Source organism: Micromonospora sp. NPDC005979 (assembly GCF_040614415.1).
GTDB lineage: Bacteria > Actinomycetota > Actinomycetes > Mycobacteriales > Micromonosporaceae > Micromonospora.
The window spans coordinates 1-55751 of record NZ_JBEXUR010000014.1 but is presented as its reverse complement, the minus strand read 5'-3'; the positions used below and the strand labels follow the sequence as shown (position 1 = coordinate 55751).

55 protein-coding genes (1 of these 55 running past the window's edge) are annotated in these 55751 nt (G+C 72.3%); 30 read left to right on the top strand and 25 right to left on the bottom strand.

What is annotated here, in order from left to right; translation table 11 throughout:
• From ABZ272_RS22825 to ABZ272_RS22815, 3 genes are all read left to right on the top strand, one after another.
• Window positions 1-116, top strand: partial view of a beta/gamma crystallin domain-containing protein gene (locus ABZ272_RS22825; RefSeq protein WP_355051945.1) — the end only. 232 nt of this gene lie to the left of the window's left edge; 116 of the gene's 348 nt are visible here — the last part of the coding sequence; the start codon falls outside the window, past its left edge; it ends in the stop codon at window positions 114-116.
• A gap of 215 nt (window positions 117-331) precedes the next feature.
• Entirely contained in the window at window positions 332-1237 is a 906-nt protein-coding gene (locus ABZ272_RS22820; RefSeq protein ID WP_355051944.1) for a hypothetical protein, read from the top strand.
• A gap of 137 nt (window positions 1238-1374) precedes the next feature.
• Window positions 1375-1998: a hypothetical protein gene (locus ABZ272_RS22815; protein ID WP_355051943.1), complete on the top strand. Its 624-nt coding sequence runs from the start codon at window positions 1375-1377 to the stop codon at window positions 1996-1998.
• 5 nt (window positions 1999-2003) lie between these two features.
• Here the strand turns inward: ABZ272_RS22815 and ABZ272_RS22810 are convergent, their stop codons facing one another.
• Window positions 2004-2372, bottom strand: a complete 369-nt coding sequence (locus tag ABZ272_RS22810) for a DUF4180 domain-containing protein (RefSeq protein WP_355051942.1) — start codon at window positions 2370-2372, stop codon at window positions 2004-2006.
• Complete coding sequence (locus tag ABZ272_RS22805; RefSeq protein WP_355051941.1) at window positions 2365-2829, bottom strand: helix-turn-helix domain-containing protein; 465 nt, start codon at window positions 2827-2829, stop codon at window positions 2365-2367. The genes ABZ272_RS22810 and ABZ272_RS22805 overlap by 8 nt, the downstream gene beginning before the upstream one ends.
• A gap of 99 nt (window positions 2830-2928) precedes the next feature.
• Here ABZ272_RS22805 and ABZ272_RS22800 point away from each other — a divergent pair, with 99 nt between their 5' ends.
• On the top strand, window positions 2929-6330 hold the full coding sequence (locus ABZ272_RS22800; protein ID WP_355051940.1) for an AAA family ATPase: 3402 nt from the start codon (window positions 2929-2931) through the stop codon (window positions 6328-6330).
• Between the two features lie 313 nt (window positions 6331-6643).
• Here the strand turns inward: ABZ272_RS22800 and ABZ272_RS22795 are convergent, their stop codons facing one another.
• Together ABZ272_RS22795 and ABZ272_RS22790 are read right to left on the bottom strand one after the other, a co-directional pair.
• Window positions 6644-7507: an ABC transporter permease gene (locus tag ABZ272_RS22795; protein WP_355051939.1), complete on the bottom strand. Its 864-nt coding sequence runs from the start codon at window positions 7505-7507 to the stop codon at window positions 6644-6646.
• Window positions 7504-8517: an ATP-binding cassette domain-containing protein gene (locus ABZ272_RS22790; protein WP_355051938.1), complete on the bottom strand. Its 1014-nt coding sequence runs from the start codon at window positions 8515-8517 to the stop codon at window positions 7504-7506. The genes ABZ272_RS22795 and ABZ272_RS22790 overlap by 4 nt, the downstream gene beginning before the upstream one ends.
• A gap of 175 nt (window positions 8518-8692) precedes the next feature.
• Here ABZ272_RS22790 and ABZ272_RS22785 point away from each other — a divergent pair, with 175 nt between their 5' ends.
• On the top strand, window positions 8693-9208 hold the full coding sequence (locus ABZ272_RS22785; protein WP_355051937.1) for a GNAT family N-acetyltransferase: 516 nt from the start codon (window positions 8693-8695) through the stop codon (window positions 9206-9208).
• Window positions 9209-9245: 37 nt separating this feature from the next.
• On the opposite strand, the gene ABZ272_RS22780 is transcribed toward ABZ272_RS22785, so the two are convergent.
• On the bottom strand, window positions 9246-10232 hold the full coding sequence (locus ABZ272_RS22780) for an aldo/keto reductase (protein WP_355051936.1): 987 nt from the start codon (window positions 10230-10232) through the stop codon (window positions 9246-9248).
• Window positions 10233-10315: 83 nt separating this feature from the next.
• The gene (locus tag ABZ272_RS22775; RefSeq protein WP_355051935.1) at window positions 10316-11068 is read right to left on the bottom strand and encodes an SDR family oxidoreductase; all 753 of its coding nucleotides are present in this window, start codon (window positions 11066-11068) and stop codon (window positions 10316-10318) included.
• A gap of 102 nt (window positions 11069-11170) precedes the next feature.
• On the opposite strand from ABZ272_RS22775, the gene ABZ272_RS22770 reads away from it, so the two are divergent.
• Window positions 11171-12013, top strand: a complete 843-nt coding sequence (locus tag ABZ272_RS22770; RefSeq protein WP_355051934.1) for a helix-turn-helix transcriptional regulator — start codon at window positions 11171-11173, stop codon at window positions 12011-12013.
• A 60-nt stretch (window positions 12014-12073) separates the two neighbouring features.
• Here the strand turns inward: ABZ272_RS22770 and ABZ272_RS22765 are convergent, their stop codons facing one another.
• Window positions 12074-12925, bottom strand: a complete 852-nt coding sequence (locus ABZ272_RS22765) for an aldo/keto reductase (RefSeq protein WP_355051933.1) — start codon at window positions 12923-12925, stop codon at window positions 12074-12076.
• Between the two features lie 97 nt (window positions 12926-13022).
• Window positions 13023-13982, bottom strand: a complete 960-nt coding sequence (locus ABZ272_RS22760) for a LysR family transcriptional regulator (RefSeq protein ID WP_355051932.1) — start codon at window positions 13980-13982, stop codon at window positions 13023-13025.
• Window positions 13983-14030: 48 nt separating this feature from the next.
• Between ABZ272_RS22760 and ABZ272_RS22755 the strand changes: the two genes are divergently transcribed.
• Complete coding sequence (locus ABZ272_RS22755) at window positions 14031-14915, top strand: serine hydrolase (protein ID WP_355051931.1); 885 nt, start codon at window positions 14031-14033, stop codon at window positions 14913-14915.
• Between the two features lie 149 nt (window positions 14916-15064).
• Window positions 15065-16039: an MBL fold metallo-hydrolase gene (locus ABZ272_RS22750; RefSeq protein ID WP_355051930.1), complete on the top strand. Its 975-nt coding sequence runs from the start codon at window positions 15065-15067 to the stop codon at window positions 16037-16039.
• A 37-nt stretch (window positions 16040-16076) separates the two neighbouring features.
• Here ABZ272_RS22750 and ABZ272_RS22745 read toward each other — a convergent pair whose 3' ends face one another.
• The 3 genes from ABZ272_RS22745 to ABZ272_RS22735 are packed head-to-tail and all read right to left on the bottom strand — an operon-like array spanning window position 16077 to window position 18470.
• Window positions 16077-16616, bottom strand: a complete 540-nt coding sequence (locus ABZ272_RS22745) for a DUF1697 domain-containing protein (protein ID WP_355051929.1) — start codon at window positions 16614-16616, stop codon at window positions 16077-16079.
• 31 nt (window positions 16617-16647) lie between these two features.
• The gene (locus ABZ272_RS22740; protein ID WP_355051928.1) at window positions 16648-17316 is read right to left on the bottom strand and encodes a response regulator transcription factor; all 669 of its coding nucleotides are present in this window, start codon (window positions 17314-17316) and stop codon (window positions 16648-16650) included.
• Window positions 17313-18470, bottom strand: coding sequence for a sensor histidine kinase (locus ABZ272_RS22735; protein WP_355051927.1), 1158 nt, complete (start codon window positions 18468-18470; stop codon window positions 17313-17315). Before ABZ272_RS22735 ends, ABZ272_RS22740 begins: the two co-directional genes overlap by 4 nt.
• Before the next feature lie 169 nt (window positions 18471-18639).
• On the opposite strand from ABZ272_RS22735, the gene ABZ272_RS22730 reads away from it, so the two are divergent.
• Both ABZ272_RS22730 and ABZ272_RS22725 read left to right on the top strand, forming a co-directional pair.
• Window positions 18640-19389: an ABC transporter ATP-binding protein gene (locus ABZ272_RS22730; protein ID WP_355051926.1), complete on the top strand. Its 750-nt coding sequence runs from the start codon at window positions 18640-18642 to the stop codon at window positions 19387-19389.
• The gene (locus tag ABZ272_RS22725) at window positions 19386-21812 is read left to right on the top strand and encodes an ABC transporter permease (protein ID WP_355051925.1); all 2427 of its coding nucleotides are present in this window, start codon (window positions 19386-19388) and stop codon (window positions 21810-21812) included. The genes ABZ272_RS22730 and ABZ272_RS22725 overlap by 4 nt, the downstream gene beginning before the upstream one ends.
• A 23-nt stretch (window positions 21813-21835) precedes the next feature.
• Here the strand turns inward: ABZ272_RS22725 and ABZ272_RS22720 are convergent, their stop codons facing one another.
• Genes ABZ272_RS22720 through ABZ272_RS22705 form a run of 4 tightly spaced genes read right to left on the bottom strand, consistent with a single transcriptional unit; the run spans window position 21836 to window position 24861 of the window.
• The gene (locus tag ABZ272_RS22720) at window positions 21836-22399 is read right to left on the bottom strand and encodes a heme-binding protein (protein ID WP_355051924.1); all 564 of its coding nucleotides are present in this window, start codon (window positions 22397-22399) and stop codon (window positions 21836-21838) included.
• A gap of 31 nt (window positions 22400-22430) precedes the next feature.
• Window positions 22431-23168 (bottom strand): hypothetical protein, encoded by a 738-nt coding sequence (locus ABZ272_RS22715; protein ID WP_355051923.1) that lies wholly within the window; start codon window positions 23166-23168, stop codon window positions 22431-22433.
• A 2-nt stretch (window positions 23169-23170) separates the two neighbouring features.
• The gene (locus ABZ272_RS22710; protein WP_355051922.1) at window positions 23171-23968 is read right to left on the bottom strand and encodes an ABC transporter permease; all 798 of its coding nucleotides are present in this window, start codon (window positions 23966-23968) and stop codon (window positions 23171-23173) included.
• The gene (locus ABZ272_RS22705; protein ID WP_355051921.1) at window positions 23965-24861 is read right to left on the bottom strand and encodes an ATP-binding cassette domain-containing protein; all 897 of its coding nucleotides are present in this window, start codon (window positions 24859-24861) and stop codon (window positions 23965-23967) included. The genes ABZ272_RS22710 and ABZ272_RS22705 overlap by 4 nt, the downstream gene beginning before the upstream one ends.
• Before the next feature lie 132 nt (window positions 24862-24993).
• Between ABZ272_RS22705 and ABZ272_RS22700 the strand changes: the two genes are divergently transcribed.
• The 4 genes from ABZ272_RS22700 to ABZ272_RS22685 all read left to right on the top strand — a co-directional run bounded on the left by ABZ272_RS22700 (window position 24994) and on the right by ABZ272_RS22685 (window position 29076).
• Entirely contained in the window at window positions 24994-26247 is a 1254-nt protein-coding gene (locus ABZ272_RS22700; RefSeq protein ID WP_355051920.1) for a histidine kinase, read from the top strand.
• Window positions 26226-26990, top strand: a complete 765-nt coding sequence (locus ABZ272_RS22695) for a response regulator transcription factor (protein WP_355052039.1) — start codon at window positions 26226-26228, stop codon at window positions 26988-26990. The genes ABZ272_RS22700 and ABZ272_RS22695 overlap by 22 nt, the downstream gene beginning before the upstream one ends.
• Before the next feature lie 81 nt (window positions 26991-27071).
• Window positions 27072-28496 carry an ATP-binding protein gene (locus ABZ272_RS22690; protein ID WP_355051919.1) on the top strand — a complete coding sequence of 475 codons (1425 nt, stop codon included), beginning with the start codon at window positions 27072-27074 and terminating at the stop codon, window positions 28494-28496.
• Window positions 28497-28584: 88 nt separating this feature from the next.
• A complete protein-coding gene (locus tag ABZ272_RS22685; RefSeq protein ID WP_355051918.1) occupies window positions 28585-29076 on the top strand; it encodes a hypothetical protein in 492 nt (163 codons plus the stop codon).
• A gap of 111 nt (window positions 29077-29187) precedes the next feature.
• Here ABZ272_RS22685 and ABZ272_RS22680 read toward each other — a convergent pair whose 3' ends face one another.
• On the bottom strand, window positions 29188-29976 hold the full coding sequence (locus ABZ272_RS22680; protein WP_355051917.1) for a D-Ala-D-Ala carboxypeptidase family metallohydrolase: 789 nt from the start codon (window positions 29974-29976) through the stop codon (window positions 29188-29190).
• Window positions 29977-30280: 304 nt separating this feature from the next.
• Between ABZ272_RS22680 and ABZ272_RS22675 the strand changes: the two genes are divergently transcribed.
• Both ABZ272_RS22675 and ABZ272_RS22670 read left to right on the top strand, forming a co-directional pair.
• Entirely contained in the window at window positions 30281-30919 is a 639-nt protein-coding gene (locus ABZ272_RS22675) for a DUF6642 family protein (protein WP_007456059.1), read from the top strand.
• A gap of 45 nt (window positions 30920-30964) precedes the next feature.
• On the top strand, window positions 30965-31429 hold the full coding sequence (locus ABZ272_RS22670) for a PPOX class F420-dependent oxidoreductase (protein ID WP_355051916.1): 465 nt from the start codon (window positions 30965-30967) through the stop codon (window positions 31427-31429).
• Window positions 31430-31485: 56 nt separating this feature from the next.
• On the opposite strand, the gene ABZ272_RS22665 is transcribed toward ABZ272_RS22670, so the two are convergent.
• Complete coding sequence (locus tag ABZ272_RS22665; protein WP_355051915.1) at window positions 31486-32127, bottom strand: NAD(P)H-binding protein; 642 nt, start codon at window positions 32125-32127, stop codon at window positions 31486-31488.
• Window positions 32128-32248: 121 nt separating this feature from the next.
• Between ABZ272_RS22665 and ABZ272_RS22660 the strand changes: the two genes are divergently transcribed.
• Window positions 32249-32410, top strand: a complete 162-nt coding sequence (locus ABZ272_RS22660) for a hypothetical protein (protein WP_355051914.1) — start codon at window positions 32249-32251, stop codon at window positions 32408-32410.
• Window positions 32411-32456: 46 nt separating this feature from the next.
• On the opposite strand, the gene ABZ272_RS22655 is transcribed toward ABZ272_RS22660, so the two are convergent.
• Complete coding sequence (locus ABZ272_RS22655) at window positions 32457-33689, bottom strand: serine hydrolase domain-containing protein (protein ID WP_355051913.1); 1233 nt, start codon at window positions 33687-33689, stop codon at window positions 32457-32459.
• 83 nt (window positions 33690-33772) lie between these two features.
• On the opposite strand from ABZ272_RS22655, the gene ABZ272_RS22650 reads away from it, so the two are divergent.
• The 3 genes from ABZ272_RS22650 to ABZ272_RS22640 all read left to right on the top strand — a co-directional run bounded on the left by ABZ272_RS22650 (window position 33773) and on the right by ABZ272_RS22640 (window position 35918).
• Entirely contained in the window at window positions 33773-34366 is a 594-nt protein-coding gene (locus ABZ272_RS22650) for a pentapeptide repeat-containing protein (protein ID WP_355051912.1), read from the top strand.
• A 176-nt stretch (window positions 34367-34542) separates the two neighbouring features.
• The gene (locus ABZ272_RS22645) at window positions 34543-35508 is read left to right on the top strand and encodes a hypothetical protein (protein WP_355051911.1); all 966 of its coding nucleotides are present in this window, start codon (window positions 34543-34545) and stop codon (window positions 35506-35508) included.
• Window positions 35509-35594: 86 nt separating this feature from the next.
• Window positions 35595-35918: a hypothetical protein gene (locus tag ABZ272_RS22640; protein ID WP_355051910.1), complete on the top strand. Its 324-nt coding sequence runs from the start codon at window positions 35595-35597 to the stop codon at window positions 35916-35918.
• Between the two features lie 12 nt (window positions 35919-35930).
• On the opposite strand, the gene dacB is transcribed toward ABZ272_RS22640, so the two are convergent.
• Both dacB and ABZ272_RS22630 read right to left on the bottom strand, forming a co-directional pair.
• Window positions 35931-37514 carry a D-alanyl-D-alanine carboxypeptidase/D-alanyl-D-alanine-endopeptidase gene (gene dacB, locus ABZ272_RS22635; RefSeq protein WP_355051909.1) on the bottom strand — a complete coding sequence of 528 codons (1584 nt, stop codon included), beginning with the start codon at window positions 37512-37514 and terminating at the stop codon, window positions 35931-35933.
• A 51-nt stretch (window positions 37515-37565) separates the two neighbouring features.
• On the bottom strand, window positions 37566-38300 hold the full coding sequence (locus tag ABZ272_RS22630; RefSeq protein WP_355051908.1) for an aquaporin: 735 nt from the start codon (window positions 38298-38300) through the stop codon (window positions 37566-37568).
• Window positions 38301-38575: 275 nt separating this feature from the next.
• Between ABZ272_RS22630 and ABZ272_RS22625 the strand changes: the two genes are divergently transcribed.
• Entirely contained in the window at window positions 38576-38857 is a 282-nt protein-coding gene (locus ABZ272_RS22625) for an adhesin (protein ID WP_355051907.1), read from the top strand.
• Between the two features lie 6 nt (window positions 38858-38863).
• Here the strand turns inward: ABZ272_RS22625 and ABZ272_RS22620 are convergent, their stop codons facing one another.
• Window positions 38864-39934, bottom strand: coding sequence for a hypothetical protein (locus ABZ272_RS22620; RefSeq protein WP_355051906.1), 1071 nt, complete (start codon window positions 39932-39934; stop codon window positions 38864-38866).
• Window positions 39935-40026: 92 nt separating this feature from the next.
• Here ABZ272_RS22620 and ABZ272_RS22615 point away from each other — a divergent pair, with 92 nt between their 5' ends.
• The 4 genes from ABZ272_RS22615 to ABZ272_RS22600 all read left to right on the top strand — a co-directional run bounded on the left by ABZ272_RS22615 (window position 40027) and on the right by ABZ272_RS22600 (window position 44987).
• A complete protein-coding gene (locus ABZ272_RS22615) occupies window positions 40027-40920 on the top strand; it encodes a sulfotransferase domain-containing protein (protein WP_355051905.1) in 894 nt (297 codons plus the stop codon).
• Between the two features lie 243 nt (window positions 40921-41163).
• Window positions 41164-41556 (top strand): cupin domain-containing protein, encoded by a 393-nt coding sequence (locus ABZ272_RS22610; RefSeq protein WP_355051904.1) that lies wholly within the window; start codon window positions 41164-41166, stop codon window positions 41554-41556.
• Between the two features lie 42 nt (window positions 41557-41598).
• Entirely contained in the window at window positions 41599-43395 is a 1797-nt protein-coding gene (locus ABZ272_RS22605; protein ID WP_355051903.1) for a glycoside hydrolase family 15 protein, read from the top strand.
• 239 nt (window positions 43396-43634) lie between these two features.
• A complete protein-coding gene (locus ABZ272_RS22600) occupies window positions 43635-44987 on the top strand; it encodes a pectate lyase (protein ID WP_355051902.1) in 1353 nt (450 codons plus the stop codon).
• 40 nt (window positions 44988-45027) lie between these two features.
• On the opposite strand, the gene ABZ272_RS22595 is transcribed toward ABZ272_RS22600, so the two are convergent.
• Together ABZ272_RS22595 and ABZ272_RS22590 are read right to left on the bottom strand one after the other, a co-directional pair.
• Window positions 45028-46218: a threonine synthase gene (locus ABZ272_RS22595; protein ID WP_355051901.1), complete on the bottom strand. Its 1191-nt coding sequence runs from the start codon at window positions 46216-46218 to the stop codon at window positions 45028-45030.
• A 14-nt stretch (window positions 46219-46232) separates the two neighbouring features.
• Entirely contained in the window at window positions 46233-47282 is a 1050-nt protein-coding gene (locus tag ABZ272_RS22590; RefSeq protein WP_355051900.1) for a DNA polymerase ligase N-terminal domain-containing protein, read from the bottom strand.
• A gap of 94 nt (window positions 47283-47376) precedes the next feature.
• Here ABZ272_RS22590 and ABZ272_RS22585 point away from each other — a divergent pair, with 94 nt between their 5' ends.
• The 3 genes from ABZ272_RS22585 (at window position 47377) to ABZ272_RS22575 (ending at window position 49412) form a co-directional block, all read left to right on the top strand.
• Window positions 47377-48165, top strand: a complete 789-nt coding sequence (locus ABZ272_RS22585; RefSeq protein ID WP_355051899.1) for an aldo/keto reductase — start codon at window positions 47377-47379, stop codon at window positions 48163-48165.
• A 126-nt stretch (window positions 48166-48291) separates the two neighbouring features.
• Window positions 48292-48447 (top strand): hypothetical protein, encoded by a 156-nt coding sequence (locus tag ABZ272_RS22580; protein ID WP_355051898.1) that lies wholly within the window; start codon window positions 48292-48294, stop codon window positions 48445-48447.
• Window positions 48447-49412, top strand: coding sequence for an N-acetylmuramoyl-L-alanine amidase (locus tag ABZ272_RS22575; RefSeq protein WP_355051897.1), 966 nt, complete (start codon window positions 48447-48449; stop codon window positions 49410-49412). Before ABZ272_RS22580 ends, ABZ272_RS22575 begins: the two co-directional genes overlap by 1 nt.
• Here ABZ272_RS22575 and ABZ272_RS22570 read toward each other — a convergent pair.
• Together ABZ272_RS22570 and ABZ272_RS22565 are read right to left on the bottom strand one after the other, a co-directional pair.
• The gene (locus ABZ272_RS22570) at window positions 49399-50967 is read right to left on the bottom strand and encodes a SulP family inorganic anion transporter (RefSeq protein WP_355051896.1); all 1569 of its coding nucleotides are present in this window, start codon (window positions 50965-50967) and stop codon (window positions 49399-49401) included. The two genes, ABZ272_RS22575 and ABZ272_RS22570, sit on opposite strands and share 14 nt — an antisense overlap.
• A 110-nt stretch (window positions 50968-51077) precedes the next feature.
• Window positions 51078-52202, bottom strand: a complete 1125-nt coding sequence (locus ABZ272_RS22565) for a cellulose binding domain-containing protein (protein WP_355051895.1) — start codon at window positions 52200-52202, stop codon at window positions 51078-51080.
• A gap of 299 nt (window positions 52203-52501) precedes the next feature.
• Here ABZ272_RS22565 and ABZ272_RS22560 point away from each other — a divergent pair, with 299 nt between their 5' ends.
• Together ABZ272_RS22560 and ctaD are read left to right on the top strand one after the other, a co-directional pair.
• Window positions 52502-53608: an FAD-dependent monooxygenase gene (locus ABZ272_RS22560; protein ID WP_355051894.1), complete on the top strand. Its 1107-nt coding sequence runs from the start codon at window positions 52502-52504 to the stop codon at window positions 53606-53608.
• 130 nt (window positions 53609-53738) lie between these two features.
• Window positions 53739-55496 (top strand): cytochrome c oxidase subunit I, encoded by a 1758-nt coding sequence (gene ctaD / locus ABZ272_RS22555; protein ID WP_355051893.1) that lies wholly within the window; start codon window positions 53739-53741, stop codon window positions 55494-55496.
• Window positions 55497-55751: the final 255 nt, after the last annotated feature.

Genomic DNA, 55751 nt, shown 5'->3' with positions numbered 1-55751 from the left:
ACAAGGTGACTGTCAACTACGAGGCCGGCGGCCAGTACCACACGAGCACTGTCGACAAGTGGTACGGAGTGGACTTCGGCCGCACGGTAAGGGTGTACGAGGTGCGGATCTGGTGACCACTGGCCGGCCACACCGGCCGCGTCCGTGATCGAGGGGCGTCCTCACCGCACGTAAGCGCGGCGGAGGGCACCCCTCATGGTCCGTTACGCGACGTAGTCGGCTTGGAGATAATGCCTGGTCAGGTGGCTACCTAGCGTGAACCCGTCATCACGAACGGCCTCGACGTCGGCGTCGCACTGCCGCCCCGTCCGGCCTCAGACGGGAGAAACACATGCGTACTCAGAACACGACCCGCCGGTTCGGCGCTCGCGCGTCCGTACCCGTCCTCATTCTTCTCGCGACCGGGGCGGTGCTCGCCCCGGCGAGCCCGGCGTCCGCCGCGGTCCCCGGTCTGGTGCGGGTCGCCGCGACAAGCGTCAGCAACTCGGCCGACTACCGCAGCGTCACCGCGACGTGCCCGGTCGGGAAGGTGCTCACCGGCACCGGTTACGAACTGAACGGCGTCACCGGCGAAGGTGTGGTCGACGACCTGCGCCCCAACGGCGGTGTCGCCACGGCACCCACAGCGGTCACCGTCGGCGCCTACGAGACCGAGGCGTTCGCGGGAAACTGGTCGGTGACGGCGTACGCGATCTGCGCCAACCCGCTGCCCGGCCTGGTCCGGGTCACCACGACCGGCGTCAGCAACTCGGCCGACTACCGCAGCGTCACCGCGACGTGCCCGGTCGGGAAGGTGCTCACCGGCACCGGTTACGAACTGAACGGCGTCACCGGCGAAGGTGTGGTCGACGACTTCCGCCCCAACGGCGGTGTCGCCACGGCACCCACAGCGGTCACCGTCGGCGCGTACGAGTCGGACGCGACGACCCTGAACTGGTCCGCTACCGCGTACGCCATCTGCGCCAACCCCCTGGCGGGCCTGGTGCGTGCCGCCACGGTGGGTGCCAGCACCTCGGCCGACTTCCGCAGCGTCACGGCGACCTGCCCGGTTGGGAAGGTGCTGACCGGCGCCGGCTACGAACTGAACGGCGTGACCGGCGAGGGCATCGTTGACGACTTCCGCCCCAACGGCGGCCCCGCGACCGCCCCGACGTCCGCCGCGTCCGGGGCGTACGAGGAGGACGCCTTCGCCGGCAACTGGTCTGACACGGCGTACGCCATCTGCGCCACGCCGTAGCGCCGACGTGCGGTGGCCGTCCCGAAGCCAGGGGCGGCCACCGCCGTGTTCGTTCCCCCGATATGGCGTCAGCGGGCTGTCGTGGGTGTGCCTTGGCCATAGCGTCCGGACAAGGACGCGAATCGAGGGAGCACACCATGACTAGTCCTGAGCCGCAGGAGCGAACCCCGGTCATCGTGCGGGTGGATCGCTGGCGGGCGGGACTGCCACCGGATGCGTGGCCCGACGCCTTCCCGGCGAGTGGCGAGGTCTGGCGGCGCGACGTCTTCGCGGTGGCCGAGGCGTGCCGTGCTGGCACCGCGAGTCCACGTCACCTGCTGGCGGCCGTGCTGGCCTGGGCTTACGGCCCCATCGGGTACGGCCCGTGGCGCGCCGCCAGGTCACTCGCCGCCGACCCCGACGGCAAACGCCTGGCGTACGCGCTGGAGGAGGTGTGCCCCCCGACGCCCGACGAGGAGGCGTTGCGCACGGCGTACCGCCGCTTCAGCGACCCCAACCACGCTCGTCTGCCGTGGTTGGGGCCCGGCCTGTTCACAAAGGTTCTCTACTTCGCCGGTTACCGGCGCGGCGCGGGCGGTGTGCAGCCGTTGATCCTCGACCGTGTGGTGGCCAGTCAACTCCCCGCCGAGGCGGGTGTCGGCCGCCGCAACGGGTGGTCGTCCGAGGAGTGGCTCGCCTACCTGCGCTGGGCGGCCGAGGCGGCTCGGGTCAGGGGGGTGCAGCCGGACGCGGTGGAGATGGCGGTCAGGCCCGACCGGTGAGCTGGCTATCGGGCGGCGCGCAGTCGATCGTCGAGGGCGTCCAGGTCCGGCACGAACCAGATCTGCTCGCCCCGGTTCGACTCGTGCACCAGGGCGCGCAGCGCCGAACTTCCCGCGAGCTGCGTCGAGATGTCGCCGACCACGGCGAGCCGCAGCCGGTAATTGACGAACTTCTGCATCACGTCACCGGCGAAGCGGGTGCCGAGCGAGAAGAAACGGTCGTCGAGCCGGTGGGCCGGCACGGCCACCACCTGGGCGCCGAGGAAGGCCGCGCCGATCAGGTCGAGCGCGTCCTGCTCGGTGGCGATCGGCGGCCCGGCCGGGTCGCAGACCAGCACCGGCACTCCGGCGCGCTGCTGCATCTCGTCAGGCATCGGGGACCTCCCGGTCGATCAGGCCGTTGTCGGCGGTGAGGACGGCGTCGAGCAGGTGGAGCAGTTCGGCGGTGCCGGCGGGATCACCGATGATGATGATCTTCAGGCGGTGTCGCTGGTCGTCGTACACGGTCTGCACCCGCAGCGGCCGGGTCGGGTCGTGCCCGGTGTTGGCGCTGGCGAGCACGAGCGTGCCGAGCCGGTCGGCGGCGGCCAGGTCGACACCGTCGACCTGCACGATGCTCGACACCTCGGCCTGACCGACGACGCCGGCGGCGGGCGTCCCGCCGAGGGGTGGTCGTGCGGTGAGCGCGTCGAGGTCGCTGGCGGCGATCCGGTACTGCTTGCCGATCCGCACGGCGCGCAGCCGGCCGGAGCGGATGTAGCCCCGGACGGTGCGTACGTGCAGGCCGAGCCGGTCGGCGACCTGCTCCACCGAGTACATTTCTTCCGTCATCACTCCCTATCCTACTCTCGTAGGGTAGTTTAGGGAGTGGTGGGTCCGGCCGCATATTCGACGCTCACCGTCGGTGGGGTCCAGTACCGTCTGGGAACCATGGACGCGCGGGCCGGCGACGCCATCATCGGGCGGGATCATCCCGCGGGTCTGCTGCGCGCTGAGCTGGACCGGGCCGCCACCAGCCATGGCGGTCTCGTCCTGGTCACCGGCGAGCCGGGCATCGGCAAGACCACCCTCGTCACGGCGGCGGCACGGGAAGCCCGCCAACAGGGCGCGCTCGTGCTCGGCGCGGCCTGCTGGGACTCCGACAGCGCTCCCGGCTACTGGCCGTGGGTGCAGGTGTTGCGCGCCCTGCGGCGTTCCGCCGACGACTGGGCGCTCGCCCGCCCGGCCGCCGAACCCGCCCTTGCGGCCCTGCTGGGCGAGACCGGCACCGGTGACGTTCCCGGCCTCACCGCCGCCTGGTCGGCCCGCGACGGCCAAGACGTGGCCGACCGGGAGGCGTTCGCCCTGTACGACGCCGTGACCGCCGCCCTGGTCGCCGTCTCCGCGCACCGGCCGGTGGTGGTCGTCCTCGACGACCTGCACTGGGCCGACCCGGCCTCGCTGCGGCTGCTCGGGTTCGCCGCCCAGCACACCTGGTTCGAACGCCTGTTGCTGATCGGCACGTACCGCGACGCGGAGGTCGAGGCCGGCGATCACCCGCTGCGCCCGCTACTGCTGCCCCTGGTCGCCAAGGCCACCACGATCACCCTCACCGGCCTGGCCCGTGACGAGGTGGCCGCGCTGATGGCGCGTACCGCCGGTCGGGAGCCCGACCCCGACCTGGCGGACGAGGTGCACCGCCGCACCGGTGGCAACCCGTTCTTCGTCGAGGAGACCGCGCGGCTGTGGCACGCCGACGGCACCACCGGCGCGATCCCGCCCGGCGTACGGGAAGCGGTGCGACAGCGGCTCGCCCGGCTGCCCGCCCCGGTGGTCGAGGCGCTGACCGTCGCCGCCGTACTAGGGCGTGAGTTCCACCGGCAGGTCCTGGCGGCCAGCGCGGCGATACCGGTGGCGTCCGTCGACCGGCTGCTCGACGACGCGGTGAGCGCCCGGCTCGTGGTCGCCCGGGGTGCCGGCCGGTTCACCTTCGCCCACGACCTGGTCCGCGAGACCCTGTACGACGGGCTCACCACCGACGACCGGCAGGCCCGCCACGCGGCGGTGGTCCGGGCGGTGGATCCGCCGACCGCGCTCACCGACCGGCTCATCCCGGCGGATCTGGCCCGCCACGCCTACCTGGCCGGCGCTGCGCTGGACCGGACCCGGGCCGGCGAGCTGCTGGTCGCCGCCGGGCGGGACGCGTTCGCCCGGCTTGCCGCCGACGAGGCGGGGGTGCACTTCCGCCGGGCACTGGAGATTGTCGAGGACCCCGCGCAGCGGATTCGGCTGCTCGTCGACTTCGGCGAGGTGCAGTACCACCACGCCGGCCGATCCGAGGCCGCACGCCTGTTGGCCGAAGCCGCGACGCTCGCCCGTACGCTCGACGACCCGGTGCCACTGGCGCGCGTCGCGCTCACCGTGCACCGCGCCCGTCAGGTGGACACCACAGTCGCGGTTGACACGACGGACCTGGTGCGCGAGGCGTACCAGCGGTTGATCGGCGAGCCCGCCCCCACCGCCTCGACGGGCGCGCTGGTGGCGGACCTGATCACCGCGACGGAGACCATCGCCCGTCGTGGTCGCGACGACGAGGCGCTCACCTTCAGCCTGTGGGCCCGCCACGACACCACCTGGGGGCTGGGCACCGCGGCGGCACGGGCCGCGCTCACCGCCGAGATCCGGGACGTGGCCCGTCGCGCGGGCGACCGGGAGACCGAGCTGTGGGCCACCTCGCTGCGCTGGGTGGCGTTGCTCGAACTGGGCGACCCGCGCTTCATGGAGGAGTTCACCGCCTTCGTCACCGTGGGTCAGCAGGGCGAGTTGGCCCGTCCCCGGATGGCGGCGGCCGTCGACGGCGGGATCATCGCGGCGTTCCGGGGCGACTTCGCCGAGGCGGACGAGCGGTTCACCATCATCGCCGAGCTGTCCGACCCGGGGCACGCCGAGTTCGCCTTCATGGGTCACCACCTGCGCTGGGCCCGGCTGCTGTTGCAGGGGCGCTTCGACGAGATCGACACGCTGCTGCACGAGTGGGCGCCGACCGACTACCCGTACCGGGAACTGCTGTCGGCCATCACGGCGGCCGAGCGTGGCGACGACGAGCAGGCGGTGCGGTTGACCGCCGGCATCGAGGCGGCCGGCATCCACTACCCGCGTCCGGTGTCGCCGCTGTGGCTGCGGCTGCGCGCCCAGGCCGCCGCCGCGTCCCGTGATCCGCAGCGCTGCGACGACGCGCGGGCCGCGCTGATCCCACACCGTGGGCAGTGGGCGGTGGGGCTGTTCGGCTGCGACATCAGCGGGCCCATCGACCACTGGCTCGCCGTGGTCGACGCCGCGCGGGAGCGTTGGGACGACGCGATCACCGGGTTCACGGCGGCCCGCGACGCCGCCGACCGGATGGGCTCCCGACCCTGGTCGCTCATCGCCCGCGCGGGGCTGGTGAACGCCCTCGCCGGCCGCGACCAGCCGGGCGATGCCGCCACGATTGCGGAGCTGCGTGCCACCACCGTCCGGGACGCCGCCGCCCTCGGCATGAGGCAGGTGCTCCTCCGGCTCGCCGACCCGGCACCAGCCCACGTCGAGTTGGACCAAGGCGGGCTGGCTCACGCCGTGTCGGGCCACGCCGTGTCGGGCCCCGACACGGCGTGGCCCGCCGTTGGGCGGGCCGAGGGCAGCATGCTGGGCGATGTCGCGCTCGCTGGCCAGGCCGGCGGGAGAGGCCACGCAGGCGAGGGCGACCAGGTGGTCGGGGGCGGCCCGGCCGTCGGCCGGCGTCAGGTGACGCCGGCCGACCCGACGATCGAGGGGTACGCGTTTCGACGCGACGGGCCGGTCTGGCAGCTCGCCTACGCGGGAGTGGTGGCGCACCTGCCCGACGCCAAGGGCCTGCACGACCTGCACCTGCTGCTGGGCCGCCCCGGCAGCGACGTACCGGCGGTGGAACTGCTCGACCCGACCGCTGGGCCGGTGCTGGTGGCCGCCCGTCGGATGGGCGGCGACCCGGTCCTCGACGACGAGGCGAAGGCCCGCTACCGGCGGCACCTGACTCGCCTCGACGACGAGATCGACCGGGCCGCCGCACGTGGCGACACGGCGAAGGTCGGCGCGCTGGACGCCGAGCGCGGCGCGTTGATCGAGGAATTGCGCTCTGCGGTGGGGCTGGCTGGTCGGAGTCGACGGCTGGGCGACGAAGCCGAACGGGCCCGCAAGACGGTCACCGCGCGAATCCGCGACACCCTGCGCAAGCTCGACGACAACCATCCCGCGCTGGCCGACCACCTGCGCGAGGCGGTCTCCACCGGCGCCACCTGCCGATACCTCCCACAAACCCGCCTCCCCTGGCACCTCTAACCCCCGCCCCGCACTTCCCCGCGCCTTCCCCGCGCCCTCCCCGCGCCTCCGCGCCCTCCCCGCGCCCCCGGCGCCCCTGCGCCTCCCCGCCTCGGCGATCTTGCACTTTCGGTGGTGGATTTGGCCGCTCTCGTGGCCTATGTCGACACAGAATGTGCAAGATCGCGGGGCAGTCGTCGTCAGGTCTCGTCGATCATGAAGTTGTGGTGCCCGGTTTGGGGGTCTTGCAGCGACTTTGTCGCCCACCACAACTTCATGATCGACGGGGCGGGGCGGGGCGGGGCAGGGCTCGACGGGGCGGGGCGGGGCGGGGTTAGCGGCGGTTGTAGCGGTGCATCGTTAGGGTGCCGAAGACGATGACGAAGCCGGCGCTCCACACCAGGAGCCACATGGTGGCGGACGCGTCCGAGTTGCCGGACATGACGGCACGTACCGCGGCCACCAGCTGCGTCACCGGGTTGACCTTCACGAACGCCTGGAGCCAGCCGGGCATGGTGCTCGGCTCGACGAAGACGTTGCTGAGGAACGTCAGCGGGAACAGCACCATCATGCTGACCCCCATCACCGACTTCTCGCTGCGCAGGATCAGGCCGAAGAACGTCCACACCCACGAGAACGCGAACGAGAAGACCACCAGCAGCCCGATCCCGGCGGCCACCCCGGCGACGCCACCGCCGGGCCGGAAGCCGAGCGCCAGCCCGACGCCGAGGATGACCAGGGCGGCGAGGATGTAGCGCAGCACGTCGCCGAAGATCATGCCGACCAGCGCGGCGGGCCGCCAGACGGGCAGCGTCCGGAAGCGGTCGAAGATGCCCTTCTCGATGTCGGTGTTGAGGCCGACCCCGGTGTACATGGTGATCATCACGACGCTGGTCACCATGATGCCGGGCAGGAAGAACTGCAGGTAGTCACGCGGGCTGTCGGCGAGGGCGCCACCGAACAGGTACGTGAACATCAGCACCATGATGATCGGGAACGCGGTCACGTCGAAGAGCTGCTCCGGTACGTGCTTGATCTTCAGCAGGGCCCGCCAGCCGAAGGTGAGCGACGCCCCCAACGCGCTCGGCCGGGCCGGTCGGGTGCCCGGCGCGAGAACGGTCGCCAGCGCCTCGGCGGACGGTACGTAGACCGACGGCGCCCGCCCGGCCGTGCCGGCGGTCGTGGTCGTGTCACTCATCGGGCTGCCTCCAGCTCGTCGTCGCGCTCGTCGGCCGACACGGCCGGATGGTCGGTCAGGGCCAGGAAGACCTCGTCCAGGCTGGGCTGGCCGAGGGAGAAGTCGTCCACGACGATGCCGGCGCGGGCCAGGTCACCGAGCGCGCGCGCCGCCTGTGCGCTGGCGTCCAGGTCGGTGCCGGCCTCGCCGACGCGGGCGGTCAAGGCCACCGGATCGGCGGCGAGCTGCACCGGCACGTTCAGTGCCTCCCGGAGCACCTGTTCGGCCTGGGGCCGCTGGCCGGGATCGCGTAGTCGCAGGTGGACGGTGCCGGAGCCGACCGACGACTTCAGCTCGCCCGGGGTGCCCTCCGCGATCACCCGGCCGTGGTCGACGACCGCGATCCGCCCGGCCAGCTGGTCGGCCTCGTCGAGGTACTGGGTGGTCAGCAGCACGGTCGTACCGTGCGACACCACGGCCCGGACGATCTCCCACACCTGGTTGCGGCTGCGCGGGTCGAGGCCCGTCGTCGGCTCGTCGAGGAAGAGCAGGTCGGGAGTGTTAAGGATGCTCGCGGCGATGTCGATGCGTCGTCGCATGCCACCCGAGTACTTCTTCACCTGGCGTTCGCTCGCCTCGGTCAGACCGAACGCGGCCAGCAGGGCCGCCGCGCGGTCCCGGGCGGCCGGCTTACGCAGGCCCAGCAGGCGGGCCAGCAGCACCAGGTTCTCCGTGCCGGTCAAGTCCTCGTCGACCGAGGCGTACTGGCCGGTGAGGCTGACCCGGCTGCGAACCTTGTCGGCCTCGGTGACCACGTCGTGCCCGAAGACCCGCGCCGTGCCGCCGTCGGGACGCAGCAGCGTCGCGAGCACCCGGACCGCCGTGGTCTTACCCGCCCCGTTCGGGCCGAGCAGGCCGTAGACGGTGCCGGCGGGCACCCGCAGGTCCATGCCGGCCAGCGCCCGGGTCTCCCCGAACGTGCGGGTGAGCCCTTCGGCCTCGATGGCCAGGCCGGTGGCGCGTCTGTTCATCATTCATACCTCTCGTCCGATGGCCGGCGACGTCGTGGTCGGTGTGACCAACGACCCCGCCGCCCTACAGGCGCGAGGTGGCGACCGCCGGCCCGCTAGATCGGAACTAGCGAGTGCCGTTTCGGGACGGAATGTCGGTGGGGCCGGCTTGACTGGAGCCGACGAGGGGGACGGAATGACGCAGGTACGCATCGAGCCGTGGCACGAGGATGATCTCGATCTGCTGCGGCAGCTCAACTCACCGGAAACCCGCCGACACACCGGCGGCCCGGAGACCGACGAGCAGGTGCTCGCCCGGCACGACCGGTACGTGCACTTCGCCGAGGGCGGGCCGGGGTGCATGTTCACCGTGGTGCTGCCGGACGGCACGCGGGTGGGCAGCGTCGGCTACTGGCCTCGCGAGTGGCGCGACCAGCCGGTGTACGAGTTGGGCTGGGCGGTGCTGCCCGCGTACCGGGGGAAAGGGCTGGCCACCGTCGCGGTGCGCGCGGCTCTCGACGTGGCGCGCGCCCGACGGGACCGGCGCTACGCGCACGCGTACCCGTCCGTCGACAATCCCGCCTCGAACGCGGTCTGCCGCAAGGCGGGCTTCACCCTGCGGGGCGAGACGGATTTCGAGTACCCGCCCGGGCACCTGATGCGGGCCAACGACTGGCAGCTCGACCTGACCGCCCCGCCGGCCGACGAGTGAGGCCGACGGGTGAGGTCGGCGGGACGGCCGTCGCAGGTCACCAGGTGGTGTCGAGACGGTGCCGCTGCTCGGCGGTCAACTCCAGCTCCACGGCGGCCAGGCTCTCCTCGAGCTGGGCCACCGAGGAGGCGCCCACCAGCGGAATCGACGGCAGGTCGCCGCCCAGCAACCAGGCGAGCACCACCTGGTTCACCGTCGCGCCGGCCTGCCCGGCGACCTCCCGCAGGGCGGCCAGCCGCCGGGGCGTGCTCGGCAGGTCGTACGCGGCGTCCAGCGGCACGTCCGGCCGGCTGTACGCCCCCCTGAGCAGCGGCGAGTACGCCACCAGGGTCAGCTCCGGCTCGGCGCGCAGATAGCTGAGCAGGTCGCCGCCAACACCGCCCAGGTCGCCGTCCGGGTCCAGCTCGCTGGCCACGTCGAAGCGCCGGGCCAGATAGCTGTGGCGGTACTGGAGTACCTCGTACCCCGGGAGGCCGGCGGCCGCGGCGAGCGCGCGGGCCCGTTCCACCCGCCAGGCGCGGTGGTTGCTCGCGCCCAACAGGCCCACCGTCCCCTCGGCGACCAGCTCGGCGAAGCCCTCCACGGTCTCCGTGAGCGACACCGTCCGGTCCTCGATGTGTGCGTAGAGCAGGTCCAGCCGTTCCACGCCGAGCCGGTCACGGCTGCGCTCCGCCGACTCGCGGATGACCTTCGCCGACAGGCCCTCGGCGTTGTCCAGGTAGCTGGTGCCGGGAGCCAGTGGGCGGGCGCCCAGCTTGGTGGCGATGACGATCTCGGTGCCGATGCCCCGGCTGCGCCGCCACCGCCCCAGCAACTCCTCACTCTGGCCGCCCTGTGAACCATCGACCCAGAACGCGTAGTTGTCCGACGTGTCGATGAAGGTGCCGCCCGCCTCGACGTACCGGTCGAGGATCGCGTACGAAGTGGCCTCGTCGGTGGCGCTGCCGAACAGCATGGCCCCGAGGCTGAGCACGCTGACCTCGCGCCGGGTCGCCGGGTCGGCGCCGATGGTGCGGTACCGCATGGGATCTCCTTCCGGACGCCCTGCCGACGGGCGCCCGAGGACCACCCTCGTACCTGGAGCGCGCTCCAGGTCAAGCGTCCGTCTCACCAGGGGAGCACCCCGTACCCGCCGCCGGCGTCCATCTGGAAGCCCCAGAGCAGTCCGCTCGGCCCGTCCGCCGGCAGGGTCGCCAGGTGCACGCTCACCTCGGCGCCCTGCTCCGGCGTACGGAAGCCGCTGTTGCCGTTCAGGTCGGTGGCGCAGTAGCCGGGGTTCGCCGCGTTCACCTTGATCGGGGTGTCCCGGAGTTCCTTGGCGTACATGGCGGTGAGCATGTTCAGCGCCGCCTTCGACGACGGGTACGGCACGGAGGTCAGCGCGAAGAGCGCGCCGTCCGGGTCGGTCATCACGGCGATCGAGCCGACCTCGCTGGAGACGTTGACGATCCGCGCCGCCGGTGCCCGGCGCAGCAGGGGGAGCAGCGCGTTGGTGACCGCCACCGGGCCGAAGACGTTCGTCTCGTACAGCCGGCGCATCGTCGCCACGGTCGTCTCGCTGGGCAGCCCCCGCGTACCGTCGGCGAGCACGATGCCGGCGTTGTTGACCAGCACGTCGAGCCGGTCGTACTCGGCTTCGACGAATTTCGCGGCGTCGGCCACCGACGTCGGGTCGGTGACGTCCAGCGGCACGAACACCGCGTCCATGCCGCCGTCGCGCAGCTCCCGCTCCGCGGCGCGGCCCCGCTCGGCGTCCCGCGCGCCCAGCAGGACGGTCATCCCGAGGGCCCCGAGCTGCCGGGCGGTGGCGAGGCCGATTCCCTTGTTGGCCCCGGTGACCAGGGCGATCATGTTCGTCATGCCGTCGAGCCTGTGCCCGACAGCGGCCGGTGGGGAGAGACGCCGCGAGGCTGGGACCGGCGGTACCACCCTGGCCGACCCGGTAGACGGCATGCTGGGGTCATGACGAGCAGCGGCCTGCGACGTGACGAACTGGCGGCGTTCCTGCGCGCCCGCCGCGCCCGCCTGCGGCCCGCCGAGGTCGGCCTCCCCGACGGGGTACGGCGGCGTACGCCCGGGCTGCGTCGGCAGGAGGTCGCCCAGCTCGCCGGCATGTCGATCGACTACTACATCCGGTTGGAGCAGGGCCGGGGCCCGCACCCGTCCCGGCAGGTGCTCGCCGCCCTGGCGCGGGCGCTGCTGCTGAACCGCGACGAGCGGGAGTACCTGTTCCGGATCGCCGGGGAGAACCCGCCCTCGGCCGTCGGCCCGAGCCGCGAGGTGCCGCCCGGGCTGCGGCACCTGCTCGACGCCATGACCGAGACCCCGGCGTACCTCGTCGACGCCGCGTACCACGTGCTGGCCTGGAACCGGCTGGCCACGCACTTCGTGGGGGATCTCGCTGCCGTGCCGCACGCCGAGCGCAACATGATCCGCTGGACCTTCCGGCAGCCGATGACCGACGCGCACTGGTCCGACGCCGACGCGCGTCGGTTCGTGCACACCACGGTCGCGGACCTGCGGGCCGCCTACGGCCGCTACCCGGCCGACCCGGCCATCCGCGAGCTGGTCACCGAACTGCTCGGCGCCTCGCCGCGCTTCGCCCAACTGTGGGCCGAGCACGAGGTCGGGGAGCGCCGTCCCGTCGTGAAACGGGTGGCGCATCCCGAGCTGGGGTCGCTGGAGTTCGAGTGCCGGGTGCTGCTGGTGCCGGAGACCGAGCAGCGGTTGATCGTCTACGTCGCCACGCCCGACTCGCCGACCCAGGCGGTGTTCCGCCGACTCGCCGAGCGTGTCGACAGCTGACCCGCCCGCGAACAGCGCGCTGCCCCGGAGTCAGCACCCCGGGGCAGCGCTGTCCGCGGGTCAGCGGGGCACGTAGGCGAAGGTGTCCGGGTTCGGGCCCTGCCGCCCGGCCTCGCCCTTGTCCAGTCCGGTGATCCGCTCCATCGCCGTGTCGTCCAGCTCGAAGTCGAAGATCCCGGTGTTCTCCTCGATCCGCTTCGGCGTGGTCGACTTCGGGAAGATGATGTCGCCGCGTTGCACGTGCCACCGCAGCACCACCTGCGCCGGGGTGCGGCCCACCTGCTCGGCGATGTCGACCACCGTCGGGTCGTCCAGCACCTTGCCCTGCGCGATCGGCGACCACGCCTCGGTGAGGATGTTGTGTTCGCGGCCGTACGCGCGGACCTCGTCGTTGCCGAAGTACGGGTGCGCCTCGATCTGGTTGACCGCCGGCACCACGCTCGCCTCGTCGGCCAGCCGCCGCAGGTGCGACACCTGGAAGTTCGACACGCCGATCGACCGGGCGCGGCCGTCGCGCTGGAACTCCTCCAACACCTTCCAGGTCGAGACGTAGTCGCCGTCGTACAGGGTCGGCAGCGGCCAGTGGATCAGGAACAGGTCGATGTAGTCCATCTTCAAGGCCGACAGCGTCGAGTCGAACGCCTTGCGGGCGTCGTCCGGGCGGTGGAAGCCGTTGTTCAACTTGCTGGTGATGTACACCGAGCCGCGGTCGAGGCCGGACGTGCGGACGGCCTCGCCGACCTCGGCCTCGTTGCCGTACATCTCGGCGGTGTCGATGTGCCGGTAGCCCACCTCAAGCGCCGTGGTCACCGCCGCGACGGTGTCCTTCGGCTCGATCTGGAACACCCCGAAGCCGAGCTGCGGAATGGTCGTGCCGTCGTTCAGGCTGATGTCAGGAATCGTGAGTGCCACTGCGGCTCCTTCGCGTCTTCGTTATCCGTCATCCATACCCGGGCAGGTGGACGATTCACCGCCCAAAGCGAGGTGACGAGCGCAACGGCGATCCGGTTCACCCGGTCGTGTCGAACAACACCGGCCAGGGCCGTGCCGCCGGCGCCGGGGGCGACGTGGGTGGCGCCGGCTCGGCGGCGGCCAGCACCTCGGCGGCGAGCTGCCCGACCATTGCCGCCGCCGGATGCGCCGACCGCTGCGGCCAGGCCGCCGACGTGCGCTTGGTCAGCGGCGTGTCGGCGAGCGGTCGCCAGGCGATCCGGGGTTCCCGGCGGGCCAGGGCCGCCGGCTCCACGGCGACGCCGCCGCCGGCCAGCACCAACCCGAACAGGAACTCCGGGTTGCGCGCCGGCCGCACCCGCGCCGGCCGCCACCCGTGCTGTCGGCACACCCCGAGCAGGTGGTCGTGCCAGCCCGGCGCGGTGGCCCGGGGAGCGGTCACCAGGTCCAGGCCGGCGAGCGCGGCGAGCGGCACCTCCCGGCCGCGTGCCAGCGGCGAGGTCCGCGGCAGCAACACCCCCAGGGGTACGTCGACCGGGGCACCGAAGCGCAGCCCGTCCGCCTCGACCGGATGGTGTACGAGCCCCACGTCGAGGCTCCGCTCGGTGAGCATCCGCACCTGCTCGGCGGTGGTCAGCTCGTGCAGCTCCACGTCGAGGCCGGGCGTACGGGCCGCGAGCTGGTCCAGCAGCGCCCGCAGCGTCACCGCCGGCGTCTCCGGCGGCACCCCGGCGCGCAGCACGCCCAGCTCGCCCGCGCGGACCTGACCCATGAGGTTGCGCAGCCGACCCTCGCCGGCGAGCAGCTCCTCGGCCTCGGCGAGCAGCAGACCGCCGGCCGTGGTGAGCCGCACCTGGCGACGGGAACGGTCGAACAGCTCGACGGCCAGCTCCCGCTCCAACCGCTGGATCGACTGGCTCAACGGCGGCTGGGCCATTCCGAGCAGCTCGGCCGCCCGCCCGTAGTGCAGCTCGTGGGCGACCACCACGAAGTGCCGCAGATGTCGGAGCAGGTCCACGGCCGGACCCTACGGCAGCGACGGAGAGTCACTGGATACCGTGCCGGGGTGGACGTGGGGGAGCGGATCGAGGCCATCTTCGCCGACGCGGGGGTGACCGGCAGCCTGCACGTCGTGGACCTGGACGCGGCGGGCCGGGAGGTCGGGCTGCGGGCCGACGAGCAGGTGGTGATCGCGTCGATCTTCAAGATCCTGCTGGTGCTGGAGTTCGCCCGGCAGGTCGCGGCGGGCCAGGTCGACCCGACCGAACGGGTGCTGGTCACCGCCGCCGACCGGCTCGGCGGGTGGGGGTTGGCCGGCTGTGCCGACGACGCCGAGGTGTCGTTGCGGGACCTCGCGTACTTCGCCATGTCGGTCAGCGACAACACGGCCGCCGACCTGCTGCTGCGTCGGGTCGGTCCGGACCTGCTGCCGATGCTCGCCGCCGAGCTGGGCCTCGGCCGAACCCGCGTTCTCGGCGGCCCCCGGGAGCTGGTCGAGATGATGCTCGCCGACGTGGGGGCGCGTACCGAGGCGGAGTTCGCGCGGATCTTCCCGACCCTGCCGGCGGACCAGGTCCGGGCCATGCGGGTCTTCGACCCGCAACGCACCACGTCCAGTACGGCGCGGGACATCACCCGGCTGCTCACCCTGATCTGGCGGGACGAGGCCGGGCCGGCGTCGGCGTGCGCGATGGTTCGCGCCTGGATGGCCCGGCAGCTCTTCTGGACCCGCCTGGCCGCCGGTTTCCCGCCCGCCGTGCGGGTGTCCGGCAAGACCGGCAGCCTGCCCGGACTGCACCTGGAGGCCGGGGTCGCCGAATACCCCGACGGCGGCCGGTACGCGATCGCCGTCTTCGCCCGCGCCGAGGATCTCGCCCCGCGCCGGATCGACGTGGACCTGGCCGTCGGGCGGGCCGCCCGTACGGCGGTGGAGGCGTTGCGCGGCGACTGAATTTCGGCGGTGTCGAGCGACGGGACACCACCGTCGAGCAGGCCCGATATGCGGTGACGTATCGGAGGCGACAGCGTTCGATCTTGGACCTGGGCCCGATGGCGCTGGTTGGCTCGGGTCGACCGATCAACCGACACGGGGAGATCCACATGTCCCACCTCGACCGTCGTCGCTTCCTCCGCGACGCCGCAGCCACCACCGCCCTGGTCTCGGCCGGCGGACTCGCCGCCTCGACCACCCCGGCCCAGGCCGCGCCCCCGGCCGCCGCACCCACGCCGACCACCCGTGCGAAGGGCGCGATCAGCTTCCGCTGGTGGGGTACGGCCGGCTGGCGCATCGACATCGCCGACCGGACCATCCTGGTCGACCCGTTCCTCAGCCGGATCGACACCGGCCTGTTCGCTGGCGCGTTCAAGACGGAGACCCCGTTGACCGTGCGCACCGACGTGATCGACCAGCGCGTCGAGAAGGCCACGACCGTGCTGGTCACGCACACGCACTGGGACCACTACATGGACGTGCCGTACATCGCCGGGCGGACCGGCGCGCGGGTGTTCGGCACGCTCACCGCGTACCACCTCGGGTTGGCCTACGGGGTGCCGTCGGCGCAGCTCAGCGCCGTCAAGGGCGGGGAGGTGCTCGACTTCGGCGACCACACCGTCGAGGTGGTCGGCTCGCTGCACAGCCGCAACGCGTCGTACTCGGTGGCCTTTCCCGGGGTGCGGGTCAGCCAGCCGGCGCGGCCGGCGACCATCGCGGACCTGCCGGAGGGCGACACGTTGGGGTACCTGCTGCGGGTCGCGGGCGGCCCGTCGGTCTACTTCACCGGGGCCAGCGACGTCGCCGAGCGCAACCTCAGCGGCCTGACGCCGGACGTGGCGATGGTGGCCATGCAGAGCGCCACCACCACCGCCGACTACCTGCCCCGGCTGCTGGCCGGTCTGGACTACCCGAAGGTCGTGGTGCCGGTGCACTGGGACAACTTCGAGACGCCGTTGCGGAACCCGCCGGTCGTCGCACCCGCCGACCGGGCCCGGCTCGACGACATGATCGCGGCGGTGCGTCGGATCTCGCCGCGCAGCCGGGTGCTGGTCCCCGAGTACGAGACCGCGTACCACTTCTGACCGGTCCCGGGCGGGCGTCCGCGCCCGCCCGGTCGCGTCAGCCGGCGGCCAGCTCCGCCAGTGTGCGCACCGACTTCCAGTTGCGGGTGGTGCCCACCACGCCGAGCTGCTTCTCCAGGTACGCGTTGGTGAACTTCGTCCGCCCGTAGCCGCCGTCGGGGAAGTGCAGGAAGACCTCGCGGCCGGTCACCGTGAACGCCACGTTCTCGCCACCGGGCACGGTGAGCGCGTCGACAAGCGACTTCTTCGGAGCGGTCGCGAGGAAGGCGACCAGCAGCCGCTTCGGGTCGTCGTCGATCTCGGCGTACGGGTTTCCGCCGGCCACCGCCGCCAACTCCCGGCCGCTGCGCACCAGCACCGGCACGGTGAGCCCCAGCTCGTCGGTGAGCGCCCGCTCGATGCCGGCGGCGAGCTTCTCCGCGTCGCGCACCGTGCTGCCGAAGACCACGTTGCCGCTCTGCAGGTACGTCGTGACGTCGTCGTGGCCGAGGTCGGTGACGATCCGGCGCAGGTCGGCCATCGCGAGGCGGGTGCTGCCGACGTTGACTCCGCGCAGCAGCGCGACGTACCGGGTCATGGCTCCTCCTGGGTCCGCACGGCCGACCGGCTCAGCGTAGGCCGCCTGGCCCCACCAGACCCGTCTCGTACGCCACGATGACCAGTTGCGCCCGGTCGCGGACCGCGAGCTTGGTCAGCAGCCGCCCGACGTGCGTCTTGACGGTGGCCTGGCTGAGGTTGAGATGCGCGGCCAGTTCCGTGTTGGACAGGCCTCGGGCGATCAGCGCCAGCACCTCCCGTTCCCGGTCGGTCACCCCGTCGAGCCGTCGGGGCACCGGCCGGCTCGGCTCCGGACGTCGGGCGAACTCGTCGATCAGCCGGCGGGTCACCGTCGGCGCGAGCAGCCCCTCACCGGCGGCGACCACCCGGATCCCGGCCAGCAGGTCCGCCGGCGGGGTGTCCTTGAGCAGGAACCCGCTGGCCCCGGCGCGCAGCGCCCCGTAGACGTACTCGTCCAGGTCGAACGTGGTCAGGATGATGACCCGGCAGTCGGCCGTCGCCGGGTCGGCGCAGATCCGACGGGTCGCCTCGATGCCGTCCATCTCCGGCATCCGGACGTCCATCAGCACCACGTCCGGCCGGTGCCGCCCGGTCAACGCCACGGCCTCGACCCCGTTGCCCGCCTCGGCGACGGTGGTGCAGTCCCCGCTGAGGTCCACCAGCAACCGGAAGCTGCCACGCAGCAGCGCCTGGTCGTCGGCGATCAGTACGCGGATCACGCGGCGACCCGGTAGGGCAGGCTGGCGGTCACCGCGAAGCCGCCGTCGGAGCGGGGACCGGCCCGGAACTCCCCGCCGTGCAGCGCCACTCGTTCCCGCATGCCGATCAACCCGTGCCCCCCGCCGACCGTCGACACCGGGCGCCGGCCGTCGTCGGTCACCTCCACCCGCACCTCGGTCGGCAGGACTGTCACCGTGGCCCGACATGCGGCCGGAGCAGCGTGTTTCACCACGTTGGTCACCGCCTCCTGCACGATCCGGTAGACCGCGAGGCCCACCGACTCCGGCACCGCTGCGGCCGGCTCCTCCCGCCGTACGTCGAGACGCACGTCGACACCCCCGATCGCCGCCTGCTCGGCGAGCACGGGCAGCTCGTCGAGGCCGGGTGTCGGGGCGTACGGGGTTCCCTCGCGCAGGACGCCGAGGACCCGACGTACGTCCGTCAACGCGCTGCGGCCGGTCTCCTCGATCACCCGCAGGGCGGCGCCCGCCTGTCGGGGGTCCGCCTCGGCGACGTGGTTGGCGACCGAGGCCTGCACCACGATGAGGCTCAGCGTGTGCGCCACCACGTCGTGCAGCTCGCGGGCCACGCGCAGGCGCTCCTCGGTGGCGGCCTGCCGGACCAGGTGGTCGCTCTGCCGGCTGGCCAGGGCGCGGCGCTCCCGGACCAGCCAGCCGATCAGCCAGGCCGGCGCGATCATCACGAGGGCATAGCCGACCGCACCGGTCCGGGACCAGAGGTCGCCCGCCGTGCACACCAGCGCCACGCTCACCAGGGCGAGGCAGGCGGCGGCGCTGAGCATCGATCGGCGCGCGGTCGTCGACACCGCCACCGTGTAGAAGGACAGGCCGATGGCGAGGGCCGGCGCGGCAGCGGCGAAGTTGGGGATCACACCGGTGATCAGGGCGGCCGTGGCGACCGCGCTGATCACTGCCGCGACGGTGACCGGCCAGCGTCGCCGGACCGCCAACGGCAGCCCGAGGGCCATCCCGACCAGCACGGACACCCAGAGCGGCTCGCGGACGCCACCGTGCAGCGGCGACTCCAACGCCGCGTACGGGCAGAGCAGGCCGCCGACCGCCACGGCCAGTACGGCGTCCACGATGTACAGGTCCGCCGGCCGTAGTCGCCGGGACAGCAGGTGAGCGAGCACGGTACGAACGGTATCGACCGGCGCTGGCGGGCGCGTCCACCCGTGGGCCGTCATCCTCGGGGAGGACGTCGGGTCGCCGTTCGCGCCCGAGGTCCACCCAGGGGCGGGTCGGAAAGTGTCCGCGCTGGCACGACGCGTACCACCCGCCGGAATTGGCACCGTGTCGGCCATGACGACAGACACGGTGACCCTGACGGGGCTGCGCGCGGTGTACGGCACGTCGAAATGGCCGGTGACGGCGCTGGACGGCGTGACGACCAGCTTCGCGAGCGGCACCTTCACGGCGGTGATGGGCCCCTCCGGCTCGGGAAAGTCCACCCTGCTGCACTGCGCGGCGGGGCTGGACAGCCCGACCGAGGGGACCGTCACGATCGACGGCGTACGCCTCGATGACCTCGGCGAGGACGAGCTGACCCGACTGCGGCGGGACCGGATCGGCTTCGTGTTCCAGGCGTTCAACCTGGTGTCCACGCTGACCGCCGCGCAGAACGTCGAGTTGCCGTCGCGCCTGGCCGGTCGCCGCCCGCCAGCCCGGGACATCGCCGCCGCGCTCGACGCCGTCGGACTGGCCGACCGGGCCGGGCACCGGCCGAGCGAGCTGTCCGGTGGCGAGCAGCAGCGTGTCGCCGTGGCCCGCGCGTTGCTCACCCGTCCGGCGGTGCTCTTCGCCGACGAGCCGACCGGCGCGCTGGACAGCGGGGCGTCGCGTCAGGTGCTCCGGCTGCTGCGCGCACTCGTCGACGACCACGGGCAGACCATGGTGATGGTGACCCACGATCCCGCCGCCGCGGCGTACGCCGACCGGGTTCTCCTGCTCGCCGACGGGCGCGTGGTCGACGAGTTGACCGGCGGGATCACCGCCGCCGTTGTCGCCGCCCGGATCGCCGAGCGGGAGACCGTCGGGGAGCCGTCGTGGTGAGCGTCCGGCGTTCGGCCAGCGCGTTCGTGGCCGTCGCTCTCGGGGTCGCGCTGGTCGCGGCGGCGACCCTGCTGCTCGCCTCCGGACGTCCGCAGGTGCCGGACCGGCTGGCGCGGGCGGCGGTGGTGGTGCAGAGCCCGGAGGCGGGAGCCTCGGCCGACTCGTTCGTGCCGACCCGCCCCTGGTCCGCCGACGTGGCGGCGACGCTCGTGGGTCGACTCGGCGCACTGCCCGGCGTCGCGGCGGCCGTTCCGGACCGGACCTTCTACGCCCAGCCGATCGTGGACGGTCACCCCGTGGCCGCCGACAGTCGGCGCGAGGACGCCCACCAGGGGCACGGGTGGTCCAGCGCCCAGCTCGGTGGAGTGCGTACCACGGCCGGCGGTCCGCCCAGCAGGGCCGGCGAGGTGGTCGTCGACAGTGCGCTCGGGCTGCCGATCGGCAGGCCGGTCACCCTTCTCACCGCCTCGGGTCTGGAGCCGTACACCGTGAGCGGTCTGGTCGACGCGCCCGGCGTCCACGTCGCGGACGAGGTGGCCGCCGCGCTGGCGCCCGGTGTCCGGACGATCGGGCTGCTGCTCGCGCCCGACGCCGACCCGGAGCGGGTCGCGCTCGCGGCGCGTGCTGTCGTCGGCGGCGACGGGCGGGTGCTGGCCGGCGAGGACCGGGGCGCCCTGGAGCCTCGCGGTGACGCCCGCACCCGGTGGATCGGCATGCAGGTGCTCACCGCCACGGCGGCCCTCGCCGGCTTCGTCACGGTGTTCGTGGTCGCCTCCACCTTCGCGTTCACCGTCGCGCAGCGCCGCCGCGAGCTGGGTCTGCTGCGCGCCGTGGGCGCCACCGGGCGTCAGGTCCGCCGCCTGGTGTACGCCGAGGCGCTCGCCGTCGGGGCCGGCGGTGGAGTCGTCGGCCTGCTGGTCGGTGCGGCGCTCGCCCCGGCGGTGGGGCGGCTGCTGGTCGACGGCGGTCTGGAACCGGTGACCTTCGCGGTCCGCTACCACCTCTGGCCGGTCGCGGTCTCGCTCGCCGCCGGGCCGGTGATCGCGCTGCTGGCGGTCTGGTCGGCGTCCCGACGGGCGGCGCGGGTCCGCCCGCTGGAGGCGTTGCGTGAGGCGGCGGTGGAGCAGCGGCCGATCGGGCGGGTACGGGTCGCCATCGGCGTGCTCCTGGTGGCGGTCGGGATGGCGCTCAGCGTCGGAACGGCGACGGCCGACGAGGCCCGGATCGCCGCGCAGTACGCCCTCTACGCGGTGATGGCCCTGGTGGCCGGCGCCACCGTGCTCGCGCCGGCGGTGGTCGGACCGGTCGTACGGCTCCTGCGCGCACCGGTGCGACGAGGCGGGGGAGCCATCGGGATGCTGGTCCGGGGCAGCGCGTTGACCGCGACCCGACGGACCGCCGCCATCGCCGCGCCGGTGCTGCTCACGGTCGCGTTCGCGGTGCTGGTGTCCGGGATGGTGCGCACCACCAGCGCCGCGTACGCGGCCGGTCGGGCGGACAACGTCAACGCCGGCTGGATCGTCGTGCCCGACTCCGGGCCCGGTCTGTCGGACGCGGCGGTCGCCGAGACCGGCGGCATCGCCCTCCTGCCTACCACGGTCTACCGCACCGACCCAGGAAAGCTGCCGGCGAACCGTCCACTCACCGCCCTCGGGGTGGACCCGGCGGGCTTCGCCGCCGCGAACCGTGTGCTCACCGTCGTCGCCGGCTCGCTGGACGACCTGCAGGGCGACGACACGGTGGTGGTCACCGCCGCGACGAACCTGCGCCCGTCCGCGCCGTACGACGTGGTCTTCGCCGACGGAACGACGGTGTCGTTGCGCGTCGTCGCCGTGGTCACCGACGACTCCCTCCCCGGTGACCTGCTGGTGCCCCGGGCGGTGGTGCGGGCGCACGACCCGTCGGCCCAGACGTCCACGGTGTACGTCCGAAACCGGATCGCACCGCCCGTCGGTGGGCGGGTCGTCGACGTCGCCACCTGGGCGGCCGAGGCGGACGCCGCCGAGGACCGCCTGGTCTGGCTGTTCACGGTGCTGCTGATCGGGGTGTCCGCCGGCTACGGCGCGATCGCGGTCGCCAACACGTTGCTGCTGGCCGCCGCCGGTCGGGCCGCGGACCTGCGGCTGATTCGACTGGCCGGGGCGACCCGGCGGCAGGTCGTCTGGCTGGTCACGGCGGAGTCCGCCCTGGTGGTGCTGATCGGCGCGCTGCTCGGTGGCACGGTCGCGTTCGTCGGTCTGCTCAGCATCCGCGCCGGTCTCGCCGAGCAGGTCGGCGCCCCGGTCGACCTGGTGGTGCCGTGGACGGTCGTCGGTGCGGTGGTGGGGCTGTGCCTGCTGCTGGCCGTACTCGCCAGCGTGCTGCCGACGTGGCGGGCACTGCGTCACCGTCCCGGTCGGTCCCCGCTCGGCTCGGTCGGATGACCGCCCGCCGGACCGCCGCCCGGTCACTCCACGACCGGCAGCACGACCTCGTTGCGGCGCAGGAACCACGGCTTCCACGGCGGATCAAAACGCGCGTACCGGATGGCACCGGTGGGTTGCAGCCCGGCGGCGGTCACCGACCGGCCCAGCATGGTGGCCCGCTGGCTGAACGCCCGCTCCGTCCACCGGCCGGAGAACCGCATCGCCGCCGCCAGCTGGGCCGGTACCTCGTGGATCCGTACCCGGGCGTCCACCGGCTCGGGCACCGTCGCGGCGGTCACGGTGGCCGGCAGAACGAACTGGATCAGGTACGCGCCCGGCCGCTCACCCTCGACCTGGACGACCGGCAGCGTCATCGGGATCTTCGCCGCGCCGTCGGCCGTGGAGGTCGCCGGCACGGCCGATCCGACCGGCTGCCGGGCCCGGTTGGCGCCCCCGACGTACGCGGCCAGCGGCCGGAACGCTTCCATCGGCGCCCGGGTGAACGACGCCTGGATGCGCATCTCGGCCACCAGGTGGGCCGGATAGCGGCGCAGCTCGAAGCCGGGGTGTCGGGACACCACCCGGTACGGCTGCTGCTCGGTCATCGCGCGCTCCCAGGATCTCCTGGGACTGACGCTACCGCCCCTCGGGCTCCCGCTCGGCCGAAGTCGGCCGTCCTGCCCCGGGGGCAACGGTCCGCCAGTACTGGCGTCTGCCCTCGTCGCGCAGCACCACCCCGAGCCGACCGAGTTCGCGGCGCAGTTCCCGTACGTCGTCGCGACGGTCCCGTTCGAGAGCCCGCTCGCGGGCGTACAGCAGGGCGTCCGCGCCGACCGGGAGCCCCGGCAGGTCGGGCACCCACAGTCGGTACGCCGAGCGGTGCGGGTCGTCGTCCGTCCAGGCCCAGCCGTGCGCGCGGAACGCCGCCGCCAGGTGGGCCGCCGGGAGGTCCGTCGACTCCCGGACGAGTTCCGCGCCGTCGCCGTCGAGCAGCACCACGTGCTTGTCGGCCAGGAAGGCGACCCGGGTGTCGGCTCGCGCGACGCCGCGGGACTGGTCGGCGCGGCGGAACCGGACCTGCGTGGAGTCCACGGTGACGATCAGCCGCTCGGCGGTGCCGACCCCGGCGACGACCAGGCCGGCCAGGACGCCGACGGCCACCGCGCCGAGGGTCGCCGGCGGCTCGGGCAGCCGGTCCAACCACCTGATGAGGTCGCCGAAGGGCACCCACGACAACCGGGCCAGCCACCCCGTCGACGCGGCGAGGAGCCAGCCGGCGCCCGCGCCGAGCAGTGGAAAGCCACCCCACAGGACGACCAGTTCCAGCGGACCACCGGTGACCACTGTGCGGGGGCGGTAGTCGGCCGCGTCCATGGTCAGGACACCTCGCGGCGCAGCGTCCGGACCAGGCCGGCGGCCAACGGAACGACCATCCAGACGAGCAGGGACACCACCAGCCGCCCCCACTGGTCGCCGGTGAGCGCATCGCTGCTGAATAACGGCTCCATGGTCCGGCTGGTGTCCAGCCATCCGGCCGGACCGCGCAGGGGCCGGACCATCCCGCCGAGCACCGACCAGAGCGTCGGCAGCAGCAGGTAGCCGACGATCGCCAACGGCGTGTTGAGCAGCAGCAGGCCGAAGGCGGCACCCATCAGCACCACGGCCACCTGGGCGATCACCCCGTTGACGATCAGCGTCGCGCCCACCTGCCAGGTGCCCGCACCGCCCGTGGCCGACGCCACGAGCGTCCCGATGCTGGCGACGGCGAGGGCGACAAGCACGGAGGCGACTGCGGCCAGCACCACCGCGATCAGCTTCGCGGTCACCACCCGTTCCCGTCGGGGGACCAGCGCGTACGTGGTGAGGGCGGTCCGCTGCGACCACTCACTGGTGATCGACAGGATGCCCAGCACCGGCAGGAGCACGTTGGCGGGCAGCAGCGAGGTCACGAAGAAGGTGCCGAAGGTCTGTTCGGCGTCCTCCGCGTAGATCAGCAGGAGGGTGACGACCGCGACGACCACGAGGCCGATGGTGATCAGCAACCAGCGGCCGGCCCGGGTGTCGACGAGTTTGCGCAGTTCGACGGCGGTGAGCCGGAGCAGTGACGGTCGGCGTACCGGGGAATGGTGCCGGGGCGCGACGGCGTCGGCGGTGGGCGCGGTGGTGGTGGTCATCGGACGGCCTCCCGGGTGGATTCGCCGGCGGTCAGGGTGAGGAAGAGCTGTTCGAGGCCGCCGCTGCCGGCCGGGCGCAGCTCGGCCAGCGCGACGCCGGCGTCGGCCGCGGCCTGGCCGACGGTCTCGGCGTCGGCCTGCACGAGCAGGCCGTCGGCGCTGTCGGTGGCGGTCAGGTCGGCCGCGTCCAGTGCCCGACGTAGCGCCACGTCGTCACGCGCCCGCACCACCGTGCCGCCGCCGGCCAGCAGCTCGTCCTTGCCGCCCTGGGCCACGATCCGGCCACCCCCGATCACCACCAGCCGGTCCGCGACCGCCTCCACCTCGCGCAGCAGGTGGGAGGAGAGCAGCACCGTGCCGCCCCGGTCGGCGAAGTCGCGCAGCAGACCCCGCATCCAGAAGATCCCCTCCGGGTCCAGGCCGTTCGCCGGCTCGTCGAGGATCAACACCCGGGGGTCGCCGAGCAGCGCCTGCGCCAGGCCGAGCCGCTGACGCATGCCCAGCGAGTACGCCCGTACCCGACGCTTCGCCGCCACGGCGTTCAACCCGACCAGGTCGAGCTTCGCGGCGACCTCGCGCCTGTCCAAACCCATGGTGTACGCGGACAGCGTCAACGCCTCGCGGCCCGTGCGGCCCGCGTGCTGGGCGGAGGCGTCCAGCAGCACACCGACCTCCCGCCCCGGGTTGGGCAGCTCCCGGTAGAGGTGCCCGGCGACGGTGGCGCGGCCCGCGGTCGGCGTGGTCAGCCCGCAGATCATGCGCATGGTGGTCGACTTGCCGGCCCCGTTGGGACCGAGGAAGCCGGTGACGGTGCCGGGCTCGCACCGGAACGACACGTCGTCCACCGCCGGGTGCGGCCCGTACCGCTTGGTGAGGTTCTCCACGGTGATCATGCGGTCGAGCCTGCCGCCGCCGCCCGGCCATCCGCTGCGGCCGCCGGTCGGTGCCGCAGCTACCTTGGTCGACGCCCGGGTCGAGACTTTGGTAGCTGGTTGTCCGGACCGGTAGCTGCCTAGCATGGGCGCGTGACCAGCATCGCCGTCCCCGAGCACCCCTGGCTGTTGCCCGGGGAGCTGGTGGTGCCGGCGGAGCCCGAGCGCGCCCGTCCGCGTCGCACCACCCGCGACTGGGTGGTGGACAGCCTGGCCTTCCTCATCAGCCTGCTCTGGGTGCTGTTCGTCACCGTCGACAGCCTTTCGCCCAATCCCGAGGCGGCCGTGCCGCTTCCGCACGACTGGATGGTGGGTGCCGACGCCCTGATCGGGCTGGTCTGCTGCGGTCTGCTCTGGCTGCGCCGCCGGTGGCCGCTCGGACTGGCGCTGGCCACTCTGCCGTTGAGCACGTTCTCGATGGCCTCCGCGATCCCGCTGCTGATCGTGTACTTCACCGTCGTGGTGCACCGCCGTACCGCCGTCGCGGTGGCGGTGACCGGTGTCGGCCTGCTCACCAACCTGCTGTTCAGCTGGGCGCGTCCCGATCCGGCCATGCCGTACTGGCTCACCGTGTCCTGGGGCGCGGTGATCACCCTGGCCGTGCTGGCCTGGGGGATGTTCGTGCGGGCCCGGCGGCAGTTGATCGTCTCGCTGCGCGAACGCGCCGAGCGGGCCGAGGCCGAACAGCAGTTGCGGGTCGCCCAGGCCCGCCACCTCGAACGCACCCGCATCGCCCGCGAGATGCACGACGTGCTGGCCCACCGGATCTCCCTGCTCAGCCTGCACGCGGGAGCGCTGGAGTTCCGCCCCGACGCACCCGCCGACGAGGTGGCCCGCGCCGCCGGGGTGATCCGGGGCAGCGCCCACGCGGCCCTGCAGGACCTGCGGGAGGTCATCGGGGTGCTCCGGGCCGAGGACGACGGCGCCGGCGACGCGCCCGAGCCGCCCCAGCCCACCCTCGCCGACCTGCCGGCCCTGATCGACGAGTCGCGGACGGCCGGAGTGCGGGTCAACGTCAGCGACAGCGTGGGCCGGTCGGCGGAGGTGCCGGCGGCGCTGGGCCGGGCCGCCTACCGGATCGTGCAGGAGGGTCTGACCAACGCCCGCAAGCACGCGGCCGGCGCGGCCGTCACCGTGGACGTGACCGGTGGCCCGGGCGCCGGGCTGACCGTGGCGATCGCCAACCGGTGGCCGGTGGGCACTCCGGTCGGCGGCACGCTCCCGGGCGCGGGCACCGGCCTGGTCGGCATCAGCGAACGGGTCGCCCTGGCCGGCGGCCGGCTCGCCTACGGGCGGGACGACACCGGTGACTTCCGGCTGGCGGCCTGGCTGCCGTGGCCGGCGTGACCGCGCCGCCCAGCGGGCCTGGCTCTCCGGACGTGCCCAGCGCCCACGGCAGCCTCGGTTCGACCGGCGGGGCGGGGCCGGTGCGGGTGCTGATCGTGGACGACGACGCGCTGGTCCGGGCGGGGCTCTCGATGATCCTCGGCGGCCTGCCGGACCTGCGGGTGGTGGGCGAGGCGGCCGACGGCGGAGAGGTTCCCGCAGCGGTCGCCGCGTACGCCCCGGACGTGGTGCTGATGGACATCCGGATGCCCCGGGTGGACGGGCTGGCCGCCACCGAGGCGCTGCGCGGGCAACCGAACCCGCCCGAGGTGCTGGTGCTGACCACCTTCGACGCCGACGAGCAGGTGCTCCGGGCGTTGCGCGCCGGAGCGGCCGGTTTCCTGCTCAAGGACACCCCGCCGGTGGACATCGTGCACGCGATACGCCGGGTCGCCGGAGGCGAGGCGATGCTCTCCCCGTCGGTGACGCGCACGTTGATCAACCACGTGACCGCCGCCAACCCGGGCCCGCCCGGCCCCGATCCGCGACGCGAACGGGCGCTGCGCCTGCTCGCCGCGCTCAGCGAGCGGGAACGGCAGGTCGCCATCGCCCTGGGTCGGGGCTACACCAACGCCGAGATCGCGGGGGAGTTGTTCATGAGCGTGGCGACGGTGAAGGCCTACGTCTCCCGGCTGCTGACCCGACTCGACCTCAACAACCGGGTCCAGGTGGCCCTGCTCGTGCACGACGCCGACCTCGTCTGACCTTTCGACCTGGCTCGCACCACTGTCATTGATACACTCATTCTTGAGTGTTCCAAAAATGACAGCATCAAGGGTGGTTGCATGGACGGCTTCGTGGGACGAGAGCGTGAGCTGGCCCTGCTCGACGGAATGCTCGCCCGGGTAGCTCGCGGTGGCCGTGCTGGCCGGCCGGGGCGCGCGCTGCTCATGCGCGGTCGCCGCCGAGTCGGCAAGTCCCGGCTCGTGGAGGAGTTCGTCGAGCGGGCTGAGGTCCCGCACCTCTTCTTCACCGCCTCCGCGCAGCCCTCCGCCGCCGCCGACCTCGCCCTCTTCGTGGAAGCGGCGGCCGCCTCCACGTTGCCCGAAGCCCAACTGCTGAGCGAGCAGCAACCACGGACCTGGGACGCCGCGCTCACCCTGCTCGCCGCCGCGCTGCCGACCGATCGGCCGAGCGTCGTTGTCCTGGACGAGATGCCGTACCTCATCGCGAGCGATCCGGGTTTCGAGGGCACGCTGCAGAAGGTCTTCGACCGCGAGCTGTCCCGGCGGCCGGTCCTGCTGATCTGCGTCGGCTCGGACCTGGCCATGATGGAAGCCCTGAACGACTATGGTCGGCCGTTCCACCAGCGGGCCACCGAGATGGTCGTCCCTCCGCTGAGCCCGGCCGATGTCCGCGACATGCTCGACCTCTCCGCCGCCGACGCGTTCGACGCCTACCTGGTGTCCGGGGGTCTGCCGCTGATCCTCGACGAGTGGCCGACCGGTGCGTCGGTGCACGACTATCTGGCCGACGCGGTACGCGATCCGACCTCGGCCCTGCTGGTCAGCGGCGAACGCGCGCTCGCGGCGGAGTTTCCACCGCAGTCCCAGGCGGGTCTGGTGCTGCGGGCCATCGGCTCCGGTGAGCGGACCTTCACGCTGATCTCCCGTGCGGCGGGGGACCTACCGCAGGCGTCCCTGAACCGTGCCCTGGGTCTGCTGACCCAGAAGCGGGCCGTGGAGGTCACCGTCCCGCTGTCGACCAAGCCGTCACGGGAGACGCGGTATGCGGTGGCTGACCCGTATCTGCGTTTCTGGCTGTCGTTCCTGGGACCCCACCTGGCCGAGATCGAGCGTGGGCGAGGTGATCTGACCCTGCAGCGGATCCTGCGATCGTGGACGTCTTGGCGGGGCCGGGCGATCGAGCCTGTCGTCCGCGAGACGATGCGCCGGCTGCCCGGAGACACGCTGCCGGCCGAAGCGTCGGTGATCGGCGGCTACTGGACGCGTACGAACGACCCGGAGATCGACATCGTCGGTGCCGATCGGGGGCCCGTCGCAGAGCGGATCTGCTTCGTCGGCTCGGTGAAGTGGCAGGAGAACCGCCCCTTCGATGCCCATGACCTGGGCCGACTGCTCCTGCACCGGTCCCGGCTGCCCGGAGCGGACGAATCGGTACCGACCGTTGCCGTGTCGCGCAGCGGCACCGCCGTCGATGGGCTTCGTGTGCTGTCGCCGGAGGATCTGCTTACCGCGTATCGGAATTGAACCTTCGTCCGATGCCGGCCGTACCACTGCCCGAGGATGTCGGTGCGGTCAGTCCGCCGTACCGCTGCCGAGCTGCGGGAGGCCTGCCGTGCGTGTTGGTGAGCAGTCGACGGATCCCATCGACCAGGTGCTGGGTGAGGTGCCGATGCCGGCGCCACTGACCCCCGAGGATGTCCGGCTGGCGGTCCGGGCGGTGGTCGTACACACCGCCGAGGAGTGGCCGACCGGACCGTTGTGCCGCAACGACGGCGCGTCCTACCCGTGCCGCCTGCACCGCTGGGGGCGTCGGGTCCTGGAGGCGCACGGGCTCAACGAGCGGCAGATCGAGGCGCTGATCCGGCACGGCAACCCGTTCGTGCACGTGCCGTTCCCGTTCACCGCGACCGGGCCGTCGTCCGCGCGTCCCGCCGGCGTCCGGCCGGCCACGCCCGCCGGCTATCCGGCGCCGCCGCCCGGTCGGGCCGGACTGCCCTCGCGACACCAGGCCGCGCGGGCCACCCCCACGGGGGTACGACCCGCGCCTGCCAGCCGCCCGGTGAGTCCCGGTGTCACCGCGCCGCGCTGGCCCCGGGCGAGCTGAGCGGCGTCACCCCACGGCCCGCTCGGCCCGCTCTGCCCGGGGCGACAGGGCGTCGGCCCGGCGCGGAGGTTTCCCCACCGCGCCGGGCCGACGTCACGCCGACCGTCTGGTTCAGTCGTTGCCAGCGCCGATCCCGCAGTCCGGCGCGGACCAGTTCGTCGTGTTCGAACTGCTGTCGCTGTTGTTCTCGCGCCGCGAGTCGACGTGCACGTGGTCGTCGTGGTCCGGGTAGCCGGGCCCGTAGATCCCGCTGAAGCCGTGGTTACGGGCGTCCCGCGCGACGGTGCACAGGGACGATGTCCGTGAGGTGACGTCGGCCGCGTGGCCGTACAGGTGCTGGCTGTCCGACGCGCCGCCGACCTGGTTGTTGCAGGCACGGCTGCGGAAACCGCTGGTCACGTTCAGCGGCTTGTCGCCGAGGCTCTTGCGCAACGCCTCCAACTTCCACATGGTGCGCAGCGCGTTCTGCTTGGTCTGGGCCGCCGACAACGGACCGCCGCTCCACCCGCTGCCCCCGCACCCGTTGTCCAACTCGTTGTAGCTGAAGTGCGCGGGCGTGCAGTCGTTGTCCTGGAGTTGGTACAGCTTCGCGTACGTCTGCGGGCCGGCGATCCCGTCGGCGCGCAACCCGTACGCCTGCTGGAACCGCTTCACCGCGGCGGCGGTCTTCGGTCCGTAGCGGCCGTCGTTCTCGACGATGTCCCGGTAGCCGGCCCAACCGGCGACCCGGATCTGCAGCTGACGGACGTCGTCGCCCGAGCGCCCCTGGTAGAGGTTGCGGTTCCAGGTGTAACAGCCGTCCGCGTACGCTGCCGGCGCGGCGACCACCGAGGCGATCGCTGCCCCGGGCAACGCCAGGGCGAAAGCGACAGCAACTCGCTTCAAGGTGTTTACGCGCACAGAAGTCCTCCCGATAGGAGAGCGAATGGGGTGGCTCGGGGACATCGACCGGGACGTCCCGCGATTTCCACCATCGCACTGATCAGTGCGGTTGGCGGCAATAACGAGAATTGTCCTCACGATTGGCCCGTTCCTGGGCGCCGCCTGTGAATTCGGCTGATTTGCGAAACAGCCATTTCCCCCGATCGGCCCGGGAAAGCGGGAACGGCACCGAACGTCGCATTCTGGCGCACCCAGGGTGATGTTCCTCCTCCCTGGGAGGGCGGTAACGTCAGGCTCGGGCGGCGAACTGGCGGAGGTGCACGTGGCACGCGGTGGCGTCTTCTGTGTCGAGGGTCAGTGGCACCGTGACCTCAACGAACGCGGTTCCGTGCTGCCCACGCTCGAACTGCTGGAACGACTCGGCAAGATCCGCTTCATCCACAAGGACGCCGCCACCCGCGACGAATTGTTCTACTTCCTGGACCGCTGGCTGCTCAAGCAGTACGCCGACCACCGCGTCGGCTTCTTCGCCATGCACGGTGAGCCGAGCCGGCTCTGCCTCACCGACTGGCAGTCGGTGGAGCTGAACGAGGTGGCCGAGTTGATGGCCGGCCGCTGCGAGGGGCGGCGGCTCTACTTCGGCAGCTGCTCGGTGCTGCGCGCGTCGGACGCGGTGCTGCGCGAGTTCCTGGAGGTCACCGGCGCCGCCCTGATCTGCGGTTTCACCCGGGACGTCGACTGGGTTGAATCGGCCGCCTTCGAAACCGTCCTGCTCGACGTGCTGGCCAACGGGCAACGGCACAACGCCGCCGAACTGCGGATGGGCTCGGCGCACTGGGCGCCACTCGCCTCGTACCTCGGCTTTCGGGTGATCTATGCCAACGGCCGGGCGTGGCGCCCGGCCGGCCGGCCCCGCGTGCCCACCCAGGCGGTGCACCGGGCGGCCGCCGACCCCCGCTGACCCCCACCGCCCGCGGACCCGCCGCCGGCCTGGTAGGAACGAGTGATGGCACGCAGCATCGCGAAGAACACCCGGGTCGACCGGGACACCCTGCTCGATTTCCTCCGGCCGCGACACCGTGTCGTGCTGATGACCACCCGGGCCGACGGCCGGCCGCAGTCCTCCCCGGTCTCCGCCGGCATCGACGGCGAGGGTCGGCTGGTGGTGTCCACGTACCCCGAGCGGGCGAAGGTGACGAACATCCGCTGCGACCCCCGGGTCACGGCGTGCGTCCTCTCCGACGACTGGAACGGCCCGTGGGTGCAGATCGACGGCACGGCCGAGGTGCTGGACCTGCCCGAGGCGCTGGAGCCGTTGGTCGAGTACTTCCGCAGCATCTCCGGCGAGCACCCGGACTGGGACGACTACCGGGCGGCGATGGTGCGCCAGGGCAAGTCGCTGATCCGGGTGACCATCGACGCCTGGGGTCCGATCGCCACCGGCGGTTTCCCGGCCCGCCTCGCCGACTGACCGCCCGCTTCGAACCGACCGCTGAGGGCCGAGCCGTCCGCCGATCGTCGCGCTGATCAGTACGCGGCGGTGAAGCGCGTGTCCAGGTACCGGGGCTGCTCGATCTCGTCGACGATCGCGACCGCGAGGTCCTCGTAGGTCAGCACCGACCGGCCCTGGTCATCGGTGACCGGCTCGTCGGTGCCCGTGCGGTAGTGCCCGGTGCGGTCGCCGGGATGGAACTCCAGCGGCGGCGGCGAGACGTAGGTCCAGCGCACCCCGTCGGCGGAGCTGCGGTAGTAGTCGAGAGCGTCGGCCTGGCCCATCGCCGAGTCCCGGTACTGCTCGGGGAAGTCCGGCTCGTCGAGGAAGCGGGTGCCGCGCGGGGTGAGCAGGGTGGACCCGCCACCCAGATGGATGATCCGGGGCGCGGCCGGCATGGGCCGCAGGGTGGTCACCAGGGTCTCGGCGGCCGTGCGCCAGAGCCCGCGCTCGCCGCCGCCGATGGCCACCACCAGCGCGTCCGCGTCCGGCGCCAACTCCCGGACACTGCGTTCGCTGGTGGCGTCGCCGGTGACCGTCCGCACCCCGTCCGGGAGGTACGAGGTCGCCTCCGGGCGACGGACCGCGGCGATCACCCGGTGTCCCCGGTCGACGGCCTCGGCGGCGATCCGCGACCCGGCGGTGCCGCCCGCGCCAAACACGACGATGGTGCTCACCAGCCCAGGCTAGGGCCGGCCCGCCCCGGAGATGCCGTTATGACGAACCCGGTCGGGCGGCGACGGGACCGGCGCGCTCGCCTACAGCCAGTACCGGCTCGCCTCGGGCTGGAACACCGGCGTGGCGATCAGCAGCCTCGTCGCCGCCGACATGAACGCCGACGGTGTGGCCGACCTGTGGGCCGTGTTCCCCGACGGCAGCGTGCCGGCGTACCTGATTTCGAACCTCTCCGTCAGCAAGCCGGCGAAGATCCGCGCGATCCAGCCGCAGCAGCTCGGCTGAGCTGCGGTGCGGGGTCCGTCAGCCGTGGGCGACGGACCCCGCGCCCTCAGTCGACGAGTGCGGCGTAGACGAGTTGGCGCAGCTGGGAGCGGAGGGGATGGGTGCTCGACGGCAGGAGCTGGGTGAAGAGCATCGCGGTGATCTCCTCGGTCGGGTCCACCCAGAAGGCGGTGCTGGCGACCCCGCCCCAGTAGTACTCGCCGACGCTGCTCGGCACCCGGCTCGGAATCGGGTCCTCGACGACCGCGAAGCCGAGGCCGAAGCCGACCCCGTCCAGGGTGCTCTCGGCGAAGCCGCCGGTGGACAGGGTGCCCAGGTCCTGCCCGCCGGGCAGGTGGTTGCGGGCCATGAAACGCACCGTGCGCGGCCCGAGGAGACGTACGCCGTCCAACTCGCCGCCGCGCAGCAGCATCTGGGTGAAGCGGTGGTAGTCGGCGGCGCTGGAGATGAGGCCGCCGCCACCGGAGAGCAGGTCGGGCTTGTGGTGCGCCAGAGCGCCGAGCCGGTCGTAGCGGAACGCCTGCCCGGTGCGCGGATCCGGCGCGTAGAGCGCGGCCAGCCGCTCGGCCTCGTCGCCCTCCACCCACCACCGGGTGTCCGTCATGCCCAGCGGGGCGAAGATCCGGTCGGCGAAGAAGGCGTCGAGGCTCTGCCCGGAGACCACCTCGACCAGCCGACCGAGCACGTCGGTGGCGACCGAGTAACCCCAGGCCGTGCCGGGCTCGAAGAGCAGGGGGAACTCGGCGAAGGCCGCGCAGGCCGTGGCCAGGTCGACGCCCGCCGGCGGGTACATGTCGTAGCCGGCGGCCCGGTAGAGCCCGTCGACCACCGACGTCTGCATGAAGCCGTACGTCAGGCCGGACGTGTGGGTGAGCAGGTGCCAGACCCGGATCGGCTCGGTCGCCGGCACCGTGTACGGCTTGAGCGTCGAACCCTTCGAGTAGACCCGCAGGTCGGCGAACTCGGGCAGCCAGCGGCTGATCTCGTCGGTCAGCTCGAAGCGGCCCTCCTCCCACAGCATCATCGCCGCGACCGAGGTGATCGGCTTGGTCATCGAGTAGATGCGCCAGAGCGTGTCCGCCCCGACCGGCGCACCCGACTCGCGGTCCCGCAGGCCGTACGTCGAGGAGTGCGCCACCTCGCCGCGGCGGGTGACCACCACCTGCCAGCCGGCGAGCCGGCCGTCGTCGACGTACCTGCCGAAGTGTTCGTCGATCCGGGCCAGCCGTTCCGGGTCGAAGCCGATCTCATCCGGGTCCTTGCTCCGCGCCACACTCACGCCGCCGAAACTACTCGCCGGTACGCCGCTACCGGAAGGGGCGGCTCCCCGGTGGTGTCGGTCGGCGGCACTAGCCTGGCCGAATGCCGGAGTTGACCGAGGACGTGACCTTCCGCAACGAGGACTGGTACGGCGAGGAGTTGGCCGACCGCCACTTCGTTGCCTGCGAGTTCTTCGACGTGGACCTGACCGAGGCGGTCACCCGGGGCGCGGTCTTCACGGGATGCACGTTCGGCAACGTGCGGTTCAACGCGTCCCGGCACCTCGACTCCGCGTTCACCCGCTGCGTCTTCAAGCGCTGCAACTTCTTCGAGGCCGAGTTCACCGGCTGCAAGCTGGTGGGCAGCACCTTCGTTCAGTGCGAGCTGCGCCCGTTGCGCGTCGACGGCGGCGACTGGTCGTTCGTCGCGCTACCCGGCGCGGACCTGCGCGCCGTCCGGTTGAGCGACGTGCGGATGCGCGAGGCCGACCTGACCGGCGCGAACCTCACCGGGGCCACCGTGACCGGCGTCGACCTCTCCGGAGCGCAACTTCAGCGCTGCCGCCTCGGCGGCGCCGACCTGCGGCGCAGCGATCTCACCGCGCTCGACCCGACCTCGGTCGAGCGGGCCGGCGCGCTCGTGGACGCCGAGCAGGCTCTCGTCATCGCGCAGGCGCTCGGCTTCCGCATCGGCTGACCCGGGGTGACCGCCGGACGGTGAGACGGCCGTCCCATACCGTCCCGATCCGGACTGGACACGTCATGCTGTCCCGATTTAGCGTGTCGACCACGCCGGTGCAATCGTGAACGACCCACAGTGGACGGTCGATCCGTCACGTGCGGTGGCGGTCGGGCGGCAACGTGGAGGAGTCGGTGGCGGACGAGGACCGTACGCGGGATGGTTCGCGGGCCGGGGACGAGCCGGCCGCGCGACCCGCGTCGCACCGGCCACGATCCGCTGCGGCCGGACTGGGTCACCGAGCGCTGCGTCGGCTCGCTCGCGCCCGGCAGCGGCGGCGTTGGGCCCTGGAAGGGGTCGGCGCGGTCGTCTGTCTCGTGGTGCTCGTGGCGTACCTCGGTTCGCGGTCCGGCCCGGATTCGGGCGACGCGACGGTCGGCGGCCCGGGCGGTGTGCCCGCCGGCGCCGCCCGTCCGACGGGACTGCCGGGCGCGGACGGACGTACCGGCGAGGCCGGCCCGGCGCTGCCGGGTCTGCGGCCCCGGCAGCGGCCACCCTCACCCGAGCCGACGCCGTCGACCAGCCCACCCGCCCCCGAGTCGGAGAAGCCGGCCGCGTCGCTGCTGTCGGTGACCCGCGCCGAGGTGCCCGCCGAGGTCGACCTGACCGCCGTGGGCACCCGGGACTGGATGCACTGGGGGCCGGGCGGCGGCAACTCGACGGTCCGCAAGCAGTCCGGCTCCGGGGAGATCGTCGACGGGGGCGGAAAGGGTCGCCGGATCGGCTGGGACGGCAACCAGGAGGTCGTCCGCTGGTCCGACGGCGTGCCCGACCGTTGGGACCGGGGCAGCTCGGACGGTGTCTACACCTGTGGCGTGGGCAATGGGTTCAGCCTGACGGTCGTCGGCAGCGGTGCGCCGCGCACGGTCCAGGTGTACGCCGGAATCTGGATGGCGCGCGGTCGGCTCGACGTGCGGTTGTCGACGGGCGGGCCGGTCAGCACCCTCCGCCTGGAGGACCCGTACACCAGTCAGAGCGCCCAGTTCGTCATCCGGTTCGCGGCGCCGAAGGACGCCCGGCTGGTGGTGAGCTGGACGGTCGAGAAGGTCTACACCGAGCACTGCGGGAACGTCGGCCTCCAAGCCGTCGCGCTGCGCTGAGCGGGACAGTTTGTCCGTCGCCCTCCGTCGGTGACGACGTAACTTTCTGCTGTCCCCGTCCACCTTCCACTGTGGAGGCAGCGCAGATGAGCAGCAGTACCGCCCACCGCGTCCGTCCTGCCGTTTCTCCCGGCGTCGACGAGCCGGAGGTGCTCCGCGACATCCCCCTGCCGCCGTACGTGACGGGCGAGGATGCCCAGTTCGCGGTACGCGCGGTGGTCGTACACGCGCCCCGGCGCTGGTCCGGTGGGGTGGTCTGTCGCAACGACGCCAGCCCCCACCCGTGCCGGCTGCACCGGTGGGGCACCCGGGTGTTGACGCTCCGCGGCCTGCACGCCGCCGAGATCGCCGCGCTCATCGAGCGCGGCGACCCCGCGGCGGTACCCCCCACACCGAAGCGACCCGCCTGACCCACGTGCTGATCAGCAGGTGATCGGCTTCACCCAGGAGCACTCCACGCCCTCCGGCGTACGCGGAGCCTGGGGCACCTCGGGCGCTGCGACCCGGGCCGCGCTCGCGCCGTCCTCGCGATGGCTGGCCAACGTCACCGCGATCTGGTCCTCCAGCGCCTTCACCGACGCCGTCAGGTAGTTGTTGAGCAGGATGGAGAACGCGAGCAGGTGGCCGTCGGCGCTGGTGACGTAGCCGGACAGCGCCGATACACCGGTCAGGCTGCCGGTCTTGGCGTGGACGTTGCCCGCCGCCGGGGTACCGGCCATCCGGCTGCGCAGCGTGCCGCCGACGAACCGCTCCGGTTGCCCCGCGATGGGCAGCGCCGCGTACCAGGTGGGGAACCAGGGCTGGGCTCGCACGGCGGCCAGGAGGTCGACGAACTCCGCCGCCGGCACCAGGTCGCGGCGGGACAGGCCCGAGCCGTCGCGCTGGCGCAGCGTCCCGGTGTCCATTCCGGTGTCGGCGACGTACTCGCTGATCCCGGTGAGACCGGCGGACCAGGTGCCGGTGCCGGAGAGCACCCGGCCGATCTCCTTGGTCAGCACCTCGGCGTGCCCGTTGTTGGAGAGCTTGAGGAAGGGTGTCATCAGCTCACCCAGGCTCATCGAGTCGTGTCTGGCCACCGGGTTGGCCGTCTCCGGCGTGGGCTCGCCGAGTACGGTCCGGCCGAGCACCCGCACGCCGTGCCGGCGCAGTGCCGCCCGGAAGACCTCGGCCGCGAGCCCGGTGGGCTCCCAGACGGTCACCCAGTCGCTGGTGGGCTCGTCGCCGACGGCGATCTGGCCGGTCACCACGACCGTGTTGCCGCCGTGCGCACGCTCGATGGAGATCGAGGTCTCGCCCTCGCTGACCGTCTCGGCCCGGTTGTCGATGCGGACGTAGCTGGTGGGTGGTGTGGTGGTGACCACCGGCCGGGCGCCGGCCCGGTCGGCGGGCGCGGCGTGCACGATCACGGTGCCCGCGTCGTAGTCGGTGTCCGGGGCGACGGTCAGCGCGGAGACCTGCGCGGCGTAGTAGTAGGGCTCGTCGTCCCACGTCCAGTCCGGGCCCAACCGGGCGCGGTCGTAGCGGGTGTCGTCGGCCACCAGGTTGCCGGTGACGACCCGGACACCGGCGGCGGCGACCTGCGCGGCGAGCGCGTCGTAGTCGGCCGCCAGCATGGTCGGATCGCCGCCGCCGCGTAGGTAGAGATCGCCGGAGAGCAGCCCGCCGCGGCGCGGGCCGGTGGTCTGCACGTCGGTGCGGAAGTGGTGGCCGGGACCGAGCAGCCCCAGAGCGGCGGTCGAGGTCAGCAGTTTGGTGTTGGAGGCCGGGATCAGCCGCCGGTCACCGTTGCGGTCGTAGAGGGTCTGCCCGGTGCTGGTGTCGACGACGACCACCGACGTCTGCGCGCCGGCCAAGCGGCTGTCGGCGAGGATCGCGTCGATGGCGGCGCGCAGTCGGGTCGTCGCGGGGGTGGGCGACTCGGCGGTGGCGCCGGACGCGCCCACGGTGGCCACGGTGGCGACCAGCGCGAGCAGGGCGACGGCGCGCGGAAAGAGACGACGGTGCATGCGCCGATGCTGCCATGAAGGTTATCGCCGGAGAAGACTCTCCTACGAAGCTTATTGCCCTTCGCGGTGTCCCGGTCGGCCGAGCCCTCGTTCGTGGCCGCCCCAGTAGTGCCGTTGCCCGCCCATCACCAGCGGGGCCACCAACGCGGCGAGCGCCCCGCCGAGCAGCGGAAAGACGATGAACACCCAGAGTTGGCGGAGCGCCACCCCGCCCTCGAAGACGGCCGGGCCGAAGGCGCGGGCCGGGTTGACCGCCGCGCCGGTCAGCGTCACGCCGACGAGTTGGGTCGCGGCCAGGGCCAGACCGATGGCAACCCCCGCGATGCCGGGGTTCTCGCTGCGACTGGTCACGACGAGCACGACCAGGACGAAGAGGAAGGTCAGCACGATCTCCAGTACGGCGGCACCACCCCGGTTGATGTGCGCGCCGTACCCGTTCGAGCCCAGCGCCCCGGTCTGGTCCGCGACGTCACCCCACCGGGTCAGTGCCCAGAGCAGGAAGCCGGCCACGGTCGCCCCGACGAACTGCGCGATCCAGTAGGCGACAGCGCCGATCACCGAAATCTTGCCGGAGAGCAGGACGCCGAGCGTAACCGCCGGATTGACGTGACTGCCGGAGAGCGGGCCGATCGTGTAGACGAGGGCCAGCATGACGAACCCGAAGGCCAGCGCGACGACCACCACGCCGCCCTGGACCCGCGCGGCGACGGCCGCACCCACGCCGAAGAAGACCAGGAGCAGCGTGCCGAGGAATTCGGCGGCCGCACGGCGGGCGTCATCCATCATTTACTCAGCGTAAGGATAGTTCCGCTCGCTGGTGGGCAAATCAGCGTCGTGACCAGCGCGGAAGCGAGAGCGGGACTGATCCGGCTCTATTTGACGTATCGCTCGGTAGCGGGCACCGTGGGCTGGGAAGGGGCCCGTCAGCCGCCCCGATTCGACGCGACGGCGATGACCGTCCGTATCTCCCGTCGCCTCCCACGCGTGCTCGTACGCGGGTCGATTGTCCGCCTCTGCACGAGAAGCGACCGCGAGCCGAGAAACCACGAGGAGTTCCACCAATGCTCACCATGACCGACAACGCCGTGCTCGTCATCCGTGACCTCGCCAACCAGCAGGACGTGGCTCAGGACGGTGGCGTGCGGATCGCCGCCGACACCGACGCCGGATCGCTCACCGTGGAGCTGGTGCCCGAGCCGGAGCAGGGTGACCAGGTCGTCGACAACCAGGGCGCGCGGATCTTCCTCGACCCGGACGCCGCCGAACTGCTCGGCGACGCCTCGGTGGACGCCACCGTCGACGACGAGGGCATCATCCAGTTCGGCTTCACCGAGAAGCAGTAGGGGCTCTCACCGGGGCGATCGCCCCCGCTGCGGAGGCCCCGGCCGGGAGTCCCAACCCGATTGGCCGGGGTCGTCGGGTCGCAGCAGTGCGGCGAGGACGTGCGCCACATGGTGCGACGTGCTCCACGCCGTCCAGTTGGCGGCGGAGCCGGCCCCGGCCCCTCGCCGTGCGCGGCGGAGCAGCTCGTGGTCGCCCCAGGAGAATGTGGCGCCGACGCCCGACCAGTGCGGTGCCGTCACCAGCGTTCGGCACAGGTCGGCGAAGCGGTCGTCGCCCCGGCCGCCCCGGCGCGACCAGCGGTAGACCCACCAGCCGTCGTCGGCGGTGTACCGCACGGTGGGTAGCCGGTCGCCGGGGTCTCCCGAATCGGGCAGCGCCGAACCGACCCCGTAGTCGCCGTAGTCGACTCCGACGTCGGCCAGCCGCTGCCAGAGCTGCCAGTCCCAGCGTTCCAGCCGAACCGGCTCGTCGATGGGCAGCCGGGACAGCGTCGGCGGCATGCCGCCCGCCGCCACCGTCGCCGAGCGCCAGGCGTGGCGACGGGCCCAGTCCAGCAGCCGCCTCACCCGGGGCTCCGCCACCCGTACGTCCGCCGGGCAGCAGACGTCACCCGCGTCCACCAGCAGGTCGCACTCCTCCGGCGCGAGGCCGGTGTGCCGCCAGATCCGCTCGACGGCGGTCGTGTCCGCGTCCGGGCCCGCCCGGTCGTGCGCGGCTCGCACCCGGACCAGCGCCCGCCGGGCGTACGCCCGGGCCGCCGCGCCGTGCGCGACGAGCCGCCGCTCACTCTCCGCGAGGCCGATGACGGGCATCAACGGTACGCCCCACCGGACCAGCTCGGTGTCGACCGAGTCGGGCTGTGCGGTCACGTCGACGGCCGGCAGCAGGCCGACCGGTAGTCGGCGCAGGCCGTCCCTCGTGGAACGGTCGACGGCCTCGACCTCCAGGATCGGCGCGATCAACGGGACGGCCGCGGGATCGAGGTGGGTCAGGGCTTCCAGCTCGCCGCGTCGGCGGCTGGCGAGGATGGGGCGGTAGACCGGCGCCACTGCCCGGCCCCCGTGGGCGGGCACCATACTTCAATCTAGTCAGGCATTCGCATGCCTCCACACTTTCTGGTACCGAAAATCGGCTGTCCGGCTGTCGGTTCGGCGACTACGCTCGCCCGATGTCCGCGTCGCCGTACCGTTACCGCTCCACCGACGAGGACAGCGCCCGCTGGGTCGGTTTCCCGTTCCGCGATGGCGACATCGTGATCAGCACCCGCTCCAAGAGCGGCACCACCTGGATGCAGATGATCTGCGCGCTGCTGGTGCTGGGCACTCCGGAGCTTCCGGCGCCGCTGTCCGAGTTGTCGCCCTGGCTGGACTGGTTGGGCGAGCCGCGGGAGGTGGTGTACGAGCGGTTGGCCGCGCAGCCGCACCGCCGGTTCATCAAGACGCACACCCCGCTGGACGGGGTACCGCTCGATCCCCGGGCGCACTACGTGGTGGTGGCGCGGTATCCGCTGGACATGGCCGTCTCCCTCTACCACCAGGCGGGAAACCTGGACCGGACCCGACTCGCGGAGCTCACCGGTCAACCCGCGCCGGCGGGACCGCCGCGTGACCGACCATCGCTCGGGCAGTGGCTGCCGAGCTGGATCGACCAGGAGGTCGACCCGCGCGTCGAGCTGGACTCGCTGCCCGGGGTGTTCTGGCACCTGCGCGACGCCTGGGCCCGCCGGCACGAGCCGAACGTCGCGCTGGTGCACTACGACGACCTCCGCGCCGACCTGGGCGCACAGATGCGACTGCTGGCCGACCGCTGGGGTGTCGAGGTGCCCGCCGGACGGTGGCCCGCGTTGGTCGAGGCGGCCACGTTCGACCGGATGCGCGAGCGCGCCGACCAACTCGCCCCGGACACGCTCGGCGTGTTGCGGAACCGCCAGGCCTTCTTCCGTCGCGGCGGCTCGGGGCAGGGGCGTGACCTGCTCGACTCGGCCGCGCTGGCCCGCTACGAGCGGCGGGCGCAGGAGCTGACCCCGCCCGACCTGCTCGCCTGGCTGCACCGCGACACCTGAGACGTACGGGAACGAGCGCGCGGCGCCGCTGCGTTCGTGGTCGCAACGTCGCCGCGCTCTGGCCGTCTCCCACCACCGCAGCCGTTCGGCGGTACGCCAGCGGGGACCTGGCTCGACCGGCCGTTCGCGCCGGTCAGCGTTGTCGATCCCCGGTCGGCACGGATCCAAACCTGCCGACCGTGGGGAATTCCACCATCTGCCAGTCCCGGCGTGACGCGTGATCGAACGGGGTATGAGCGGGCCATGGAGCATTTCACGATCGCGACCGTCGCCGAGAAGAGCCCGGACTTCCGGCGGGTGCTGTGGACCGGCGAGCACACCCAGTTGGTGATCATGACCATTCCGCCGGGCGGGGAGATCGGTGAGGAGGTGCACGAGGGCATCGACCAGATCCTGACGTTCGTCAGCGGGACGGGCGAGGCCCGGGTCGCCGGCGAGAAGCGGGAGGTCGTCGCGGGTGACCTGGTCGTCGTCCCGTCCGGCACGAAGCACAACTTCGTCAACACCGGTCCGAATCCGCTGGTGCTCTACACCGTCTACGGCCCTCCGGAGCACGCCGACCAGGCGGTGCACCACACCAAGGAGGAGGCGGACCGGGCCGAGGAGGCCGGCGAGGACGAACCGCCGACCGCGTGACGGCGTTGGCCTGAATCGGGCCGATCCGGGTACGCGCGGCTGGTGACTCAGCCGCCGATCTCCGACTACGGGTTCCTCTCGGACTCCCGTTCCGGAGCGCTGGTCGGTGTCGACGGCTCGATCGACTGGTGGTGTCCGCACCGGTTCGACGGCGCCTCGGTCTTCGGCCGGCTGCTCGACCCGGACGGTGGGCACTTCCGGTTGGCGCCGGTCGACGCCGGTGGCCCCGGTTACCGGGTCGAGCGCGCCTACCGGCCCGACACGCTCATCCTGCGGACGGTGCACCACACGCCGCACGGCAGCGTGTCGGTGACGGACGCGCTCGCCGCCGAGCCCGGGGCCCGCGCGCACGAGTTGGGTGTGAACTCGCCCGCCGTACTCGTCCGCGTGGTCGAGGGCCTGTCCGGGCGGGTCCGGATGGCGCTGGACTTCGCTCCCCGCCCGGAGTACGGCCTGCTCACGCCGTACCTGCACGAGCAGCCCGACGGCGCGGTGGTGGCCGACGCCGGGCCGGTGGTCCTGGTGCTGCGGGCCGGGGGCATGCCGCTGCGGGCGAGCCGGGACCGGGTGACCCACGAGTTCGAGGTCTCCTCCGGCCAGGTGGTGGGGATCGACGTGGCGTTCGGGCAGACGTACGGCGAACCACCGGTCCAGGTGGACCCGCTGGCCGCCCTCGCCGACACGACCCGGGCCTGGGAGGCGTTCCGGGACACGCACACGTACTCGGGCCGGTACCCGGAGCTGGTGCGGCACAGCGCGACCGTGTTGACCGGCCTCACGTACGCCCGCAGCGGCGCGGTGGCGGCGGCGTTGACCAGTTCGCTGCCGGAGCAGATTGGCGGCGACCGCAACTACGACTACCGGTACTCCTGGTTGCGGGACTTCTCGCTGACGATGCGGGCGCTCTGGGTGGCCGCCTGTCCGGAGGAGACGTCGCGGTTGTTCGCCTGGGCGGCCCGGTCGATCGGGCAGTTTGGCGACGAGCCGGTGCCGGTGCTCTTCGGGTTGGAGGGCGAGCGTGACCTCTCCGAGCACCACTGCAATCACCTGCGCGGATACCACGACAGTCGCCCGGTGCGCGTCGGCAACGACGCCTGGAAGCAACGGCAGCTCGACGTGCCGGGTGAGGTGCTGTCGGCGGTGTGGCGGCTGCGCGACTACCTGGGCACGACGTTCGAGTCGGAGCTGCGGGAGATGGTCCTCGGCCTGACCGAGCAGGTGGCCGCGACCTGGCACCTGCCGGACCGGGGCATCTGGGAGACCCGGGACGAGGAACGGCACTACCTCTCCTCGAAGGTCTCCTGCTGGTTGGCCATGGATCGGGCGGTGGGGCTCGCCGACCGGCTCGGTGAGCGGGCCGACCCACGCCGGTGGACCGGCATCCGCGACGAGATCCGTGAGACGGTGCTGCGCGAAGGCTGGAACGACCGGATCGGCGCGTTCACCGGCTCGTTCGGCTCGGCCGAGCTGGATGCCTCGGTGCTCGCCCTGCCGGTGGCGCACTTCCTGCCGGCGACCGATCCCCGGATGCGCTCGACCATCGCCATGGTGGAGCGTGAGTTGGGCACGGAGGACGGCCTCGTCCGGCGCTGGACGACCGACCCGGCCGGCTTCCTGCTGTGCTCGTTCTGGCTGGTGGAGTGCCTGGTGATGGCGGGTGAGCCGCGGCGGGCCGAGGAGCTGTTCGAGCGCGTGGTGGGCCGCGCCAACGACGTGGGCCTGTTCAGCGAGCAGATCGACCTGACAACCGGGGCGCAGCTCGGCAACATGCCGCAGGCGCTCTCCCACATCGGGCTGATCAACGCGGCCTGGCGGTTGACCGAGCCGAACAGCTTCTGATTCCGCGGCGCCGAAATCCTGCAACAGACCTGCAAGCGTCAGGCATTGACGCTGATATCTGCGTGGTCCTAGCCTCGGAGAGACGGGAAAGCCCTTTCCCACGGCTTTCATCCCGCTTCACCCGCTGTCGGATCCGGGCGGGGCACACCGATCCCGCTCTCGCGTCAGCGCGCCGTACCGGCACGTCTCCGCGTGTCCGCGTCCCGGGATCACCACCACCCGCGTCAAGGAGGACAACCGTGCACAGGAGACGACGACCACTGGTGCTGGCGGTGTGCGCCGGCGTGACCGTGGCGGCCCTCGCCGCCAGCATGACCTCGGCCTTCGCGGCCACCATCTTCACCGACACCTTCAGCGACGGCGACGCCTCCGGCTGGTCCAAGTCCGGTGGCACCTGGGCGGTCGACGGTGCGGGGGTGTTCCAGCAGTCCAACGCGGGCAGCGAACTGGCCCGGCAGTTCGCCGGCGACACCGGGTGGACCGACTACGCCGTGCAGGCCCGCGTCCGGCCGGGGAGCTTCGGCTCGTCCAGCGCCCTGGTCGGGCTCGCCGCCCGCTCCACCAGCAGCACCAGGATGTATCGCCTCGCCCTGCTCGGCTCCGGCCGGGCCGAACTCCAGGCCGTCAACGGCGGCAGCGTCACGGCGATCGGCTCGGCCCCGCTCGGCGTCACCACCGGCACCTGGTACACCCTGCGCGTCGAGGTCAACGGCAGCACCGTCCGGGGCTTCGTCAACGGCGCGCAGATCGCCTCCGGCAGCAACAGCCTGGCCGGCGCCGGGCGGATCGGCCTGGTCACCGCGTACGCCAGCGGCGGCTTCGACGACGTGGTCGTCGACTCCTCCGGCGGCGGCACCCCGACCACACCGCCGGCCACCAGCACGCCGCCGCCCACGACGTCGAGCCCGACCGCCCCGCCACCCTCCGGGTGGCCGACGCCGACCAACAGCCAGAAGGTGGACGCGACGATCCCGGTGTCCGGCACCTTCGACGGAGGGCTGAGGCGCTACTACGGCATCGGCGACGGTGGGCAGAGCGAGAGCCAGGACCCGATGTTCGAGCTGGCCGCCGGCGCCACCCTGCGGAACGTGATCATCGGTGCGCCGGCCGGTGACGGCGTGCACTGCGAGGGCGACTGCACCCTGGTCAACGTCTGGTGGGAGGACGTGGGCGAGGACGCGGCCACCTTCCGGGGCGGCACCACGTACACCGTCGACGGCGGCGGCGCGCGGTCCGCCAGCGACAAGGTCTTCCAGCACAACGGCCCGGGCACCGTCTACATCCGGAACTTCCAAGTGGAGAACGCCGGGAAGCTCTACCGCGCCTGCGGCAACTGCTCCACCTCGTACCAGCGCCACGTGGTGATCGACAACGTGGTCGTCCGCGACACCGACACGATCGCCGGCATCAACACCAACTGGGGCGACACCGCCCGCTTCAGCCGTGTCACCATCGTCGGCGACCCGGACCGGGAGACCTCGATCTGCGTCAAGTACAAGGGCGTACCCAAGGGCAGCGAACCGACCAAGATCGGCGAAGGCGCCGACGGCGTCAACTGCCTCTACACGCCCTCCGACATCACCTACCGGTAGGCGCGGCACGCCGGCATCCCGCGCCGCGCGGGATGCCGGCTCAGGCCAGCACGGGTACGCCGGAGACGTCGACCGTCTCCGGATACTTCAGCCCCGCGCCGGTGTTGAGCACCACCACCCGTTCCCCGGCCCGGATCCAGCCACCGGCGCGTAGCTGGCGTGCCGCCGTCAGGCAGGCCGCGCCCTCCGGGCAGAGCAGCAGCCCCTCCCGGGCCGCGAAGTCCCGCAAGTCGGTCAGGATCTCCGCGTCGTCGACCGCGACGGCGGTGCCGGCGGACGCCCGCAACGCCGCCAGGATCAGCTCGTCACCCAGCGGCGACGGCACGGTGATGCCGAACGCCACCGTGTGCGCGTCCTCCCACGGGCGGGCCCGGGACTCGCCGGCGGCGAAGGCCCGCACGATCGGCGCGCAGCCGGTCGACTGCACCGCCACCAGCCGGGGCAGCTTGTCGCCGACCCAGCCCAGCTCGCGCATCTCGTGCAGCGCCTTGTGGATGCCGATCAGGCCGACCCCGCCACCCGTCGGATAGATGATCACGTCCGGCGCCTGCCAGCCGAGCTGCTCGACGATCTCGTACCCCATCGTCTTCTTGCCCTCCAGGCGGTAGGGCTCGCGCAGCGTGCCGGCGTCGAAGATCGCGCCGTCCGACTCGGCGACCAGCTCGGCCACCCGCCGGCCCGCGTCGCCGATCAGCCCGTCCACCAGGCGCAGATCGGCGCCGGCGGCCACGCACTCGCGCCGGCAGATGGTCGGCGCCGCCAACGGCATGACGATCGTGGCCCCCATTCCGGCGCGCGCCGCGTAGGTGGCCCACGCCGACCCGGCGTTGCCGTTGGTGGGCATCGCGATCCGCTTGACACCCAGCTCGCGGGCGCGGCTCACGCCGACCGCCGCGCCGCGCGCCTTGAACGAGCCGGTGGGGATCAACCCCTCGTCCTTGACCATGAGGTCCGCGATGCCGATCTCGCCGCCGTACGCCGGAGCGCGCAGCAGCGGTGTCCAGCCCTCACCGAGCGTGGTGACGTGCCGGGGGTCGGCGACGGGCAGCAGCTCCCGGTACCGCCACAGGTCCGCTGGGCGCAGGCCGAAGCGCTCCGGGGTGACCGCCTTCGCGACCGCCGGCAGGTCGTACCGGGCCAGCAGCGGGGAACCGCAGTCGCAGAGGTTCTGCACCTCGTCGGCGGCGTACTCGAGGCCGCAGCGCGGGCAGTCCAGGTGGGTCAGGTACACGTCGCTCCTCGCCGTCAGGCCGCGTCGACACTCAGCCAGCGCCGACTGCGTACGCCCGGCTCGTAGACCGAGTCGAGCCGCTTGGCGACGACACCGGGCAGCCCCTGCTCCCGCCCGGTGCGCAGGGCCTCGTCGCCGGCACCGGAGAACCACGGCGGAGTCTGCCAGTGCGTACCGGCCAACGCCAGCCCATCGAGCAGTTCGCGGCGTTGCGCGTACGGGACGTCGATGCTGCTCACGCCCTCCAACCACAGCAGGTCGACGAGCAGGAACTGCGCGCCGGTCGGCACCCGGCCCCCGCTGGTCGGGCGGGCCGGACGCACCCGGCCCGAGCCGTCGATGCGCACCAGTACACCGTCGAGCACCGCCTCGGTCGGCGCCAGGGCCTCGGCCATCGCGCGCAGCCACGGGTACCCGCCGGTGATCTCCTCGTCGGTCTCGGAGAGCAGCCGTAACCGCCCGCCGGAGACGTACGCCACCGCGCGGACCCCGTCCCAACGCAGCTCGTACCCCCATTCGCCGGCGTCGCGCGGCAGCCCGGCGGCGGGCGTGGCGTGCATCGGGCGGACCAGCTCGGGCATCGGCGTCCAGCCCGGCGGCGCGGGATCCGTGCGGCGGATCATCCAGTCCCGACCGCCGGTGGCGAACAGCGCGTACCGGCCCTCGGTGCGCGCGCCGGAGAGCGTCACGATGACCTCGTCGTCGCGCCACTTCTCGCAGCGGTACGTGCCCCGGTCGTGGATGATCATCCGGCCGCCCCCGTACTCGCCGGCCGGGATCTCGCCGGCGAAGTCGAGGTACTCCATCGGGTGGTCCTCGGTATGGACGGCGAGGTGGTTGCGGCCCGGGTCGCGGGGCAGGCCGCGCGGCACCGCCCAGGACGCGAGCACGCCCTCGTGCTCCAACCGCAGGTCCCAGTGCAGGCTGCGGGCGTGGTGCTGCTGGATGACGAAGCGGGCGCGGTCGCCGTCGTCGCCGGCCGGTCGGGGCGTCGCCCGCGGCACGGGCTCCGGCGTGCGGGCCGCGTCGCGCCGGCGTCGGTACTCGTCCAGCCGGTCCGTCACACCCGCATTCTCCGGCAAAGCGGGCCCTCGCGCTGGCCGCCGGAGTGTCCGATTCGCTCGGCGGCCGGGCATGAGGCGGGGTAGAACGGACTCCATGGACCTCCGCGACCAGCCCACCGCCCTGCTTCCGGGTGACGTGCGAATGCCCCTGCTCGGCTTCGGCACCTGGCAGGCCACCGGCCAGGCGGGCTACGACGCCGTGCTGGCCGCGCTCGACACCGGCTACCGGCACCTCGACACCGCCACCGTGTACGGCAACGAGCGGGAGGTGGGTCGGGCGGTCCGGGAGAGCGGGCTGCGTCGGGAGGATATCTTCCTCACCACGAAGCTGCCGCCGGACCGGATCGGCCGGGAGCGCGAGACCCTGGAGGCCAGCCTCGAGGCGCTCGGCGTCGACCAGGTGGACCTCTGGTTGATCCACTGGCCGCCGTCGTCGGCGGCGGACAGCATCCCGCTGTGGCGTGAGTTGCTGGCCGCCCGGGACGAGAACCTGACCCGGGCCGTCGGGGTCAGCAACTACAGCACGAGCGAGATCGACGAGCTCATCCAGTCGACCGAGGAGAACCCGGCGGTCAACCAGATCCGGTGGAGTCCCGCGCTCTACGACCGGCAGCGGCACGCCGAGCACCGGGACCGGGGCGTCGTGCTGGAGGGGTACAGCCCGTTCAAGACCAGCGATCTCAGCGATCCGGTGCTGACCAGGATCGCCGCGGCGCACGGCGTCTCCCCGGCGCAGGTGGTGCTGCGCTGGCACATCGACCACGAGATCGTGGTGATCCCCAAGTCGGTGACGCCGGAGCGGATCACCGCCAACTTCGACGTCTTCCACTTCTCGCTGACGGCGGAGGAGATGCGCGACATCGACGCGCTCGGCGACGCCTGAGGCGGCGAATTCCTTCAGGCCCCGGGTGGCAGGTGAAGGGTATCGACATCGACGCATGTGACGGTATAGCGTGCCGTCATCACGTCCGTCGATCCGTTCCCCACCCGCCTCAGCTGGAGGATCGCCATGGCCCGACCACCGTCCATCCGCCTGCGCCGTCGTGGGGTGCTCGGCATCCCCGCCCTGGTGGCCGCCGCTCTGATCGTCGTGGTCCGGCCCGCCCCGGCGAGCGCCGCGCCGAAGGCTCCGGAGTGCCTCGCCGACCTGCTCGGGGAATCCTGATGGCCACCATTCCCTGGCTGGTGGACGTGCTGCGCGCCGCCGGGGTGCAGGTCGTCGTCGAGGGTGACTGGCTCAACCGGATGCGGCCCGGCTCCTTCGACCCGATCGGGGTGCTCTGGCACCACACGGCCTCGACCTCCAGCGCCAGCAACCCGCACCCCGCGCTCGGCATCTGCATCAACGGCCGCTCCGACCTGGCCGGCCCGCTCTGCCAGGCCCTCGTCGACTACAACGGGGTCTTCCACGTCATCTCCGCCGGCCGCTGCAACCACGCCGGGGTCAGCGGCGGCAGCGGACCCATCCCGGCAGGCGACGGCAACACCCTGATGATCGGGTGGGAGATCGACTACAACGGCGTCGACCAGCAGATGACGACCGCGCAGTACAACGCCTCGATCGCCGCCACGGCCGCCGTGCTCACCCGGCTGGGTCGAGACAGCAGCTACGCGCGCGGTCACCGGGAGACCAGCACCACCGGCAAGATCGACCCGTCCTTCATCGACCTGAACGTGATGCGGGCCGACGTCGCCGCGAAGATGGCCGGCGGCAGTACGGCCTGGTCGTCGATCGTGGACAACACGACCTCCGGGCGCTTCACCGCCAGCGCCAACTGGGGTGTGTCGACGTTCTCCACCCAGCGGTACGGCGCCGACTACCGCTACGCCGACCCCGTCGCGGCCAGCGACCCGGCCTGGTACCGGTTCAACGTCCCGGCGACCGGCAACTACCGGGTGGACGCGTGGTGGCCGACGAACAGCGGCTACAACAGCGCCGCCCCGTACATCGTCGCCACCACCACCGGCAACCGGACGGTGTACGTCGACCAGCGCGCGACCGGCGGGCAGTGGCGCGTCCTCGGCACGTTCACCCTGCCGGCCGGGGACGCCAACCGGGTGGCGGTGAGCCGGTGGAGCAACGCGACGGGCCTGGTCATCGCCGACGCCGTACGCCTCACCCGCGTCTGACCCGCCAGCTTCGGGGCGGTCGGGGTGTCCCCGGTACGGGGATGCCCCGACCTTCCGGAGCCTGAGGGGTCACGCACGGTGCGGTGCGTTTGCCGGTGCCGAGCCCGTCGGTGCCCGCCCGATGCAGCCACGAGCCGTGCACCTCGCTGACCTGCGCGCTGCCACCGGACCGCGTGTAGGACCTCTGCCAGTCGCGGATGGTCTCGTAGGCGCCGTGGTCGAGATAGTCGAGGTGCAGCTCGACGTCGACGTGCTGCCCCGGGGGCAGGGCGGCGAGTCGGCGGGTGAGCCGTCCGCAGGCGACGAAGGCGAGCGTTCCGGTGATCGACACGTGCCAGGCGCCGGGCTCCGGCTCGGTGACGTGGATGTCGCAGCGGGCCAACCGCCACAACATGAACAGCGCCGCTGTCGCCATGCCCAGCCCGACCCCGATCAGCAGGTCCGTCGCGGCCACGCCGACCGCGGTGACCACGTAGATGGGCAGCTCCCGGTGCCGGGCGTAGGTGCGGATCTGGGCGAGGCTCACCAGCCGCAGGCCGACCACCACGAGAACGGCGGCGAGGGCGGCCATCGGGATCATCTCCAGCAGCACGGAGCCGGCCAGCACGAACCCGGCGATCCAGACGCCGTGCAGGATGGCCGACGCCCGGGTGCGTGCTCCGGCGGCGACGTTGGCCGAGCTGCGCACGATGACGCCGGTCACCGGAAGGCCGCCGAGCGTTCCGGACACGGCGTTCGCCGCGCCCTGGGCGATGAGCTCGCGATCGAGGTTCGCGCGTGGGCCGTGGTGCATGCGGTCGACGGCCACCGCCGAGAGAAGAGATTCCACGCTCGCCACCAGGGCGATGGTGACGACTGCCGGGAGGACTTCCCACGGCGGCGAGTCGGGCCAGCGGGGGAGGGCGAGCGCGCTCAAGGGGTTGGCGGGCAGATTCACCCGCTCCACGTCGGCGTCGAGGACCGTCGCCACCACGGTGGTGACCACCACCGCCACCAGGGTCGCCGGCAGCATGGTGGTCTTGACCAGGCGTGACCAGACCAGCAACAGCGTGATGGTCAGCGCGCCGAGCAGCACGGACACGCTGTGGTGGTCGGCGACCTGGCCGGGCAGGTCACGCAGGTTCGCCCACGCGGAGCTCTGGGGCTCGCCGCCGAGCGCGACGTGCACCTGGCTCAGCGCGATGACCAGGCCGATGCCGGCCAGCATTCCGTGTACGACCGTTGGCGACAGCGCGAGCGCGGCCCGCCCGAGGCGGGTGACGCCCAGCACGATCTGCAGCAGCCCGGCGACGGTCACGATCGCGGCGGCGCCGGCGAAACCGAACTCGGCGATGGTGCCCGCGACGATCACGGTGAGCCCGGCCGCTGGTCCGCTGACCTGAAGCGGCGCGCCGCTCAGCGCGCCGGCGATCACCCCGCCCACGACGGCGGCGATCAGCCCGGCCAGCAGCGGTGCTCCGGAGGCGGCGGCGATGCCCAGGGACAACGGGATGGCGATCAGGAAGACCACGATGGACGAGGGGATATCGTGCCGAAATGACGCTAAAGCCGACATCTCTGGAAAGCTACCGAGATAATATTAATGCATAGTTAAGCGTGATTCTTTCACCCGCAATACGAGCGGGGCGCGACCGCTTGGTCGCGCCCCGCCGGTGTGGTGTCGGATCAGTTACGCGAACAAGTCGTCCCGTTCAGCGAGAAGTTGGTCGGGGACGAGTACGACCCGTTCAGCGTCCCCTGGTAGCCGAAGCTGGCCGTACCCCGGGGAGCGATGGAGCCGTTGTGGCTCACGTTCCGGGCGGTCACCGCGGAGCCGCTCTGGCTGACCGTCGCGTTCCAGGCGTTGGTGACCGTCTGCCCGCCGGGCAGGTTGTAGGTGAGCGTCCAGCCGTTGATGGTGCTGGACCCGTTGTTGGTGATCTGCACGTCGGCGGTGAAGCCGTTGTTCCACGAGTTGGCCGTGTACTTCACCGCGCAGCCCGAGGTGCCGCCCGGCGGCGGGGTGGTCGGCGGCGGGTTTGTGGGGTTGCCGCCGCCGTTGACGTTGGCCGAGAACGAGGTCACCGCGAGCCCGACGCCGCCCTGCCACGGCTCGAAGCCGGCCTGGATGCTCGTCAGGTACCAGGAGTTCGTGATCGCGCCCCGGTTGCGGGTGTCGTTGATGAAGTCCATGACGCTGAAGTTCAGGCTGGAGACGGCCGACGACGCGACGTACGAGATGACGTTGTTCGAGCCGTTGCTGCCGCGCCAGACCTCCCAGGTACGGCCGGCCAGGTTCGTCGTGCCGACCACCGAGCCGATGGGCTGGATCGGGCCCTGGCGGTTGAGCCAGATCATGATCTCCATCTGGTTGACGCCGTCCCGCTTGGGCGACGGGTCCAGCCAGATGTCGTACGAGGCGTTGTAGGTCGCGCCGCTCACGTACCGGTAGCTGATGCTGCTGGTGGCGCTGCTGATCTGCGACACCTGGATCGGCAGGTTCGTGCCGGGGGAGCAGTTGGTGTAGTGGCAGCCGAAGAAGATCGAGGGGTACGCCGTGGGCGCGCCGTTGGTGGGGCTGCTGCCGTTCAGCGTGGTGATCTCGAAGCCGTTGCTGGTGGCGTTGATGCACTGCTGGGCGGTCGTGCCCCACCGGTTGTTCTGCACCACGTAGCGGCCCTGGATGACGGTGGAGCCGTACTGCTCGCAGATGAGGGTGTCGGCGGAGGCGCTGCCGCCGAGGGCCACGGCCACGAGGGAACTGGTGAGCAACAGCCCGGCGGCGGCCAGGGCTCGAAGGTGACGCTTCATGACGCTCCTTGACTCGGCGCAAGCTGGGCGCCGGCTGTGGTGGGGTGGCGCGGGAGCGCTCCCACGCTCAACGACACATTTACATGTCTGAAACTGTGGCGCAACCGCGTACGTCAAACTGGCGAATTGTGAGGATTGCCACGCCCGCTCCGGACGGCTGTCAGCTCACATCCCGGTCAGTGGCGGCGGCCGCCGGCAAGCGGTTCGCGCCGGGCCGATCGGCTCTGGTGTGCGTCGATCGCTCCGAGTAGCGTGTTGCCTCCAACGCGTGCCGTTCCCCTCCGGAGGCGTACACCACCATGCGTAGCTCCCCCCTGCGCATCCTCATCGTCGGTGCGGGCATCGCCGGCCTGGCCGTGGCCCGGGCCCTGCGCCTGGCGGGCTTTCGGCCGGATGTGACCGACAAGCTGCCGGCGGGAGAGTCGACCGATGTCGGCCTCTACCTGCCCGGCAACGCCGCCCGCGCGCTGCACCGACTGGACCTGCACGATCCCGTCCGTCCTCTCGGGCAGGTGATCCACCGGCAGCGCTTCTTCGACGCCTCCGGGGCCCCGCTCTGCCAGGTCGACCTGGACGCGCTCTGGGCCGGCGTCGGGGAGTGCCGGGCGCTGCCGGGGAGCGACCTGCACCGGGTCCTGCTCAGCGGCGCCGGCGGCGCCGTCCGCCACGGCGCCGAGGTCCGCACCCTCGAGCTGCTGCCGGGCGCCGTCGGCGTCACCTTCACAGACGGCACCCGCACCGAGTACGACCTGGTCATCGGCGCCGACGGACCACGTTCGTCGGTCCGGACCCTGGCCGCGCTCGGTGGGCCGCCCCGCCCGGCCGGGCACGTCGTCTACCGGGCCGTCCTGCGCGACGGGCCGACCCTCACCGACTGGACCGCGCTGCTCGGGCAGCGCTGCGGCCTGCTGCTCGTGCCGATCGGGGAGGGCCGGCTGCACTGCTACGCCGACGAGGCGGGCACCGAACCGCCCGCCGACCCGCTGGCCCGACTGCGGGAACTCTTCGCCGACTACCGGGGCCCGGTGCCCGAGGTGCTCGACACACTCGACCGGGTGGACGTCGGGATCACCGACGAGGTCGAGCTGGGCCGCTGGCACCGGGGGAGGGTGCTGCTGGTCGGCGACGCCGCCCACGCCACCGCGCCCACCCTGTCGCAGGGAGCGGCGATGGCCCTTGAGGACGCCGTGGTGCTGGCCGAATCATTGCGCGCGGCCGGCAGCGTCGAGGCGGCGCTGATGGCGTACGAGAGTCGTCGTCGCCCCCGTACCCGATGGGTGGCCGACCGGACCCGGGACCGCAACCGGACCAGGGACGTCCCGCCGGCGCTGCGCGACCCGCTGTTGCGCGGACGCGGCGGCCGGATCTTCGGGGAGCACTACCGGCTACTGGTCGGCCCGCTGTAGGCCCGTTGTAGATCGTGTCACGCCACCCCACGCGGCGCTGCGACCTGCCGGGGACTATCCTCCTTGCGGATGACGGCCCGCCGATAACCAGCGTGAGCCGAGCGGGACAACCGAGAACCGGAGGCCACTCGTGACCACCGTCGCACCCAAGCCGGTCGTGACCCGGCCCTGGCCGGTCCGGGAGCCGGTCAAGGGGTCGGCCATCGCGCGGCTGCTGCGAACCACGGACGCGAAGCAGATCGGGATCATGTACATGATCACCGCATTCGCGTTCTTCCTGATCGGTGGCGTGATGGCCCTGATCATGCGGGCCGAGCTGGCCCGGCCCGGGCTGCAGTTCCTGTCGCCCGAGCAGTACAACCAGCTCTTCACGATGCACGGCACGATCATGCTGCTGTTCTTCGCGACGCCGATCGTGTTCGCCTTCGCGAACTACATCGTGCCGATCCAGATCGGCGCGCCCGACGTCTCCTTCCCCCGCCTGAACAGCTTCGCCTACTGGCTGTACCTGTTCGGCGGCACGATCGCGACCGCCGGCTTCCTCACCCCGGGCGGCGCCGCCGACTTCGGCTGGTTCGCGTACGCGCCGCTGAGCAGCGTCGAGCACTCGCCCGGCGTCGGCGCCAACATGTGGATCATGGGCCTGGCCATCTCCGGTCTGGGCACGATCCTCGGCGCGGTGAACATGATCACCACGGTGCTCACCCTGCGCGCGCCCGGCATGACCATGTTCCGGATGCCGATCTTCACCTGGAACATCCTGGTCACCAGCCTCCTGGTGATCCTGGTCTTCCCGCTGCTGGCCGCCGCGCTGTTCGCGCTCGCCGCGGACCGCATCCTCGGCGCACACGTGTACGACCCCGCCACCGGCGGACCGATGCTCTGGCAGCACCTGTTCTGGTTCTTCGGGCACCCCGAGGTGTACATCGTCGCGCTGCCGTTCTTCGGCATCATCAGCGAGATCATCCCGGTGTTCTCCCGCAAGCCGATCTTCGGCTACAAGGGCCTGGTCGCCGCGACCGTCGCCATCGCCGCGCTGTCGATGAGCGTGTGGGCGCACCACATGTTCGCCACCGGCCAGGTGCTGCTGCCGTTCTTCAGCTTCCTGAGCTACCTGATCGCGGTGCCCACCGGCATGAAGTTCTTCAACTGGATCGGCACCATGTGGCGGGGCCAGATCAGCTTCGAGACGCCCATGCTCTGGGCGGTCGGCTTCCTGGTCACCTTCCTCTTCGGTGGTCTCACCGGCGTGCTGCTGGCCAGCCCGCCGCTCGACTTCCACGTGTCGGACTCGTACTTCGTGGTGGCGCACTTCCACTACGTGCTCTTCGGCACCATCGTGTTCGCGGTCTTCGCCGGCATCTACTTCTGGTTCCCGAAGATGTTCGGCCGGATGCTCGACGAGCGCCTGGGCAAGGTGCACTTCTGGCTCACCATGATCGGCTTCCACACCACCTTCCTGGTGCAGCACTGGCTCGGCGCCGAGGGCATGCCCCGTCGGTACGCCGACTACCTGCCCGGCGACGGGTTCACCACGCTGAACACGATCTCCACGGTCGGTGCGTTCATCACCGGTATCTCCACGCTGCCGTTCATCTACAACTGCTGGAAGTCGTACAAGACCGGTCCCGTGGTCGAGGTGAACGACCCCTGGGGTCACGGCAACTCGCTGGAGTGGGCGACCAGCAGCCCGCCGCCGCTGCGCAACTTCGACCGGATGCCGCGCATCCGCTCCGAGCGGCCGGCGTTCGACGCGAAGTTCCCGGAGCTGGCCGCCGGCCAGAGCGTGGCCGGCCCGCCGGAGGGTGGCGCCAAGCCGCTCACCAGCGAGTCGGACGGCGGTGCCACCTACACCGAGGACACCGCCAGCAACCTCGACCGGCACTGACGCTCGGCCAAGCTCGTACGACGGGCGCCGCCCCCGGGTCCACCGGGAGCGGCGCCCGCCGCGTTACATGCCCCTCCCGCACCCGCACGCGTCGCGCTCGTCGCGCTCCCCGCGCCCGCCGTGCTCCCCGCGCCCGCCGCGCTCCCCGCGCCCGCCGCGTCGATCTGTGAGTGGGGTTGTCAAGTGGCGGTGCGGTGGTGGGTGGTGATGATGCGGTAGAGCTGTCGGGCGATGTAGCGCTTGAGGCAGCGGTTG

Bases quoted from the DNA above. Each gene is read 5' to 3' on its own strand.
- ABZ272_RS22820 (WP_355051944.1), top strand. From the start codon at position 332: ATGCGTACTCAGAACACGACCCGCCGGTTCGGCGCTCGCGCGTCCGTA.
- ABZ272_RS22815 (WP_355051943.1), top strand. From the start codon at position 1,375: ATGACTAGTCCTGAGCCGCAGGAGCGAACCCCGGTCATCGTGCGGGTG.
- ABZ272_RS22810 (WP_355051942.1), bottom strand. From the start codon at position 2,372: ATGCCTGACGAGATGCAGCAGCGCGCCGGAGTGCCGGTGCTGGTCTGC.
- ABZ272_RS22805 (WP_355051941.1), bottom strand. From the start codon at position 2,829: ATGACGGAAGAAATGTACTCGGTGGAGCAGGTCGCCGACCGGCTCGGC.
- ABZ272_RS22800 (WP_355051940.1), top strand. From the start codon at position 2,929: ATGGACGCGCGGGCCGGCGACGCCATCATCGGGCGGGATCATCCCGCG.
- ABZ272_RS22795 (WP_355051939.1), bottom strand. From the start codon at position 7,507: ATGAGTGACACGACCACGACCGCCGGCACGGCCGGGCGGGCGCCGTCG.
- ABZ272_RS22790 (WP_355051938.1), bottom strand. From the start codon at position 8,517: ATGAACAGACGCGCCACCGGCCTGGCCATCGAGGCCGAAGGGCTCACC.
- ABZ272_RS22785 (WP_355051937.1), top strand. From the start codon at position 8,693: ATGACGCAGGTACGCATCGAGCCGTGGCACGAGGATGATCTCGATCTG.
- ABZ272_RS22780 (WP_355051936.1), bottom strand. From the start codon at position 10,232: ATGCGGTACCGCACCATCGGCGCCGACCCGGCGACCCGGCGCGAGGTC.
- ABZ272_RS22775 (WP_355051935.1), bottom strand. From the start codon at position 11,068: ATGACGAACATGATCGCCCTGGTCACCGGGGCCAACAAGGGAATCGGC.
- ABZ272_RS22770 (WP_355051934.1), top strand. From the start codon at position 11,171: ATGACGAGCAGCGGCCTGCGACGTGACGAACTGGCGGCGTTCCTGCGC.
- ABZ272_RS22750 (WP_355051930.1), top strand. From the start codon at position 15,065: ATGTCCCACCTCGACCGTCGTCGCTTCCTCCGCGACGCCGCAGCCACC.
- ABZ272_RS22745 (WP_355051929.1), bottom strand. From the start codon at position 16,616: ATGACCCGGTACGTCGCGCTGCTGCGCGGAGTCAACGTCGGCAGCACC.
- ABZ272_RS22730 (WP_355051926.1), top strand. From the start codon at position 18,640: ATGACGACAGACACGGTGACCCTGACGGGGCTGCGCGCGGTGTACGGC.
- ABZ272_RS22720 (WP_355051924.1), bottom strand. From the start codon at position 22,399: ATGACCGAGCAGCAGCCGTACCGGGTGGTGTCCCGACACCCCGGCTTC.
- ABZ272_RS22715 (WP_355051923.1), bottom strand. From the start codon at position 23,168: ATGGACGCGGCCGACTACCGCCCCCGCACAGTGGTCACCGGTGGTCCG.
- ABZ272_RS22710 (WP_355051922.1), bottom strand. From the start codon at position 23,968: ATGACCACCACCACCGCGCCCACCGCCGACGCCGTCGCGCCCCGGCAC.
- ABZ272_RS22705 (WP_355051921.1), bottom strand. From the start codon at position 24,861: ATGATCACCGTGGAGAACCTCACCAAGCGGTACGGGCCGCACCCGGCG.
- ABZ272_RS22690 (WP_355051919.1), top strand. From the start codon at position 27,072: ATGGACGGCTTCGTGGGACGAGAGCGTGAGCTGGCCCTGCTCGACGGA.
- ABZ272_RS22670 (WP_355051916.1), top strand. From the start codon at position 30,965: ATGGCACGCAGCATCGCGAAGAACACCCGGGTCGACCGGGACACCCTG.
- ABZ272_RS22650 (WP_355051912.1), top strand. From the start codon at position 33,773: ATGCCGGAGTTGACCGAGGACGTGACCTTCCGCAACGAGGACTGGTAC.
- ABZ272_RS22640 (WP_355051910.1), top strand. From the start codon at position 35,595: ATGAGCAGCAGTACCGCCCACCGCGTCCGTCCTGCCGTTTCTCCCGGC.
- dacB (WP_355051909.1), bottom strand. From the start codon at position 37,514: ATGCACCGTCGTCTCTTTCCGCGCGCCGTCGCCCTGCTCGCGCTGGTC.
- ABZ272_RS22630 (WP_355051908.1), bottom strand. From the start codon at position 38,300: ATGATGGATGACGCCCGCCGTGCGGCCGCCGAATTCCTCGGCACGCTG.
- ABZ272_RS22625 (WP_355051907.1), top strand. From the start codon at position 38,576: ATGCTCACCATGACCGACAACGCCGTGCTCGTCATCCGTGACCTCGCC.
- ABZ272_RS22620 (WP_355051906.1), bottom strand. From the start codon at position 39,934: ATGGTGCCCGCCCACGGGGGCCGGGCAGTGGCGCCGGTCTACCGCCCC.
- ABZ272_RS22615 (WP_355051905.1), top strand. From the start codon at position 40,027: ATGTCCGCGTCGCCGTACCGTTACCGCTCCACCGACGAGGACAGCGCC.
- ABZ272_RS22610 (WP_355051904.1), top strand. From the start codon at position 41,164: ATGGAGCATTTCACGATCGCGACCGTCGCCGAGAAGAGCCCGGACTTC.
- ABZ272_RS22585 (WP_355051899.1), top strand. From the start codon at position 47,377: ATGGACCTCCGCGACCAGCCCACCGCCCTGCTTCCGGGTGACGTGCGA.
- ABZ272_RS22580 (WP_355051898.1), top strand. From the start codon at position 48,292: ATGGCCCGACCACCGTCCATCCGCCTGCGCCGTCGTGGGGTGCTCGGC.
- ABZ272_RS22575 (WP_355051897.1), top strand. From the start codon at position 48,447: ATGGCCACCATTCCCTGGCTGGTGGACGTGCTGCGCGCCGCCGGGGTG.
- ABZ272_RS22570 (WP_355051896.1), bottom strand. From the start codon at position 50,967: ATGTCGGCTTTAGCGTCATTTCGGCACGATATCCCCTCGTCCATCGTG.
- ABZ272_RS22565 (WP_355051895.1), bottom strand. From the start codon at position 52,202: ATGAAGCGTCACCTTCGAGCCCTGGCCGCCGCCGGGCTGTTGCTCACC.
- ABZ272_RS22560 (WP_355051894.1), top strand. From the start codon at position 52,502: ATGCGTAGCTCCCCCCTGCGCATCCTCATCGTCGGTGCGGGCATCGCC.